The organism is Flintibacter sp. SJQ-8 (genome assembly GCF_054108085.1).
Map to the genome: position 1 here is coordinate 279,183 of NZ_JBPJWR010000011.1, position 57,120 is coordinate 336,302.

The window sequence follows — 57,120 nt, forward strand, 5'->3', positions numbered from 1 at the left end:
GGTAGACCTGGCCGCCGCCGCCCTGGGGGTGGAGCCCGGCCGCATCGCCAAGACCCTGTCCTTTCTGGTGGGGGAGCGGCCCATCTTGATCGTGGCCGCCGGAGACACCAAGATCGACAACGCCCGGTATAAGGCCCGCTTCGGGGCCAAGGCCAAAATGCTCACCCCGGAGCAGGCGGTGGAGCTCATCGGCCACGCGGTGGGCGGCGTGTGCCCCTTCGCCGTAAACGACGGGGTGGAGGTCTATCTGGACGAGTCGTTAAAGCGCTTCCAGACCGTCTTCCCCGCCTGCGGCAGCAGCAACAGCGAGATCAAGCTGACCATCCCAGAGCTGGAGCAGTGCTCCAACAGCCTGGCCTGGGTGGACGTGTGCAAGGGCTGGCAGTGAGTTAAGAGAATAGAAGAGAAAGAGCCGCCGTCAGCGCAGGGAAGAAAGCGCTGACGGTGGCTGGTTGGTTCTTTAGAATAGAAATAAAGAAAAATCGACAAGTTCCATAAGAAACTTGTCGATTACTGGTCGGAGTGTAATTATAGGATTTCAGAAAACGCAGATATATCAACAGTTTGCTGGCAGTCGGCAAGAGGTATTCATCCTAAAAATCTAAAATCACAAGAACACCGCCGCCCAAACAGGACAACGGGCGGCGTTCTTATGTACCTTTTAATACGCTTGGCGCATTATTGTAAAAGGTCATCCCCAAGGATGTAACGATTATATCGTTCTGCTTTTCGGGATTATCTGTAAAATCTATCCACACATTTCCACTAAGTCGATTTTGGTTTTGCAACAGTCCTAACGAAATCAGTCGGTCAACTTGATATAATTCTCTGCCTTGAATTTTTAATCCATCTTTGATAGCAGCTTCAAATAAAAGAGCATAATCGCTGACAAACATTCGTCGATTAGCTTCTGTCAATTCGCAAAATTTTTCCCAAGAAATAGCCCCTTTTACATAGGAAGCATAAAAACTGCCTAAAACCTTGGATTGGATTTCATCTATTTGATTCCCTAAAATTATTAGCACCCGACTAAGTTCTTTTTCAGCCTCTTTAGGATCTGCATCAAGTTTTTTGCGATGTTCATCTAATTTCTCTTGGGGAATACTCCCAGAATTAAATTCTGAAATAAATGTAAGGGTTTGCTTTATAAGATTGCGTTCGCGAAGGTTATACCCTGTTTTACAAATAGCTGCAATAGTGTTGACAACGGGAATTCCTTTTAATACCTCGCTTTCTAAAAGTGCGTCAATCCCAAGTTCAACATATTCGCTAACGACTTCGTGGGTAGAAGAAAATAGAGTATTCTTAAGCGCAGGAACTAACTCACTCATAACTGCACCATCCTTATAACTTGATTGTTAAAGTATATCAGGTAATTGAAAATTTGTCACCACTCTTGATGTCAACGCCGCCCAACAGGACAATGGGCGGCGTTTTCATATATAAAACCATGAAGGGAGGTCACTTCCACCCGGCCAGTCTGCGGACTGGCTTTTTTCATGCCATGAAAAGGAGGTTTGCAAATGGCAGATGATAAGAAAAACATTCCCGAGGCAGCCCCGCCCGCCGAGGCTCCCGCTCCTGCGGTAGAAAATGCCGTCGTGCCGGAGCAGCCCGCTCCCGAGCCTGCGCTGACCAACACAGAGACGGTCATGCTGGAACATGAGGGGCACGCGGCGCCCTTTGAAATGGGCGATGCCGTACCCGATCCCGCTGACGCTGTTACCCACGCCGAGGTGGAGGAGCCTGCCGCTCCCGAAGTCCCCAAAGCTGAAAAGGAACAGGCGCAGCCGCCTGATTCCGGCAAGGACAACCCCGCCCCGGCACATTCCGGCAAGGTGGTGGATTTTGCCGCCGCCCGTGACGAGGCGGCCAAGGAGGAGAAAAAGGCAGCCAAGCAGAAGCCGCCTACCGAAAAGGACAAGGCTGCCAAGCCCGGCAGAGGCCGCCCGCCCAAGGAGGGCAAGGCCGCTCCCGATAAGGCAAAGCCGCCCAAACCTCGGGACAAAAAGGTGCTGTTGACAAAGTCTCGCTCCGCTCCGCCCTACCAACAAAAAAAGACGCCCACTGGCGTCATCCGGCGTATTTTATCATCCGTTTCAGGTTCAATGCGGTCGCCGACAAGAGGCAGTGGTCCTCCGCTGCCTCTAAGCCTCGTCGCAAAACGCGCGCTAAGTTGTGCTCGCGCTTCTGCGCGGAAAACGAGCCCTCGCACCAGACCTGCCGCAATTTCAGCGCCTCCCGGTATTCCGGGATGGAACGGCGTTCCAGGTTGCGCTGTCGGTCTGCCGCAAAGTAGCTGACGGACACCTTTCTTGCGCCGCGTTTGTCGCTCTCGCGCAGGCATTTTTCCCGCAGCGGACAGAGCGCACAGTCCCGCTTATCCGCCTGATACTCCCAAAACAGGCCGCTGGCGCTGCGGGCCAGCCGCCTTAAACACAGATCTTTTCCAATGGGACAGAGGTACACATCACGGTTCTCGTCGCGGCAAAAATCGTCCCGCGTAAACTGGACAGACACCCGCGCGGCGGCCTTTTGCGGCCGCACGAAAAAGCCGATCCCCAGTTCACCCAGCGCCCGATGGGCCAGCGGAAAATCGTAGGCGGCGTCCGCCGTGGCAGCCTGAATTGGTACAACATTTTCATGAATATGCTCGATCAGGCCCAAAAACGGCACGGAATCGTTCACATCTCCGGCAGTCACGGTCTGGCCTACGATGATGCCGTAGTCGCTGTCCACCGCCTGATGGGCGAGGTAATGAGGCCCCTCCGGTTTCCCCGGGCGCTTCAGATGACCCGACTCCGGGTCTGTGCGGCTGACGCGCTTGTAGGTGCGGCGGTTGTCCCGTTTGATCTGCTTTGTCCGCTTTTTGCGGCGCTTTCCGGTTCGCCGCTCAAGTTCCTCCAACCCTTCCTCCTCATAATCGTCCAGCCGTTCCCAGTAAACGCCGGCCTCCTCCGCGACTTCCACCAGTTCTTCCGACGCACGGGAGGCGTTGGCCCTCACATGGGTCGAGTCCGCCCCCACCACGCGCCCGCTGACCAGACCTTTTTCGATGCACTGCCCCACGACTTCTTCAAATAACCGCCGAAACACCTTGCGGAAGGACGGTTTCCGGCGGCGCAGCTGCGAGACGGTGCTGTGATCCGGCACCCGGTCGAAGAGGTCGAGGCCCAGGTACCAGCGCAGGGCGATGTCGGTCTGGACGCGTCGCTCGATCTGCCGCTCCGACGGGATGCCGTACAGGAAACCCACCAGCAGATACTTCACGATGACCACCGGGTCGATGGCCGGACGGCCGAGTTTACGGCTGTAAAGCCGCGCCGTTTCCTCGTATACGAAAGACAGGTCCAACGCTGCCTCCAGCTTCCGCAGGAAGTGTCCCTGTGGCATCAGATCCTCGATCGTTACCATGTGCATCGCCAGCTGCATCTGCATGTTCCTCCGTTTTACTCCGCCTTGACTGCGATCCGAATCTTGCTGTAGTCGTAGCCAACCATGTCCAGAATTCTTGTCGTCAGAATCCGCATGAGTGTTTCGGCATCATAGTGTGTCTCTATGTATAGAGCTTCATCGATCTTTACCGGGCTGCGCATTTTCCCGGTCTCACTCCCTAGCAGAACCCGATTTCGTCCCAACACTTTCCCCCGCAGATCCATGAGTGCCTGACGCTGATCCGAATCTTTGCAGCAATCTTTCAGCAATTCCTCCGCAACGCTTTTCCATGTGGGGTTCTCTGTTCTACGTCCATCTGCAAAAATAACTCCGGTCGGTCGTTTTCCCTTGAATATCCCTGCACCTACATTCAACGGATATATGATCTCGTAATTCCTCGGTTTACGGCTCTCTTTTTGCCGAGACGGTACACTTTCTTTTTTCACCTCGTCGATGATCCAATCGAATTTTTCATCGATCTCGCGGATCAATTCTTCCCTAAGCTTTTGCAGTTCCTGTATGGTATTCATCCGTTTGCTCCTTTCATTATATGGCGCACGTGCTAAATATACTATACCGGAACACTTCCCTTTTGTCAACCACTTTGTCAACACGTCCATTTTGTCCCGAAGTAGTAGTCTGCCGCCCGCAAGGGCGGCTTTTTTCATGGCCGGGGCTTTGGCCCCGGAGAAACGGAGGAATATATGCAGTTTTTCGCTTCTGCCATCACCACTTTGCAGACCCTTGTGATCGCCCTCGGCGCTGGCCTTGGCGTGTGGGGCGTGGTCAATCTGCTGGAGGGCTATGGCTCGGACAACCCCGGCGCTAAAAGCCAGGGCATGAAACAGCTCATGGCTGGCGGCGGTGTGGTGCTGATCGGCACGACCCTCATCCCCCTGCTCTCCGGTTTGTTCGGCTAATCCACGGCAAGCCCAGCTTAACCGAAGGGTGGTGAAATATTGGGCAGCATTTTAGAAAAGATCGAACAGGCTCTCAAGGATATGCTGATCGGATGGATCGAGAGCAACCTGACCAATATGTTCACCGATGTCAACGAGAAGGTAGGAACGATTGCCGCCGAAGTTGGGCAAACACCGTCCGGCTGGAACGGCGGCGTGTACCAGATGATCCGGGGACTATCCGAAAACGTGATAGTCCCCATCGCTGGCATCATCATCACCTTCGTCTTGTGCTACGAGCTGATTTCCATGATCACCGAGAAAAACAACCTTCACGACATGGACACTTGGATGTTCTTCAAGTGGTTTTTCAAGGCGGCTGTGGCGATCTACCTCGTGACGCACACGTTTGACATCGTGATGGCAGTATTCGACATCGGGCAGAACGTAGTTTCCGGTGCAGCAGGAGTCATCCACGGCAACACCAGCATTGACATTGACGCGACGATTGCGCAGATGCGTACCGGCATGGAGAACATGGGCGTCGGTGAACTGCTCGGACTGTCGATAGAAACGCTCCTGATCAGCCTGTGCCTCAAAATCATGGCGATCCTCATTACGGTCATTCTCTACGGGCGCATGATCGAGATTTACTGCACCGTGAGCATTGCGCCTATTCCCATCGCAACCATGAGCAACCGCGAATGGGGCAGCATCGGCACGAACTATCTGAAAGGCTTGTTCGCTTTGGCATTTCAGGGCTTTCTCATCATGGTCTGCGTCGGCATCTATGCGGTGCTGATCAACGGCATGATCATCGCAGACAACATTCATTCGGCTCTGTTCTCTGTGGCAGCGTACACGGTTATTCTGTGCTTCTCGCTGTTCAAGACCGGAAGCCTTGCAAAATCCATCTTCCATGCGCACTAAGGAGGTCGGCAGCATGAAGAAGTACAGCATCATCTACGCCGATCCCCCTTGGGCGTATCGGACTTACTCCAAGAAGGGACAGGGACGGTCGGCGGAAAGCCACTACCCGACAATGTGCATTGAAGACATCAAGGCACTTCCTGTCGGTGAGCTTGCCGCTAAGGACTGCGCTCTGTTTCTCTGGATCACGTTCCCATGCCTCTGTGAAGCACTCGAAGTGCTGACGGCATGGGGCTTTTCTTATAAGACCGTGGCTTTTGTATGGGTGAAGCAAAACCGCAAGAACGATGACCTCTTCACCGGCATGGGGTATTGGACAAGGGCAAACGCGGAAATCTGCATCCTTGCTACGAAGGGACACCCGAAGCGAGTTGACGCCGGTGTGCGTCAGGTCATCCTCAGCCACATCGAAGAGCATTCCAAAAAGCCGGATGAGGCGCGGGAACGCATTGTTCGGCTCATGGGAGACATTCCCCGCGTAGAGCTTTTTGCCCGTCAGTCTCCCGAAGGCTGGGACGTTTGGGGCAATGAGGTCGAATGCAGCATTACTCTCGGAAAGGAGGAAACAGTCAATGGCATTTGTTCCGGTCCCAAAGGATCTTAACCGCGTCAAAACGAAGGTCATGTTCAACCTGACTAAGCGGCAGCTCATTTGTTTTTCCATCGCTGCGGTGGTCGGCGTTCCGATCTTCTTTCTGGCGAAGGCACATCTCGACTTGTCTACGGCGGCAATGCTGATGGTGGTGATCATGCTCCCGTTCATCTTCTTCGCACTTTACGAGAAGGACGGTCAGCCCGCCGAAAAGTATCTGTACCACATCGTACAGTCCATGTTTATCCGGGACAAGGTGCGTCCCTATCGCACGAACAATCTCTACGCTGAGATTCAGCAGAAAATCAAAGAACAGGAGGAATTGCAGCTTGAACAACAGCACAGCAAAGACAAAGCCTAAGATGACCGTCAAAAACGGCGTCGTTTACGGCGACGCCCTTTCCGCTCAGGAAAAGAAGCGGATTGTCATGCAGAAGAAAAAGGACAGGAAGGCAAAGAAAGTCCGCAAGTCCGCCCAGCAGACCATTCCCTATGTGGAAATGTGCCGCGACGGTATCTGCAAGGTGAACAGCCGCCTCTACACGAAGTCCATCGCCTTTGAGGACATCAACTACCAGCTTGCGCAGAACGAGGACAAAACCGCAATCTTCGAGAACTGGTGCGACTTTCTGAACTACTTCGACAGCTCGATTTTCGTTCAGCTCTCCTTCATCAATCAGAAGGCAAGTCTCAATGAGTTCCGCAAGCGCATCAACATTCCGGCACAGGAGGACGCCTTCAACGACATCCGCTCCGAGTATTCCGGTATGCTGCAAAGCCAGCTCACCAAGGGCAACAACGGATTGGTCAAGAGGAAGTACATCACCTTCGGCATTGAGGCGAACTCCCTCCGCACGGCAAAGCCGAAGCTCGAACGCATTGAAACCGATATTCTCAACAACTTCAAAACCCTCGGCGTGAGGACGGAGCCGCTGTCCGGCTACGAGCGGCTGAAAGTGCTTCATGATGTGTTCAACATGGACACCAACGAGCCGTTCCGCTTTTCCTTTGACATGGTTGCTCGGACAGGACTCAGTACGAAGGACTTCATCTCGCCCACTTCCTTTGACTTCCGTGAAGGCAAGTGTTTCAAGATGGGCAGAACCATCGGCGCGGTGAGCTTCCTGCAAATCCTCGCGCCGGAACTCAATGACCGTATGCTTGCCGACTTCCTTGAGATGGACAGCAACATCACGGTCAATTTTCATATCCGGACGATTGACCAGGCGAAGGCAATCAAGAGCATCAAGTCGAAGATCACCGACCTCGACAAGATGAAGATTGAAGAGCAGAAAAAGGCTGTCCGCTCCGGCTACGATATGGACATCATCCCGTCCGATCTCGCCACCTTCGGCGGTGAGGCGAAGCGTCTGTTGCAGGATCTCCAGACTCGCAATGAGAGACTGTTTCTTGTGACCATCCTCATCATGAATACGGCAACCAATCGCCAGAAGCTCGAAAATGCGGTGTTCCAGACCGCCGCCATTGCCCAAAAGTATAACTGTGCGCTCAAGCGTCTTGACTTTCAGCAGGAGGAAGGGCTGATGTCCTCTCTGCCTATCGGCGTCAATCAGGTGGAGATCGAGCGCGGACTGACCACTTCCAGCACAGCGGTTTTCGTGCCGTTCACCACGCAGGAGCTTTTTCAGGGCGGCGAAGCTCTCTACTACGGGCTGAATGCGCTGTCCAACAACATGATCATGGTGGACCGCAAGCAGCTCAAGAACCCCAACGGGCTGATCTTGGGTACGCCCGGTTCCGGTAAGTCCTTCTCCGCCAAGCGTGAAATGACGAACGCCTTCCTCATCACAGAGGATGACATCATCGTCTGCGACCCCGAAGCCGAGTATTTTCCCCTCGTGCAGAAGCTCGGCGGTCAGGTCATCCGAATCTCGCCGGTCAGCACGGATTACATCAATCCGTTGGACATCAACACGAACTACTCCGAAGAGGAAAACCCGCTGACACTGAAATCCGACTTCATCCTCTCCATGTGTGAGCTGATTGTCGGCGGCAAGGACGGCTTGCAGCCGGTTGAGAAGACCATCATTGACCGTAGCGTCCGAATGGTCTATCAGGAGTTCCTTGCAGACCCCAAGCCGGAGAAAATGCCGATCCTCGAAGACCTCTACAACATTCTGAGAAATCAGAAGGAACCGGAGGCACAGCGCATCGCAACTGCCCTTGAAATCTATGTTCACGGCTCTCTGAATGTCTTCAATCACAGAACGAATGTGGATGTCAACAACCGCTTCGTCTGCTATGACATCCGAGAACTCGGCAAGCAGCTCAAGAAGCTCGGTATGCTGATTGTGCAGGATCAGGTGTGGAACAGAGTTACCATCAACCGCGCCCAGCACAAGGCAACGCGCTACTACATGGACGAGTTCCATCTGCTCTTGAAGGAGGAACAGACCGCCGCGTACAGCGTGGAAATCTGGAAGCGTTTCAGAAAATGGGGCGGCATTCCGACCGGAATCACGCAGAACGTCAAGGATCTGCTTGCGTCCCGTGAGGTGGAGAACATCTTTGAAAACTCGGATTTTGTCTACCTTCTGAATCAGGCATCCGGCGACCGGCAGATTCTCTCGAAGGCGCTGAACATCTCTCCCAGCCAGCAGAACTACATCACCAATTCCAATGCCGGTGAGGGGCTGATCTTCTATGGCTCGACCATCGTTCCCTTCAAGGACGATTTCCCGAAGGACACCCAGCTTTACCGCATCATGACTACCAAACCCGAAGAAACCGTGCAGAACTGATAGGAGGATTTTTGAATATGAACAACAAGATGATTACCATTCCCTACGCGGACGCTATCGAATACGGAGAGAACACCTCCGCACTGTTTAAGGCTCTGTGGGAGCTGACCGATCTGATCCGACTGGAAAGCGATCTCAAGAAGCATCACCGCGCCTACCTCCATGTGAGGGTGGACATCGACGAAAAGGTCAAGGAGGCGCGTCAGATTATGACCAAGGTAGCTGTGGATATGATCGGTTTCTACTTCAAGGTTGATGTTCCCAAGTGCAGCAACAGCGATGAGAATACCCCTTTCGCTGACGCGGCGGATGATGAAACCGTATCTATCCCCAAGGATGAGTATGAGCTGATGATCGACGATCTGCTCACGATGTCCGAAATCATTCAGTGCGTCGCAGATATGCGCACGCAGGATGTGAAGGCAATCCGCGAGTTCGGCAAGTTCGTCCCCGCCTTTGCCGCCTTTGAGAAGAACCGCCTGAGCCTCTATCGTGAGGCAGCGAAGGAAGCAGAGGAAATCTTCGACCGTTGGGCGGACGAGATTGACGATCTCGATGAGGACTACGAGCCGGACGAGTATTACTCCGACTGATACCCATTGAAATGTTATCGGGTTTTGCAGCCAACATTTCAATGGAAACGCAAATCCAACAGAACAGGAGGTACACCACCATACAACTTGACATCATTCATACCGGCGATTGCCTTGAAATCCTGAAAGCCCTGCCCGATGACAGCGTTCATTGCTGTGTGACATCCCCGCCGTACTACGCGCTCCGCGATTACGGCATGGAAGCTCAGATCGGCAGAGAGACAACGCCGAAGGAATATATCTCGCGCCTGACGGAAGTGTTTACCGAAGTCAGGCGCGTTTTGCGTCCGGATGGAACGCTCTGGCTGAACATTTCGGACACCTACGCCGGAAAGGGCAATCAGGGTGATTTTATTGACCCGAAGAACCCCAACGGCAGAAACGGTCAGGCTGTGGCTCTCAACAACAAGGTTGAGGGCTGCAAGCCAAAGGACATGATTGGCATTCCGTGGATGCTTGCTTTTGCCCTCCGCGATACCGGCTGGTATCTGCGCAACGACATCATCTGGATGAAGGATAACCCCATGCCGGAGAGCGTGAAAGACCGCTGCGCCCGCTGCTATGAGCATATTTTCCTGTTCTCAAAGTCCAAGAAGTATTTCTTTGACTACAAGGCAATTTCCGAACCGATTGCCCCTGCAACGGCAGAACGCCTCAAGCGCGGCATGAAGGGCGGCAACAAATACGGAAAGCCCGTTCCCGGTCAGCCTCAGCCGCAGTCCATCAACCGCCCCCGTGAGCATGGCGAGATCAAGGATTGTGACATCAATCCGCTTCGCAACAAACGCGATGTCTGGAAGATCAACACCGTTCCCTTCAAGGGCGGTCACTACGCCGCCTACCCTCCGAAACTGGTTGAAACCTGTCTGCTTGCCGGTTGTCCCGAAGGCGGCATTGTGCTTGATCCCTTCATGGGGAGCGGCACAACCGGTATGGTTGCCTCACAGATGGGGCGTCATTTCGTCGGCATCGAGCTGAATCCGGCGTACACCGAGCTTGCCTACAAGCGGATCGGAGGTGAAATCTGATGCCCAAGGAACCGGAACTTAAAGCCCGTGACAAGGTAGTCGTGCGGATGACGCGGGAGGGCGCGGTCGAGGAAAACCTGACGGCTGGCACCGAGCAGCGTGTGTCAAAGCGGCTGGAAGATGCGGAGCTGGTGAAGCCCGGTGAGACAGTCGAGCCTTCCGAAGCTCTTTCCCCAGAGGAACAGAAAAAGGTGCAGATGCGCCGTCAGCAGCGTCAGTTTCAGGCGGAACACGCCGAGGATAACGACACACAGCCGCCCTCGGAAACGTCCGTCACAGAAGAGAAAAGGGCAGAAAATCCACCCCAGAATGTAACTGAACCGCTACCTTCGGAAACGCTGTTCAAGCCTCCTGTTTTGGAGCAGCACGGCGTTTCTTCTCATACCGGCACGGTGATTGCCGAAACGGTTGTCACGCACAAGCTGCGCAAGACCTCTGCGGTTGAAGCCGTTGACGCGGACGCTGTTCTCTCCCAAGCGGCGGAGACTGCCTCCGCAAAGCCTGTCTCGGACAGTACCGCCCCGCCCACGAAGCGGATGCAGAAGCTCGAAAGAAAATCTGAGAAGGCGCATGAGCGTCTGGATGCTGCCCGTGAAAAGCTGCCCACGCACAAGGTTCTCAAGAAAGAGCGTGTCTTTGATGAGGAAACCGGCAAGGGCAAAACCCGCCTTCATTTTGAGGATGAGCTAAAAAAACCCAAGGGCAAAGGGAAACTGCAATTTGAGGCGGATAAAACCGTCCGCAAGGTCGGTGACACCCTCGCTTCCGGCATTCACGGCAAAATCCATGAGGTCGAACAGGAAAACTCAGCGGTTGAGGGGGCGCACAAAACAGAGATTGTCGCAGAGACCGCCGCAAGGCATTTCAGTCATCACAGAGAAAAAAGCGTCAACAAGCCCTATGAGAAGGTTTCCAAGCTGGAACACAAGGCGGATGTAGCTGACGCCAAGCTCCAATATGAGAGAAATCAGCAGGAGCATCCTGAGATGAAGAAGCAGAACATGAACAAGCACTACCAGAAGCAGAACATCAAGAAGGAATATGCCGCCGCTCGAAATGCCGGTTCTCAGACTGCCGGGACTGCCACAAAGAATACCGGCAAGAAGCTCGGTGAGAAGGCGTCCGACAAGATCAAGGAGTTCTTTGAGAAGAACAAGAAGATATTTATCTGGATCGGCGTCGGAATTGCCCTTCTCGTGTTGCTCGGTGCCGGAATCAGCTCGTGTTCGATGCTCACCTCTACCGGTTCGTCGGTTATCGCTTCCTCTTATCTCAGCGAGGATGACGCGATGCTGGGCGCGGAGGCGCAGTATTGCCGGATGGAGCAAGAGCTGCAAAGCTATCTCAACACCTACGAAAGCACTCACAACTACGATGAATACCACTTCGATCTGGATGACATTGAGCATGACCCCTATGTGCTGATCTCCATTCTCTCGGCTCTCCATGAGGGCGAGTTCACGCTGGATGAGGTGCAGGGTACGCTCCAAATGCTGTTTGAAAAGCAGTACATCCTCACCGAAGAGGTCATCGTCGAAACCAGATACCGCACGGAGACCGACACATGGACGGACGCAGACGGCAACACGCACACGGAAACCTACCGCGTCCCGTATGACTACTACATCTGCAACGTGAAGCTCGAAAACTTCAATCTCTCCCACGTCCCGGTCTACATCATGTCTCAGGAACAGCTTTCCATGTACGCAACGTATATGTCGGTGCTGGGCAACCGCGAGGATCTGTTCGGTGACTCTCCCTATGTGGACAAGTACATCACAAATCCGCCCGCCGACTACGATGTCAACCCGGAATACCTGAACGATGAGAAGTTTGCGACGCTGATCACCGAGGCGGAAAAGTATCTCGGTTATCCGTATGTGTGGGGCGGCTCCAATCCCGACACGTCCTTTGACTGCTCCGGCTTCGTCAGCTATGTTCTCACGAACAGCGGGCTTGTGAACACCGGGCGGCTGGGCGCACAGGGACTTTATAACATCAGTACGCCGGTTTCAAAGGCGAATGCACAGCCCGGTGATCTCATCTTTTTCGTTGGGACGTATGACACCCCCGGCGTGTCTCACGTCGGCATTTACGTCGGTGATGGGGTCATGATCCACTGCGGCGATCCCATTCAGTACACATCCATCAACTCTTCCTATTGGCAGCAGCATTTCTACGCCTTCGGAAGACCCGCCTATTAAAAGAAAGGAGTTTTGCATGAATCCCAAGTATCAGAAAGTCCTCTCCGACATTGAGAAGGCTGAAAAGAAGAAGTCCGAAATCGAAGGTCAGCTCAAGGAGCTGTACGACAAGAAGACAGAGCTGGAAAACCTTGAAATCATCAATACCGTGCGCTCTATGGTGATGGACAAGGATCAGATCATGGCGTTCCTGTCTTCCATGAAGGGCGGCACCAAGCCCGCTGAAAATACGGAGGTAATCGACAATGCGTAAGAAGTTTCGTTTTCTGACCGTCCTTGCGGTCTGCGTCATGGTGCTGTCCTGCTTCTCGGTGACGGCGTTTGCCTATGCCGATGACACCGAACAGAACCTTCCCGTTACGGAGGCAACCCAGCCGGAACAGCAGCCCGCAGTCACTCCCGCCCCTGAAAAGCCGAAGGGTGAGCCGATTGACGATGAGGGCAACGCCCACACCCGCGACTTGCTCTATGACAAGGCAACCAACAAGCAGTTCATCACTGTCCAGACGAAGAACGGCAACACCTTCTTCATTGTCATCGACTACGATGCGCCCATCAACGAGGATGAGGAACAGTATCAGACGTACTTCCTGAACATGGTCGATGAGAGCGATCTGCTTGCGCTTTTGGATGAGGACACTGCGGCTGCGCTGACCACCTGTAACTGCAAAGAAAAATGCGCTGCCGGTCAGGTCAACACCGACTGCCCGGTCTGCAAGACCAACATGAGCGAATGCACCGGCACAGCCCCCGTTACGCCTGAGCCAGACAAGGATGCGGAAACCGATGTCCCCGCCCCTAAACCCGAAAAGAAATCCAACATCGGCATGATCCTCGTCATCTTCGTTCTTGCTGGTGCTGCGGGTGCAGCTTATTACTACATCAAGTTCGTCAAGGGCAGAAAGCCCAAGGATGAAGATATGGACTTCTTTGATGATGAAGGCTACGAAGAAGAGCCGTACATCAACGAGGATGATGAGCCGCAGATTGCGGAGGATGCTGAAACGGATGGTGATGAAGATTGATCTTAGTCATTGCTGAAAAGCCCAGCGTTGCCCAGTCCATCGCAAAGGTTCTGGGCGCAACGTCCCGAAAGGACGGCTATATGGAGGGCGGCAATTACATCGTTTCGTGGTGCTTCGGTCATTTGGTGGAGCTGGCAGACGCCAGCTCCTACGATGAGCGGTATGCCAAGTGGCGGTATGACGATCTGCCCATTGTTCCGGAAAACTGGATGTTCGAGGTCACAAAGGACAAATCCCAGCAGTTCAAGGTGCTGTCCACTCTCATGAAGGACAAGCGCGTCACCGAGCTGGTCTGCGCAACCGATGCAGGACGCGAGGGTGAGTTGATCTTCCGGCTGGTCTACAACAAAGCCGGATGCACCAAGCCCTTCAAGCGTCTGTGGATCAGCTCGTTGGAGGACTCCGCCATCCGCGAAGGCTTCAACCATCTCCGGGACGGCAAGGAATATGACCGTCTCTATGAAGCGGCACTCAGCCGCTCGAAGGCAGACTGGATTGTCGGTATCAACGGCACCCGCCTGTTCACCACGCTCTATTACAAGAAGCTGGTGGTCGGGCGCGTCCAGACGCCGACCCTTGCAATGCTGGTGGAGCGTGACGGGAAAATCTCCACGTTCCAGAAGGAGAAGTATTTCAACGTCCACGTCGGCAAGGGCGATCTGACCGTCGATCTGGAAAAGGTCAAAACCGAAGAGGAAGCAAAGAGAATTGCGGCGGCTTGCGAGAAAAAGCAAGCCGTCGTTTCTTCTCTCAAGCAGGAAACGAAGACCGTCAATCCTCCGAAGCTCTATGATCTGACCACCTTGCAGCGCGAGGCAAACCGATATTACGGCTTCACTGCCCAGCAGACACTCGATCTCGTTCAGACGCTCTACGAAAAGAAGCTCCTGACCTATCCGCGCACGGACAGTCAGTTCATCACGGATGATATGGAGGACACCGCTCGTCAGGTCATTTCTATCGTATGCCGCCAGCTTCCGCTTTTCTCCGGCGTTTCGATTACGCCGGACATTGCCCGCGTAACCGACAACAGCAAGGTCACGGATCACCACGCCATTCTCCCGACCGTCCAGCTTGAAAAGCAGGATGTTTCCGCTCTCCCTCAGTCGGAACAGAAAATCCTCAATCTTGTCGGGATGCGCCTTCTGTGTGCGACCGGCGAGAAGCACACCTACGCAGAAACGCAGATCACGCTTTCCTGCGAGGGCTATGCGTTCAAAACCAAGGACAAAACCGTCGTGCAAAACGGCTGGAAAGCCGTCGAAGAGCTGTTCAAGGCATCCCTCAAGACAAAGGAAAAGGACGATCCCGTGAAGTCCCTGCCCGAAGTCCACGAGGGCGATGTTCTGGATGGTGTGTCCGCCAGCGTCACCGAACACTTCACGACGCCCCCAAAGCAGTACACGGAAGACACGCTCCTGTCTGCAATGGAGACTGCCGGAAACGATCAGTTTGACGATGACACCGAGAAGAAAGGTCTCGGAACACCCGCGACCCGCGCCGGTATCATTGAAAAGCTGGTAAAGTCCGGCTTTGCAGAGCGCAAGGGTAAATCGCTCATTCCGACAAAGGACGGCTGTAACCTCGTCTGCGTCCTGCCGGAACAGATCAGCTCTCCCGCAATGACGGCGGAATGGGAAAACACGCTCATGGAGATTGAGCGCGGCAAGGCAGATGCGGACGCTTTCCTCAGCGGCATTGTCCGAATGACCGGCGATTTGGTAAAAGCCTATCCGTTCCTCTCCGATGCCGAAGCCCAGCGTTTCGGTACGGGCAAGGAGGAAATCGGCAAGTGTCCCCGCTGCGGATCTCCTGTCTATGTCGGCAAGGGTAACTTTTACTGCTCAAACAGGGAATGCTCCTTCTGCCTGTGGGAAGACAACAAGTTCTTTTCCAGCAAGAAAAAGAAGCTGACCAAGAGGATTGCAAAGGAGCTGCTGGACAAGGGCTGGTGTCGAGTGACCGGGCTTTACACGCCTAAGAAGCCCCAGCTCTACGATGCGGTGATCCGGCTGGATGACAGCGGCGGCAAATACATCAGCTTCAAGATGGAGTTCGACCGATGAGCCGCCCGAAATATGTTGCCTCTTGCAGCGGAGGCAAAGACAGTGTAGCGACGCTCCTGCTGGCTGTACAGCACAAGGAACCGCTGGACGAAGCGGTTTTCAGTGAGGTCATGTTTGATCAGAACACAAGCGGTGAAGTCCCGGAACACCGGGACTTCATCTATGACCGGCTCAAGCCCTTCTGCGAAAAGGAGCTGGGCATCAAGTTCACCATTCTTCATGCCGACAAGACCTACGATGACGTATTTCATCACATTATCACCCGTGGACCGCACAAGGGCGAGGTTCGCGGTTTTGCGTGGGCCGGGATGTGCGCGGTCAATCGGGACTGCAAAATCCCGCCCGTCCGAAAGTACAATGCCGCGCTTTCTCCGGACACCGTGAGCTATGTCGGCATCGCGGGAGGATGAACCCAAACGCCTTGCGCGTCTGGACGGCGTGAAGAAGGTCAGTCTGCTTGCCAAATACGGCATGACAGAGGCGGACGCCTACAAGCTCTGTCAGGAACACGGGCTGCTTTCCCCAATCTACACTTACTGCCGGAGAAACGGCTGCTGGTTCTGTCCCAATGCAAGCGACGAAGAGCTGCTGCACATGATTACAAAACACCCGGAGATGTTTGACAGACTGATTGAATGGGAGAAGGAGGATAACATCTTTCATCGTCGGCTGACTCGCAGAGAAACCCCGTCTGAGGTAAAGGCTCGTTTATTGAGCAAATCTCAGACGGGGGTTTCTTCTCCCCGAAACAAATCCGAAATGGAGGTTTGAAATGGCTGAAAGCAAAAATGCACAGCAAGTCCGCGAAATCACGGACAAGCTGGAACAGGGCATCAAGGAGCTTTTTGAATCCGAGCGGTTCAAAGAATATCTCCGCACGATGTCCAAGTTCTACAACTATTCCTTCAACAACACGCTGCTCATTGCGATGCAGAAGCCGGAGGCAACCTATGTTGCCGGTTATACCTCGTGGCAGCGCAACTTTGACCGTCAGGTCATGAAGGGCGAAAAGGGCATCAAGATTCTTGCACCCGCGCCGTACAAGGCGCAGGAAGAGCGTGAGAAGATTGATCCTTTGACGCAGAAGCCGGTGATCGGCGCAGATGGGAAGGCTGTCACGGAAACGGTTGAGGTCCTGCGTCCTGCCTTCAAGGTGGTAAGTGTCTTTGATGTTTCCCAGACGGACGGCAAAGAGCTTCCGGACATTATCGTCGATGAGCTGAAAGGCACCGTCGAAAACTACGAGGCGTTCTTCGACGCGCTCAGGCAGGAATCTCCCGTCCCTATTTCCTTTGAGGACATTCCGGGCGGCGCGAAGGGATTCTTCTCTCCGGTTGAAAGCCGCATTGCCATTCAGGAAAGCATGAGCGAAATCCAGACGGTCAAAACCGCCATTCACGAGATCGCTCACGCAAAGCTCCACGCCGTCAAGCCGGATGAGAAAACCGCCCCCGAAGAAAAGAAGGATCGTCATACCAAGGAGGTTGAGGCAGAAAGCGTAGCCTACACTGTCTGTCAACGGTACGGCATTGAAACCTCGGACTACTCCTTCGGCTACATCGTCGGTTGGTCTTCCGGCAAGGAAACCAAAGAACTGAAAAGCTCTCTGGACACCATCCGCAAGACGGCGGCTGAAATGATCGAGGGCATTGACGCCAAGCTCAAGGTGCTGCTGGCAGAGAAAGCGCAGTCCGCAGAGATGGAAGTCGAAGCTCCCGTAAAGGAAGCTGTTCTGGAGGAAAAGCCGGGAGTCTCCATTTACCGCGAGACGGCGAATTATGCCTATGAAGCCGGTGAGCTGGAGTCATATCGTGCTTCTCTCGCTGCAAACGTGGAATGCCGCCGTGCGATTGAGGCGGCAATCAGTTCTAACTACGGAGACAACCGGCTGGATGCGGATGCTGCCGTGAAAAGCGTCCTTGAGCAGTTCTCTCCGGAGCGCGTCCGGTATGTCCTCGCAAACACCATTCAGCAGAAAGACTTTGACGGGCGCATTCCCCAGCCCCTCAAGGAGTGGGCGAAGAGCGTTGAGGTCTGTCCGGAGAATGCCTCCCGCTTCCTTGTGGATAAACCCAATCCCGGACTGACCGCACTTTTCGTCGATGCGTTCCGCCAGCAGAACGAAGCTCAAAAGGAAGTCACTTCTGAGAAAACAACGGAAAGAGACCCGGAGGTCGTTGCGTGGGAGAACGATGAGATTGCCTCTATTGAGGTAAAAACCGTGGAGGTCAAATCTCCCGTTGCCCCCATGTCGGAGGAAACAGCGCAAGCACCGAAGGCACACCGACTGACTGCTGAAGAGAAGGAAATCAAAGCTGCGGTCATGGACACGCTCAAGGGGCAGATTGCCTATAACAACGACGGTATGAGGGCTTCCTACCGCGCCTCTAACCACTCCTTCAATCTGCTGGCACGGAACGGCGTCAGGATTGAGGGCAACACAGTCACGCAGAACGGTGAGCCGCTGTTCAAAATCCATCGCCGTCATGCGGCGCGGAAAACACAGGGCTGTTACCGTGAGCTGATGCCGACGCTGGAATACGTCAAGCAGGAGCAGAAGCAGGAAAAGCCCTCCATCCGCGATCAGCTCAAAGCTGCCGCAAAACAGCAGCCGGAAAAGAAGTCTCCGGTCAAATCCAAAACACACGACATGGAGTTGTGAGAAAGGAGAGGCATGAAGAAATACACAGACGTTGACATTGTTGCGGAGCTGCAGAAGCTCGTGGACAGTCATGTAGACAGCTACAAGGAAGACTTCGACATCGACAAGCGCATCATCCGCCGCGCTGCCGAAAGCCCGAATCCAGAAAACAAAACGCTGATGTGGTTCTGCCGTCCGCACGGGACGCACTGCCTCAATGAAAATCAGGTCTTTATTCAGGGAACACGAGATCACAACACCTTCCGTTTCTATGCGGAACAGACCTACGACGAGTGCATTGCCCGCGTCATTGTCCCGAAAACCGTCAAGCGCGGCAAGGTGTTCGGGGACGTCTTTGAGATCAACTACCGGGAACAGGCGGCAAATGTGGCGCAGAACTCGATTGCGCCGGATCATGACCGGCTGACCTTCGCAGACGGCTATGTGCTGGACGCACCCTGCCGCAGCAGCTTCGATGCAGCAATGTCTCTGGTCGGTGAGCATGGCGGCGTCAAAACCTACCAGACGCTCCCGAAGGACGCGGATGCTCTGGTGGAAGTGCTGTCTAAGCAGAAAAGCCGCCGTGACAGACTGCCGGAGGCGGAGAGGACAGAGGTGCTTTCGCCGCTCCCCATCGCAGAACTCCGCAAATATGAGGCAGTCAAAAAGGCTCATCCGGACGCGCTGGTCTGCTTTGCTCAGAACGGCTATTTTGAGCTGTACGGCAAGGACGCAAAGAAAGCCGCGTCGCTTCTCGGCACAAAACTCCTTGAAAAGAAAGTGCGCGGCAAGCCTTCCGTGCCGGTTACTGGTTTCCGTGAAAGCGCATGGGTAGCCGGTTCTCATAAGCTCTGGAAGTCCGGCATGGATGTCTTTCTCAGCAAGGACGGCGAGACCTTCAAGGAACTCAAAGCCGCAGATTACATTCCTGTCGGCGCAACGCTGAATGTGGATGGGATCAAGTGCAGAATCGACGCGGTTGATTTTGTCGCTGATGAAGTCCGGCTGACCAACATCGAGGACAAGAACCGCCCCATCCGCTTTTCTGAGAGCATCCAGTATGTCCGCGCCTATGTGGAGGATGCCGGAACTGCCATCTACGACACCATCCCGAAGAAGCCCGCTGCCCGTGAATCCATCCGTGACAAACTGAAATCCGCACAGAAGGCACAGCCGACCCACACGCCGAAACCGCAGAAATCGAAAGGAAAGGATATGGTACTCTGATATGAAAAACTTTACCGTAGAAGAACTCAACCTGATGTGCTGCTTCAACACGTCCAGCCGGAAGCGGCTGATCGACGATATGAAGAGCGTCACCCTGAACGACATGGACGGTGAGATTGCGGAGCTGATGTATAAGACCGTCCGGAAGCTCGAAGCCATGACCGACGCGGAGTTTGAGGAACTGTATATCATGCCGGACGGCATGATGGATGACTGAAAGGAGGATGCCTATGCCCGTATTAGACGGTAATTTTGAAGCCTTCGTCACAAACCTTGGCAAGTACAACGAGGGTATGCTGATCGGTGAGTGGGTGAAGCTGCCCACCACCGAAGAAGAGATGCAGAAGGTTTTTGAGCGTATCGGGATCGGCAAGCAGGATGAGTTCGGTCAGCCCTATGAAGAGTGGTTTATTACCGACTACGAATGCCCGATCTACGGCGTCCAGAAGATGCTTGGCGAGTACGAGAGCCTTGATAAGCTCAACTACCTCGCCGCCTTGATTGACGAGCTTTCCCTGAGCGATCAGGAAAAGCTCGTTGCCATTATGGAGGCTGGCTGCAATGAGGTCAGCGACATCGACGATCTCATCAACCTGACGTTCAATCTGGACTGCTACGACATCATGCCCGGTATCAACGACGAATATGACCTCGGCTATTACTATGCCAACGAAGCCGGTATCTACTCCGAAAAGGATCTCGGTCCTCTGGCAGACTACATCGACTATGAACGCTATGGTCACGACATCGCTTATGATGAACAGGGACGCTTCACCGATGAAGGCTATGTCCGCGTCGCAAGCGAACGCTGGGACAGACAGTTTAACGGTGAGCTGGACGATATTCCCGACGAATACCGGATCACCGGCTCAGGGGAAGACGCAGAGCGTGACAGCACCATCGCCGTTCTCGTCGTTGAGCCGGGAAAGGAGCCTTATGTGAAGGAGATTGACTCGGATCTCAAGTCCTTGCAGCATGAGGTCGGCGGCTGCATCGAGGCAATTTATCCCTACGAAGACCCGGTTGCCTTAGTCTGCAACGAGGAAGGCAAGCTGGAAGGTCTGCCCCTGAACCGCGCTCTGCGTGATGAGGACGGTGACATCTACGACGTTGTTGCCGGAACATTCATGGTAGTTGGCTTGACGGATGACAGCTTCGGCTCTCTGACCGTAGAGCAGATGCAGAAGTTCTCTGACCACTTCAAGGTGCCGGAGCAGTTTGCAAAGCTGGGCGATAAGATTGTTGCGATCCCCATGATCTCGAAGGAGCAGCAGAAGCAGGAAGCTACCGAGCAGAAGGATTTTGAGATGAATGCCGATACCTCCGGTCTGACGGTTGCCGGACACATCGGGACGTGGCACACCATTAACCAGCACGAGGTCGGCGGTCACAGCTTTTATCTGATGGAGCATGACACCTACGGCGATGAGGCGGCTTGCATCATCGTCGATGAGCGCGGCAAGCTCGTCCTTGATGATGTCTACAACGGCTTTGACGATGACACGCTCCGCCTTCTCGACCTTGAGGTCAAGGAAGTGCCGGAAATGCCCGATCCCGCGCTCTCCGTTCAGGATATGAAGGACTACGGCTACGCATGGGCTGGTGTTCTTCCCGCCGGTCAGGAGGCGGCTGAAAAGGCACTCGAAAAGGGCTGTGAGGTTTACCGGCTCTATTCGGATAACACCGAAGGCTTATGTGTGGATGCCAAGGAAATTGCCGACCATGCTGCAAAGGGCGGGATGCTCGGCATCAGTAAGGAAAGCTGGATGGCGGCACTTGAGAGGGAAAACTATCTCAAGTCGGCTGAGATGGCAATGGAGGATGATTACGGCATGATTGACGGGATCATCAACAACGGTCCGAAGGAGGATAAAATCCCGGAACGAAGCGAGAAGTCATCTATCATGGATCGGCTCAAGTCCGCAAAAGCAGATCATCCTCCAAAGGAATGCCCTCCTAAGCAAAAGCACAAAGGAGAGATAGACCTGTGAGCAAGAGTCAGAAGTGGAAGTTAGAATGGAGCTTCTATCTCGATACAGACGGGCGGCGCAAATACAATGATTTGTGCCGCCGCTGCATCCATTCCTGCAAGCAAAGTTTCAGGGCTGAAATCGTCAGATGTCCATGCTACATTTCCAAACGCAGCAGAGTAGACAGATAAGCCCGTTTTGTGTTGTGAAAAGGGTTGAAATTCAAGGATTTCTCGTCCTATAAACAGCACAGAGAAGTTGCCCTGTATGTTTTCCTATCTAAGTGTTCCCAACCGAAAGTGTAGGAATAAAGGTCGATTTTCTACCTTCCTTTGAAGGCAACAAAGTAGCACAAAGAGCCTCTGTCGATGCCCAGTCGGGTGTCGGCAGAGGCTCTTTTTTTGTGTCTTTTCCTTGAATTTTACCGTAAAATCATTTGTTAATCCATAGTGCCACTATTAGCGTTTCTGTATCACTGTGGTTCTAATCCATATAATATTCATGAGCGATTTAGAAAAGGAACAGGTAAACGCCCATGATTGATAAACGAATAGGAAAGCGCGTTAAGCAAGCCCGTGAGCGTCTTGGTATTACACAAGAGGATCTTGCAGAAAAGACCGGCTTAACCACAAATTATATTTCCACCGTCGAGAGAGGGATGTCATTTCCGCGTTGCGAGAAGCTGATTATTTTGCTCAATGGCTTGGAGACATCCGCTGATTCAATTTTCTGCGATGTCTTAGAGCATAGTGGAGAGGCAAAAGCCTCAGAACTCTCAAAGAAAATTGCTGATCTTCCTCCCGAAGCGCAAAAGCGCATTTTGCAAATGGTTGAGTTGATGATCCAGCAAGAGAAGGATAACATGAAGTAAGCTCATTGAAGGCTGCGTGATTTTTCACGCAGTTTTTTCTTTTGTCGACTTATTTCTACAAATTTCTTGATTTTCTATGTTATAATCTATGTATAAGCGATTTAGAAAACACACGCTAATACATATAAGGAGATCAAGAATATGAAAAGTTGCGCCTTCACCGGACACCGACCTCAAAATTTACCCTTTGGCTTTCGTGAGGATGATGAACGCTGCACTACGCTCAAAAAAATCCTAAAAGAACAAATTGTTTCTCTGATTACAGATGAAAGTGTCACTCACTTTATCTCCGGCATGGCTCTCGGCGTTGATATGTATGCCGCCGAGATAGTGCTGGAACTGAAGAAGACTTATCCTGACATTACGCTTGAGAGTGCTATACCGTGCGAAACACAGGCAGCTAAGTGGAATGCAGCAATGCGCGAAAGGTACTATGGCATTGCTGCTCAATGTGATAAGGAAACGCTTCTTCAAACGCACTATACTCCTGACTGCATGGACAAGCGCAATCGGTACATGGTAGATCATGCTGATTACATCATTGCAGTATGGGACGGCAAGCCCAGCGGTACAGGTAAGACAGTTATGTACGCCCAAAGCAAGGGGAAGGTAATCATCAAAGTCAATCCGGCAACACTCACAGTTGACCGGTTGTAAACGCCAAAAAAACGCCTCCGCAATTCAATCCTTGCTTAAATCGCAAAAATCTTTTCTAAAATACAAACGCAGTACACGATTCCGCGATTGTGGAATCCGTGTACTGCGTTCATTTTTTTGTGCAGCTTTTCACGGCTCAAGAAGAAGTCACTCTGTTTCGGAAAGTCGAATAGTGCCTCCTATGAACAGCACATCGAGTCAATGAATTTGAATCGCTGGAAACGGTTATTCGTTTCTGCTACACTGTAAAAGCAGAGTCAGAACTGAATAAGATTACAGTAGATCGTTCAGTAAATTCATACACTTGACCTTCTGTTGGAGGTTTGCACTTCCGTAGACATTCAGTGTGAAGGACACATTCTTATGACCGAGGATTTCAGAGAGCGACTTAATATCAAACTCCGGTATCTCAATCGCCCTGACTGCGAATGTGTGTCGGATCTCATGGAACTTCACCTTCTCTAATCCGTTCCGTTTCAGGAAACGGGTGAAGAACTGCCGATAAGTACGAGGCTCTGTCGGCTTTGTTTTGCCGGTCAAGAAGTAGTGGTTAGGGTTATCCGTGTAGAACTTCTTGATAATGTTCATCAGAAGAGACGGAACAGGGATCGTCCTTGCAGAAGTTTTCGTTTTGGGCGGTCCGATGTGAAGATAAGACTCGCCCTTCTTTTTGTCATAGATGCGCTGGACAGTCTTATTGATGCTGATGGTCTTATCCGTCAATGAGATGTCCTTCATCTGTAATCCGCAGAGTTCTCCAATGCGCACTCCGGTAAAAAGTGCAATTAGAATGCCAGCGGTCTTCCTGTTCAAGTTCATGTAGATGCACTGAATCAGCGCTTGCTCCTGATCTTTTGAGAGAGAAACAACCTTCTTAATGCCAAGTTCCTTCGGGTACTCGATGAGATCCCAGTTCAGCAGCGGAATCGCCCTTTCTTTGTACGCAAACTCCATTGAAAGTCTGAGAACAAGGATCACATCCCGGATAGTCTTTACCGTTAGCCCTCCGGTCTTGTCCAACCTACCGGCATCATGGAGATACGAAATGTAGCTCTGGATGTCCGTTTCGGTGATGCTGCCGATCTTACGCTTTCCGAAGTATGGAATAAGATGATTTTCGGCAATCAGCGTAAAGCTGGCATGGGTTGACGGCGTGATCATTGGCTGCTTTTGATTTAGCCAAGTGTTCACAAGCGTCTTGAATTGTGTATTGTTAGTCATATTGACCACCTCCACGAACATTATCCGTTGGAGGGATAATCAGGGCAGTATATTCCTCAAGTAACGGTCTTGAGAAGCGTCCGAAACTCCGGTTCCCGGGCTTCGATGAGCCGTGGAAAGTGTTCAAGGCAGAAGAACTTTTTCAGAATATCACTGACAAGAATCACCCGGATGAAACTGTGCTGACAATCATTCAAGGAAAAGGTACACTTCCGAGAGAGCAAGCTGGTCGTAACATCCACTATGATGATGCGTCTTTATCTAACTATAAGAAGGTTGAACAAGGAGACTTTATTATTCATCTGCGCTCTTTTGAAGGTGGGCTGGAAATGGCAAATGAAGCTGGAATAGTCAGTCCAGCATACACCATCTTACGCTGCAAGCGTCCCCATTCAAGCCTATTCTATGACGCATATTTTCATACAGATGAGTTTATCAACCACAATCTTTCAAAGTCTGTTGAAGGCATCAGAGACGGACGGCAGATAAGCTACGAAGCATTTAAGTGGCTCGGAATACCATATTGTGAGCCAACTGAGCAAGAGAAGATTTCCAACCTATTTGCTGCTCTCAATGAAAGAATCGCAAAGCAGCGTGATTTGATCGAAGCCCTCAAGAAGTATAAAAGAGGTGCCATGAGAGCCATTTTTAGAGATAAATCCTTTGTTTTCTCAAAGGCAACTGTTTGGAAATCAATACGCTTGGGCGACGAGTGCGTGTTCTTTTCTGGAGGTACACCAAAATCAACTGATAGCAGCTATTACGGAGGATCGATTCCGTTTATCCGTTCTGGTGAAATACACGGAGAAAAAACAGAGCTTTTCTTATCCGAAGCAGGACTTCAAAATTCATCTGCAAAAATGGTGAGCAAGGGAGATTTGCTTATTGCGCTATATGGTGCGACCAGCGGCGAAGTCGATATTTCAAAAATCGACGGTGCAATCAATCAAGCGATTCTTTGCATACGCCCCTATGATATGAGCAAACAATATCTTCGGTATCTTTTAGAAGATAGCAAGGATGACATTATTAACACATATTTACAAGGTGGGCAAGGAAACCTCTCTGCCGAGATCATCAAGAACTTGCGTGTTGATATACCCGATTCTACAGCTCAATCATCTGTTGTCGAGTTTCTTTCGATGATAGAGCGCAGAATTGAGATGTCCATTGCAGAATGCGAACAAATCCAGGCAATGAAGCGCAGTTCACTACAACAGCTCTTCATATAAAGAGTTGCTGTAACAAGGCTCTGCGTTGGCAATTTAGAAGCATTAGCATTCTTTCTTGAGTGGATATTTGAAAATCAAAGCTCATAAGAAAGGAAGCAATTTTTATTTGTGTTTGTTTATCAGGAACCATACATTTGAGCCTTAGCAATTTGTTGACGGCAAGACCGGGTTGCGCGCCCTGATCTGAATACTGACCAAGTTTCATGTAGTCGAGCAGATACAGCAAGAACTTAGTTTCATTTGCTTCGTTTGCTTGAACTGCAATGGCGTGTTCGGACAAGTAGTTTTTCCCCTGAATAAGACGCACATTTCCGCATAATGCGCCTTGTCTACCAACCACGACATATTCACCGTCATGGCTATATTGATTGCAATATCCTCGAATGCCATTACCACCGTAAACGGGAAAATTTCCAGTTTGGTGTATGAGCGTTGCTGAAATATTTCGTCCACTTCTGAACTCAGAACACAGCTCGGAAAGCGTATGTTCCGTCCATGAAGATGTAACGGCAAATGCCACGCTTTTGCCGGAAAGAATGTGGGCAACAGCACCTCTTTTATACTTCTGATCAAGCAAGCAGAATGGAGCTATATGACCGACAAAATCCCTTGCAGTAGCGGAATATCTCTGCTACTGCAAGGGATTTACCTTTGCTACAAGCCAGTATTTGGTTGCTGAAATAGCCCTCAAGTAACGGTCTTGAGAAGCGTCCGAAACTCCGGTTTCCGGGCTTCGATGAGCCGTGGAAAGCTGAGAAACTTTCAGATTTTGCAGAGCGTGTCACGCGGAAGAATACCAATAACGAAACAAGTCTGCCACTCACAATTTCGTCCAAAGACGGGCTTGTGGATCAGATCAGCTACTTCAATAAGACCGTAGCCAGCAAAGACATGAGTGGCTACTATCTCTTGAAGAATGGTGAATATGCCTACAACAAGAGTTATTCAGTCGGGTACGATTTTGGCTCCGTCAAGCGTCTTGACCGCTATGATATGGGCGCGCTTTCAACACTCTACATCTGCTTTGCACTCAAGAAACACGATTCTGATTTTATAAACGCCTACTTTGATTCGCTCAAATGGTATCGTGAGATTTACATGATCTCTGCCGAAGGAGCGAGAAATCACGGGCTTTTGAATGTGCCAACTGATGAGTTCTTTGGCACAAAGCATTACATTCCGCAGGATTTAGCGGAGCAGAGAAAAATCGCAGACTTTATGATTGCGTTAGAGCATCGAATAGAGGCACAGCAGTCTCTCGTAGATAACCTCAAGAAGTATAAAAGAGGATTGCTCCATGATGTTTTATCAGAGAAAACCAAAATTACGACAGAAACATGGACGGAACATAGAATCGGAGAATTTCTCCATTCAAAAAGCATCAAACAACTTCCAACAACAGATGCTCCGTTGATGGCATTTACCGCAACAGGCGGCGTGTGCGACAAAGGCGAACGGTATGATCGTGGTTTTTTGGTGAAAGATGCAAGCACAAAATTGTATAAGAGAACTGATTTGAACGATTTCATTTATAGTTCCAATAACCTTGATGTCGGCTCAATAGGACTTAACCTTTATGGCTCTGCCGTGATCTCTGATGTATATGAGATATTCTCCATAAAAGATGCCGATCCGTGGTTTATCAGCGAAGCTATTAAACAAAAGCCGATTATGAGCCGTATTCTAAAATATCGACAAGGCTGCCTTTATGGACAATACAGGATATATGCCGAAGACTTTTTAGGCGTTTTTGTTAAAATCCCTTCGTATGAAGCTCAGAAGAAAATTGGAGCTGTTTTTTCAAAAATTGACGGCAAAATCACGCAAGAACAAATCCTACTGGATTGTTTAGAAAAGGCAAGAAATTTTTTCTTACAGCAACTTTTCATATAAAGAGCTGCTGCATCAAGCCATGGCGTATCTTAGATAGCGACATTGATATGCTTTCTGCTGCGCCTATTAGCATGTCAATGGAACTCAACAGCTTAACTATCTGTTCCTGCCTTGCTCTGTCTGGGATAGGGATGATGCAATCTGACAAAGCAGACTTGCTTATTTCTCGGAATGTGTTACCGGAAGCGTACTTTTCGCACCATGGCTTAATGATGATTTGCATATAATACAGATACTCAGATGAAACTCTATCAGTGTGAGGAATCAACGACTGAAAGCCCTGATTGGTGCTGCACTCTTGTTTTGCAATGGACATCTCGCCCAAGGTAGCACGGGTTGTCAATAAAACCGTTCCGATGGGAAGCAGTTTTGCGGATGAGTTATCCAATCCAATATCACTTAATTTGCGAACACTGCTGTTGACATATTTTGTTTTACCAATCTCAGACGGGGTGAACCATTCCACTGTATTTCCCCAATATTCTGTATGAAGAGTGTCAGGTGTTCCTCCACCAACAATTTCACATACCGAGCCAAGTCTGCAATTATAGCTATTATCAATCTGAGAGAGTATCTGGTTATTGACACCTCTTTTATACTTCTTGAGGGCAATTATTACCTGTCGCTGTTTCTCGATCCGATTGGATAGAAGCGTCAATAGGTTTGCGATCTTCTCCTGTTCAGGTAGCGAAGGAAGAAAGAGTGATTGTTCATAGAGAGTGTCCCACTCAACATTTCTTCGACATACGCTTGCCCCTACGGTTGTCGCATTATAGAAGAACCGTTTCGCAGCATCGGACTTTATCCATTGGGCTATTAAATCAATAGAACATCCAGAAATGTCATAAGTTTTATATGCAGGAGAAACCATGCCGTGCTCAAAACGCTGATTTACATTGGCATTTCCTAAATGAAGATTTTGCGTTGACAGCACCATTGTTCCGTATTTTATCTTTTTGTAACCCTTATTGCTTGCACCACGCTGATGCCCAAAAAGTTCTGTGTTTAGGAACATACCTTCAATGGCAGCGGATAAAAGAACATCTTCATCTTCTACTTTGGTACGATTGCTAAACTCGTGAACAATGTCTCCAAATGCCGTTGCCTTCCATGGCTCATCGAAGCCCGGAAACCGGAGTTTCGGACGCTTCTCAAGACCGTTACTTGAGGATACATTTGCCATAATTATTTGCCCTCCACATCAAAGGGGAAATCAAGTCCCAGCTCATCGAAAAACGGTTTCAGTTGTGCGTCGATGCCCTTGATCTCAGCCTGAATATTGCGGATTTCTGCTGCAACAGCATTGAGGTCAATTTCCTCTTCCGGCTCAAAGGTATCAACATAGCGAGGAATGTTCAGATTGAATCCGTTCTCTTCAATCTCCTGCATAGTGGCAACATGAGCGTACTTATCGACATCCACACGATGCTCGTAGGTTTCGACGATCTTATCAATGTCGCACTCACGGAGGATATTCTGATTCTTTCCGGCTTCAAAGTCGTTGGACGCATCAATGAAGAGGATGTTATCAGAGTTGCCGTTGCGCTCTCTCTTGAGGACAAGGACACATACCGGAATGCCCGTGCCAAAGAAGAGGTTTGCAGGAAGACCGATAACAGCGTCCAGCACATTCAGCTTTTGGATCAGGTGCTTACGGATCACTTCTTCGGCTGCGCCCCGGAACAGAACGCCGTGAGGCAGCAGGACAACAGCTCGTCCATCTTCGTCCATGTGGTAAACCATGTGCTGCACAAAAGCAAAGTCAGCCTTGCTCTTAGGCGCAAGTTTGCCGTATTCATTGAAACGCTCGTCCTCCATGAAGTGCATATCAGCAGACCAATTTGCAGAATACGGAGGATTTGCAACCTGAACACGGAACTTCATGTCTCCGAAGTAGTCATGCTCAAGCGTATCGCCATTGTAGATATTGAAGTTGCGGTACGGGATGCCACGAAGGATCATGTTCATTCGGGCAAGGTTATAGGTGGTCGAGGTCAATTCTTGACCGTAGTAGTTACGCACATTTGCATAGTTCTTGAGGCGAAGAAGCAGAGAGCCGGAACCGCAAGTCGGATCGGCTGCGTCCTTAACATCGGTCAAGCCAAGACAAGCAAGGCGGCACAGCAGCTCGGCAGGACCCGAAGGCGTATAGAACTCACCGGCTTTCTTACCGGCTGTGGCAGCGAACTGACCGATCAGATACTCGTAGGCATTACCCAACACATCAATCTTCGTGTCATCCACGCTGAAATTGATCTCGTCCAGCGAAGCAATGATTTTCGCCATGACAGCACTTCTATCTTTAACGGTATGCCCCAGCTTCGTAGAATCAAGCTGCATATCGGAGAACAATCCGTCAAAGTCTTCCTGCGAATCGTTGCCGATAGTGGATTCCATCAGAGCGTTGATTGCTTTCTGCAAGAACTCAATGTCGAAGGAACGGTTCTCAACCATCTTGACCATCTTGCGGAACAAATACTCCGGTTCGATGATGTAGCCGAGGTCACGCAGAGCTTCTTCTACGATGGCAGCCTTGTATTCTTCGTCATTCCAAGCATCCTCGTAGCTGATATTATCGTCTTTGAGAAGATTAACCATGTACTTCTCGGTCTTGTCGGAGAGGTAGTAATAGAAGATCATGCCCAAGATATAGTTCTTGAACTCGTATGCCTCCATGTTACCTCTCAGGGCATTTGCCATCGCCCATAGTTTGTTGCAAAGCTCTTTCTGGTGAGCCTGAATAGAATTATCCATTGTTCTCTCTCCTTATTGGTATTTCTCAGTGTGCTGCCGGATAAATTCGACGATCCGGTTGACCAAAGACCTCTTCTTGAGCAGCGGCATGGGCTTCTCAATACGGTCACGGATGTTTCCTGCATCCATTGTGCCGGAGAACTCATACTCAGAAATGATGTCCGTCAGCATGGAGGAATCAATATCCTCAGTCTTTGCGAAAGCAACGATCTCTTCTCGTTTTGCTTCATTTTCAAAGTCGTTGTATGCAGCGTCAATCTCATCCGCACTTTCAAGTCCAACAACGACACGATCCAAGAACGCTTGAAGAATTTCAACCTTGCGAAGCAACTGCGGATTATCCGTCCTGCTCAATTCTTCCTTGATGTGCTTGATGTCGTAGTCCTTCTGCTTCTTGTCATCAAAGTGGATGTTGCGGATCAAGTTCATGATATAGGCAACATTGATGCGGTCACTCTCCATGATCTCAATGCAGAAGTCCACATCATTCAGGACAGATACGACTTCTCGATCAGTTTTTTGCCGGGAGTAAAGCATCAGATACTTGCTCTTGTAGTCCTGATACTCCTGCTCGGACATGATGAGTGCATCCTGATCAAAGCTGAACTCAATGAATGTCTGCAAAGATTGGAGGTATTTTGTCAGCTCACGGAAAGTGATGACAAACTTCTTCTGGTCATCCTCGCTCTGCATGGTATCGACGGACTCAGGGTAGAGTGCCACTTCCTTGAGCTTCATAACCATTTCATTGAACTTCTCAACAAAATACTGATAGCCCGGAACGACAATGCCGGAGGTGTCCTGACTCTTGGAGAAGAGCGTCAGCGCATCATCTGTCCGTTTCTTGAGGTTGCGGTAGCAAATGATGATACCAAACGGTTTTGTTTCTTTCTCGACACGGTTCGTGCGAGAATAGGCTTGCAGCAGATCATGATACTTCAAATCCTTGTCCACATACAGCACAGAGAGCTGCTTGCTGTCAAAGCCGGTCAGGAACATATTTACGACAATGAGAATGTCCAGAGACTTCGTTTTCTTGCCTTTGACACGATCTGAAATATCCTTGTGATACGCGGAGAAGGTGTCGGTAGAGAAATTCGTGCCGTACATCTCGTTATAGTCCTTGATGATACGCTCCAAGGCATCTCGGCTATGCTCGTCCTTGCCCTCGGCATCTTCGTTCTGCCCATAGGAGAAGATACCGCTGATGTTCAGATCGTGTTTGATCTTCTTGAAGATGTCGTAATATTTGACAAGAGCTTCAATGGAGGAAACAGCAAAGATAGCCGTGTACTGACCATTTCTCGTTTTGGCTTTGTGGTTCTGGACGATGTGGTTTGCAATGAGGGACATTCTCTCATCCGACATATAGAGTTCGCCAACATCAATCGCGTCAGCCAATGTCGGATCGTCCCAGTCAAAATCGCCTTCCATCGTCTTTATGTACTCAATATGGAAACCGAGGACATTGTTATCGAAGATAGCATCCTTGATCAGATAGTTATGCAAACATTCCCCAAACAGCATTTCGGTGGTCTGTGTGATCTTGCCCTCCGTCTTTCCGTTCACTTCAAAACGGGGCGTACCGGTAAAGCCAAAGAACTGCGCTTTCTTGAAATGCCGAACAATATCCTTGTGCATATCTCCGAACTGGCTGCGGTGGCATTCATCAATGATGAAGACAACCTTTTCGTCACGATATGCGTCCATTACCTTTTCGTATTGAGGACGCTTAACGGCATTTGCCATCTTCTGCATCGTCGTGACAATGAGCTGCCGGTTCTTATCCTTCATTTGCCGCACAAGAATGTCTGTGCGATCTGTGACATCAACAGAGCCAGCCTCAAACTTGTTAAACTCTTCGGTGGTCTGAGAGTCCAAGTCCTTACGGTCAACAAGGAAGATAACCTTCTTGATGTTCGGATTGGCTGCGAGGATTTGAGCTGTCTTAAAGGATGTCAGCGTCTTTCCTGCACCGGTGGTATGCCAGATATAGGCGTTGCGATTTGTGAGCGTAGCCTGCCTTATAAGGGCTTCTACGGCATACACCTGATAGGGGCGCATAACCATCAGAATCTTATCCGTATCGTTCAGAATGGTATAGCGTGTCAGCATCTTGATGATGTGATCCCTTGCCAGAAAAGAGATTGAGAAGTCCTTCAGGTTGGTAATACGGATGTTGTTGAAATCCGTCCAGAAGAAGGCGAGGCTATACATCAAGTCCCTGTCGGAGTTGGCAAAGTATTTGGTATCAACGCCGTTGGAGACAATGAAAAGCTGAATGAAGTGATATAGTCCGTTATAGGAGTGCTTCTTATAGCGCATGACCTGATTGACCGCCTCTCGAATGTCAATACCTCTGCGCTTTAGCTCGACCTGAATCAACGGCAAGCCATTCACAAGAATCGTCACATCATAGCGGTTGACATACTTTCCTACAACCGTTGTCTGATGTGTAACTTGGAAGATATTCTTGGTGTGATCCTGATCGAAGAAAGACAGGTAAACCTTCGTCCCGTCCTCACGCTCAAGGACAAACTTGTCTCTCAGAATTTTTGCGCTCTGGAACACAGACTTTCCGAGCATGAGGTTAAAGATACGCTCCCACTCTTTATCGGTGATAGGCGTATCAAGTTTGGGTGCATTGAAGGCTTCAAACTGAACTTTGAAGTTCTCCACCAATGCGTCATAATCAGGAATATCGACTGTGCTGTATTCCTGCTTGTTTAGCTGCTCTATGAATTGCTGCTCAAGAGCTGCTTCGCTTTGGTATGCCATATCTTCATCTCCAATACTTGAGGATTATTTTTGGTTGCCAACCGATCCTCATTTTATTTTATCACGGCAACTGTCTGATATAACGGACTCATTTTCGTCTTATTTCCAATGTCACATCGCCATTATCCGCAATGGACATTTGCATCGTTTTCAAATACTTGTCCACAAACTGTTTTTGTTCCGAAGAACTCATTTCAATTCGAGTCGCTCTTAACGCCTCTGTGAACATCTCATAGATATTCAGCCGCACCGCCTGATCTATGTAATGATACATCTCTTTGAACAGTGCGCCGATCTTAATATCCTCTGCATTGCCGGAGTAGAAGTCATCAATGTAGCAATAGAATATACCGGCATTGACAAGTGCGTTCTTCAAATCCGGTCCGCAGTTTTCGCGCTCTATCATGACAAGGAACCGAGCCTCCGGTAAAGAAGAAATCAGTCCCCAATAGTCGGAGTCGCTGGACACCAAAATAAAGGAATCCACATTGTTTTTGTAATGCTCCTGACAAGTTCGGGCAATCAGCATCACATCGACCAGAGACTTGTTCTGCTTTACCCGTTCGGTCATCATGTGTTCGACCGGGATGTGGGTAAAACTATCCAGAATACGCCAAGCAGATGCACTATGTACATCATCAAACAGGATGATGGATGCTATCTTTTGTGTGTACTGATAGTCAAGATTCTTGAGCGTAGCGCAGAGCTTGTACGGATCAGAGTTTTCACAATCTACCACTACGACAACCTTTTCGCTGCTACCAATAAACTCGTAGATGCTTCCTTTAATGTAACTTCCAGCATCAGAAACTTTACTGTACTCTGTAAAGTAGTCACCGTTCATTTGATAAAGCAGCGTCACGAATTTTTTATCGTTATAGAGCAGATTACCGACATCCTCCGGTTCCCAGTTTATATACATCTGGTAAGGATAAAAGAGCAAGTGAGCGTAATAAATATTTGCTGCTGCTTTTGTCCCTTCCTCTTTCAAGCCATCTGGCATGAGAAAGAGGGTTTTTACATACAGCCAATTCAGCCAAAGAGGAAATAGCTTCTTGCAATTATTGATCCGATCAGAAATCAGCTTGTTTATCTCAACGATATGCTGACTTAGCTTCGTGCTGGACTTCTTTATAAAACTAATGCCATCCGCATTTAGTTGTTGAAGGCTATCCTGCGGCACATATTCCGGCATACTGCTGATTGAGAGATAACTAAACTTCATGCGCTCGTTGATATGCTTGAAGTTTCTTTCAATCGCTGTCCTTATGATACACAAATGACGGATTATCCGTGCCGTTTTGTCTGCATCAAGTTTTTCGTATATCTCTATTTTGGGTGCTTCATGCTCATTATCAAAAATTCGTTTCGGAACACCAATCAAATATGCAACCTTAGAAACAATTTCATAGGTGCTGTCTTTGTAGGTGACTCGATCATCTGTGGGAAACGCCTCCGCTTCAACGAGGGCATTTTTCTCAGTCACAGCATTCTCAAGGACATCCATATATGCTCCTTTCGCTGAGGTATTTTTCTCTACCTATAACAAAATAGCCGCACGAAAACTCGGACCTACTTCTTGCCCGTTCGCACAGCTTCACATATATCTCCAATGTCACAATTCAAATAGTCGCAAATGCGCAGCAGAACAGAGAGAGCTACATCCTCGTTCTTATTGAGCTTACTCATCGTGCCAGGAGACAGCTCTATATCCTTGCGTAAAGTTGATTTTGGGATCTCTCTTTCAATGAGCATGACCCATAATTTCTTATAGCTTATCTTCATAAAAGCACCTCTCTCAAACGCTTATAGTGAGACTCATTATATTATACACCAAACGCTTCAAATTTTCAATACGATGCTCCAAAAATTCAAAATATATTTCAAGTTCATGGAGCGCATTACGAAGAAGAAAGCCTGAGCCGATTTATTCATACGGCTCAGGCTTTGGTGGTTATTCCAACTCGCTACTTTTGGCTTTTTCATGCTCCTGTGAAAGCGTTGGACTGAGGAAATCATCGACATTTGCCTTCATGGTATCAATCACTTTAGCCTCTTTTTTGAGCCTTGCTCGTTTGTCGTAGAGACGCTGCTGCTCTTCCAAAAGGCGTTGCTGCTCGGCTTGCAGAGACTTCATACTTGGAAGTTTTTCACAATCTTGCATAGCAAGCAATGTACTCTTCGCTGCTTCAAAAACGACAAGCTCTGCCTCGTGCGCAGCTCGAAAACTCTGCTTGTTCTTCGTCTTTGAGTAGGCATCATAGACCGGCTTGAGCTTTTGATAGGTTGAGATATTCTTGATAAGCGGCTGCACCTTTCGGAGCTGCGCTTCAACGACTTTCAAGTCAGCGCCGGTACGCTCATAAGAACTATGGATGTCTTCGACTTTCTTTTCAAGATCGGCATATTGAAGTAGCTCGTTCTCAGTGAGGTAATTGAGCGTTCTGGCGGCTTCTTTGAGGATCTTAATCTTCATAGAATGCTCAAAGCCCTTGCTGTCGATCTGCTTAATTCTATTTTGAATATCGCTGATGAGAGAGATGTTCTTCCTATCGTTCTGCATCTGCCGTCTGCGGGCATTGCGTCCTTGAATGCGTTCCTTGATCCGGTCCTCGGTGTAGTTATCTCCGATGGTTTTTGCACGGGTGAAACGCTCTTGCCCTTCGGCACGGAAGGAGATGTATTTGCCGGTTTTGATTTCATATCCGGCGTCCTGCATCAGCTTCAAAAACTCATCGTAGTCCTTTGCTGTGATTACACAGCGATCAATGGTCTGCTTGAGTTTTTGCTTCCAACTTGTACCGCGTTTGGCTTCGGTGTATTCCTTGTAGTCCATGCCTTTTCCCTGAGAGGGAGGAATAACTGACAGCCCGTGTTCAGCACATATCTCATCACTGAGATGCCGCATCTCACGATAGGTTTTCTTATTGCTTCGGTACGCATGGAAGTCAACATAGTTGACAGCGTTAAAGATAATATGATTGTGGCAATGCCCCTTGTCGATGTGCGTTGCAATCACATACTCGTACTTTCCCTTGAGCCATTCGTCGGCAAACTGCTTACCGATTTCATGCGCTTGTTCCGGCGTGACTTCATCAACCGCAAAGGATTGGATCAGATGTCGGGCGATCACCTTCGGCATCTGCATTCCTTGTTGAGCAGCAAGATTTCTTGTCCACTCAAATTCCTTCGCTGCGGCATCGCTGGCAGCGCAACCATAGGAAGAGACATAGAGCTGGTCATCTGTTTTCTGCGGATCAAGAATGTATGCGAGAGCCTTGTTCACAGTTCCTCGGATTGGCTTGATTTTAGTAATCGCCATATCTCAGCCTGCCTTTCTTTCAGCTCTGCAACATCGTCCTCATAGAAGTGTCCTGTGGAGTTGATTCGGCGGCAAATGTGGTTGATATTTGCCGCTGCGCGAGATACTGCTGCGGCAAGTTTCTTTTGCTGCGTGTAGTCCACTTTGATGATGTAACCGTCAATCGCCATCTTGCGAAGATACGCTCCCATGTTGTTTGTACCAAGCTGTTTCATCTTTCCTTTGATAATCCGTTTCTCGTCATCTGAAACAAAGAAGAGTATCTGATTTGGTCGTGTTCTGTTTGCCATAAGCGGTTTGTCCTTTCGTAAAGATAGAGGGTTTGGGAGACATCCCAACAAGCATTTTCGGGATTAAGGGGAGGGTTTCCTTAATCCAAAATCGCCGTGTGTATATACACTGGCTGTGCTTGCTAATCTCCCAAAATCGTATTCCCCGAAGATTCCTCCGTGAAATGTCCCTTCACTTTACAACGGACACAATAAGAGCGTTTGTTGAGTACCGGATTTCAAAAAAGTCGAAAAATTATTGGATTTCCCATGTAAAAGCCACTGTATCTGTCACATCAATATCATCTGGCTCAATCTCAGGTGCGGCGCACTTGCTCATTGCCATAAGCGGCTGAATGCAGTCTTCGACCTCGTAGCTCGTTCTGGAATACACATTGAGTTCGCCCCAGTTGTAGTCAATATTGAGTAGCTGCCCAAGCGTACTGCCTGATGCTTTGCAAAGAATCTCCGCCTTCGCTCTGGCATTCTCCGTCGCGTTGATCAGCAGCTCATCGCTGACCACTGACGGGTTTCTTACAGTGAATACAATACTGAGTTCCGGCTTCGCACCGCATTCTGCAATCGCAGAAATAACCTGTGCAAGCTGCTTGCTGTCGAAGTCAAAGGCAAGTTTCAGGCGATAGTTGCAAGCATACCCAGCAAACTCTCGCTTGTAATTTCCTTGCCGATCCTTGACGTTCTCGTACTTTGTCTGGACATCAAAGCTCGTGGTTTTCAAGTCTTCTTTGCAATACCCAACGCGGACTGCGGCACCTTGCAGTCTTTCGATTCTCTCGGCAGCTTCCGACATTGCACGGTCATAGGATTCAGATAAGGTTTCAATGTTCAAGGAGAGGATGATGTAATCCGGTCTTGCGGAGACATTGCCTGTCCCTTTTACGGTGATCGTTCTCATTGCTTTCTCCCGTCCTTTCTGGAATTGAAGTCCTCATCAATACGTTTTTTCCAATTCGTACCCAGCGGTACGCTGCATCGGACAGCGGAAACCGCTTCGCTCAGAACTTCATAGTTGAGTTGCGTTCCCTCGCGGTCAGAGTGGTAATTGACCGCTCGATCTGCCCCAATTCCAAAATGCTTTGCCGTCTCAACTGCATCAATGTTTGCACCGAGGAAAAGAAACTCCCAGCCGTACTTTTCATTCTGTCGTTCAATCATCTTCTTGACCTTCTCGCTGTCATAACGGCGGCTTGCATTCTCCATGCCATCCGTTGTGATGACGAACAGTGTGTGTTCAGGGACATCCTCTTTTCTTGCGTACTTATGGACATTCCCAATGTGATGAATCGCTCCGCCGATAGCATCCAGAAGCGCGGTGCAGCCGCGAACGGAATAGTCCCTGTCGGTCATCGGCTCCACCTTCTGAACCGGCACACGGTCATGGATAACCTCGCTCACGTTGTCAAAGAGAACGGTAGAGATCAATGCCTCGCCATTCTCTTTTTTCTGCTTTTCAATCATGGAGTTGAATCCTCCGATGGTGTCTGTTTCCAGTCCGCTCATAGAGCCGCTGCGATCAAGGATGAATACGATCTCCGTCAAGTTCTTTCTCATGTTTTGTACCTCCGTATATAAAAATATGACTGCTTGGTGTCTCACCTTACAGTCATATTGTACTTCGGTATTCACTTCATTTGGTCGCATGGCAAGCGACATTATTCTAAGGACAAGAACAGCTCTCCGTCAATGCTTAGGATGTCATCCATCGGAATCTTCGTGCCGTCCTGCATGGTAATCAGGCGCTCAAAGTCATCAACCTTTATGACTGCGCCGGTTGCAGTTACATACGCACCGCCAGCTTTGCGCTCATCAGGTTTGAAGTAGGTTATTTCAACCTCCGGCTCTTCATCAAGGGCATCCATGAGGAGCTGATACCTCATGTTCAAAGCGGTCAAGGCTCCCTCATCAAGCTCAATCCTTTCGTCGGTCAGACGTCCTGTTTCCTTGATTGCAGAATCATAGCCGGTGAGGGCGGCAAAGGGCGCAAACTGCGCTGCACGATCTGACATCGGCATTTGTGGTCGCGTTTTGGAAACGTGGTGAGGAAGTCCCATGATCTCGTCGTATTTTCCGTTCACGCCTTATGCCCTCCAATCTGCGCATTGCGGTCTTTCGCGGTTGCACCTTCTTCAAGATTCATTGCCTTGAGGATGGCGTTCTTTCCATACTTCTTCTTGATGGCAAGCGTGGCGGCTTGTATCTTCCGCTCACGCTCCAAAGCGGCATCTTCGGCTTTCTGCTTTTCCTCTTCAGCGGCATAGTCGGTAAAGAGGTCGAGCTGGACAACCCCGTCATTTTTCTTCGGCGCGTCCGCTTCCGGCAGGACGTGATTTGCCACAACATACATACGGCGGACGAGCAGATTCTTATCCACGATCCGGTCGAAGAGTTCTGACACAGCACACATTATTTTGCGAGTAGATGATGTGTGACCGTCGAGATTGATAGAGCCGTGCGCCTGTTTCGGAATCTGCCTCCCATAATGATCTGTCTCAACCGCGCCGTGATACTTTGCCCGTCGTGCCGGATCGGTCAGGTTCTCAATGTCGTAGCCGACTGTGAGAACCATCTGGTCGGTAACAAGCCCCTTGTCCACCAAGTCCAGCACAAGCAAGTCCGTCATCTCGCGGATGACGAGCTTCGCTTTATCTGCCTCATAGGGGCAGTGCAAAACCTGACCGGAGCTGAGGCTGTTGGAGCTGGGGCGGTACGCCTTGATTGCTTCAATGGTGGTCGGTTCCCAGCCCCACGCATGGTCGATGAGCAATTCCGCATTCTTGCCGAACAGCTTATAAAGCAAGTCCTCATTCCGCTCTGAACAGAGGGCAACATCGCCCATTGTGAACATCCCGTTCTGCTCAAGTTTTTTCGCAATACCTCGACCCACGCGCCAGAAATCCGTGAGAGGCTGGTGCGCCCAAAGCTCACGCCGGAACTTCATTTCATCCAGCTCCGCAATGCGGACGCCGTTTTTGTCGGCGGGGATGTGTTTCGCCACAATGTCCATTGCCACCTTGCAGAGAAAGAGATTCGTCCCAATCCCAGCGGTTGCCGTGATGCCGGTTGTCTCAAGCACGTCGAGGATGATCTTCATGGCGAGGTCATGTGCTGAGAGCTTGTAGGTATTCAGGTAGTCCGTCACGTCCATGAACACCTCGTCGATGGAGTAGACCACAATATCTTCCGGGGCAATATACTTGAGATAAACCTGATAGATGCGGGTGCTGTACTCCATGTAGTACGCCATCCGAGGCGGCGCGATGATGAAGTCAATCGACAGAGACGGGTTTGCTTGCAGCTCCGAGAAGAAGTGCGATGTGCCGTCCAGTCTGCGTCCCGGTGCGTCGTGCTGCCGTCCGGCATTCGCTTCCTTCACGCGCTGTTTGACTTCAAATAGCCGCCCGCGTCCGGAGATGCCGTAGCTCTTGAGAGAGGGAGTAACGGCAAGGCAGATGGTCTTATCCGTCCGGCTCTCATCTGCAACAACGAGGTTTGTGTCCAGAGGATCTAAGCCGCGCTCCCGGCACTCCACGGAGGCGTAGAAAGATTTCAGGTCGATTGCGATATAGGTGTGTTGTTTCATCTTCTAAGCCTCCTTCATAGTCAGATTATGCTCCTATCAAGCTCTGGTCAAAGGCAAACAGAGCCTCGTTGATCTCAAAGACGTTATAGTTCCCATGCTCCACGAAATACTCCACGATGATGTCAAACTTGTTGGAGTGGGAGAGTGCAAAGCCCGCCTTCATGAGCATATCCTTCATTTCTACAAGCGGTAGCTCAAGGGCAATGGCAAATGCAATGACGGTGGGCTTGGAAGGCTTGTAGGACTTGTCCGAGCGGATCTTCGAGAAGAGCTTCCGGTCAATATTTGCCTTCTTGTAGCACTGCGAGTCCGTCATGCCGCGCTCGTCAATCTTCCGCAGAAGCATCTCCGAAAAGCTCTCATCGATCTGTCCCAGTGCGTCATCAAGGGTAGCTGCTTTTTCGGAGCTGACTGCCATAGGAGCTGTGAGCTTTTCGATAGCTTCATCACAAACGGATGACTTGCAAGGCATGGGGTCTTCCATCCGGAAGGCACTCATTCTGCGCAGACGCTCGGAACGACTATCGGTATGCTCGTCTACATAGCGATCATCTATGTATGAAGCAATGTCGGCAAATAGCTTGCCGCTGATCTGATAGGCTTTGCGGTCGAAAATAACGATGTACACCGTCATTTCGTTTTCAAGAAGGAAACTGCTGATGGTGTCAATCGCAACCTTGAGGGCTTGATCCTTTGGATAGCCGAAAATGCCGGAGGAAATCAGCGGGAACGCAATCGATTCGCATCCGTATTCCTTCGCCAGCATGAGCGATGTCCGATAGCAGGAGATCAGCAGTTCGCACTCACCGTGCCGCCCGTCATACCAGCGCGGACCGACTGCGTGAATGACATATTTGCAGGGCAGCTTGTAGCCCTTCGTGATTTTTGCGCTCCCGGTTTTGCAGCCGTGGAGCGTTTCACATTCCGCCAGCAGTTCCGGTCCTGCAGCACGATGAATGCAGCCGTCCACACCGCCGCCACCCAGCAGCGACTCGTTGGCAGCGTTGACGATGGCGTCCACCTTCATTTTTGTGATGTCATTTCTGACGATTTGAAGCGGCATGATCAAGCCCTCCCATTCGGTTACTTCGCGCCGGTCAGCAGTTTGTCCAGCGGGATTCTTTCCGGGTATTTTCCTTCGGTCAGAATGTCATATAAATACCTGTTATCCAGAATCATATCATCCCGGATAAGCTGCCAGTTTGCCTTTTTCCTGAAAAACACCTTGAAGATCAGGAAGTTCATGATCGCCCCAATTACCGGCGTGGTCATGCCGAAAGCCTCGGTGTGAGAGAAATGGCATCCTGTTTTGGTTCTTTTCCCTTCAAAGGTGATGAACGCCGTTTTCTTGTCGCTCCGGAATACAATGCGGAAGTGGTTCTCATCCTGTTCGCATTCCGTAATTGTGCCGGTCACATCGTAGTCCAGCCCCATGACGATCTCGCGGAAGCGGATCTTGCTTCCTGCGTTATAGTTTCCGTTATAGAGATTGCATTCGATGTGGTAGGGACTCCATTTCACAAACTCTTCCTCAAAGTTGGCAGTCCATGCCTCCATTTTTTCATAGGAAGCCGGAATCTCTATTTGCTCGGTAAGAACAACCATTATCACTTTCTCCTATTCTGTCAAAGCGGCATCGGTGTCCGGGCGATCAGAATGATCGCCAGAATTGCCCCTACAAATGCCGCAGCACCTATGACAGCCAATACCTTTTTGCTGAGTTTCTTCTTCGCTGCCTTGCAGATCAGCGCGGCGCAAGCCATGCAGACAGCCGCAGCCACAAGTGCAATGCCCAGCGTTTCCCATAGCCAAGAAAGTTCATGTAGGATTTTCATGCGTTCATCATCTCCTGTTCGTTAAACTGGAATCTATCTGCGCTCTCCTTATACGCTCTCAATAGTCAAATCCATTTGCAATTTTTTTGCTTTTTCCAAGGCGTTGAAAAATATCGTGATGAAGTCTTCTCCATCGCTTGTCACAAAGTAATTAGATAGGTTGGTAATATCATTGCTGATATTTTTGCCCCAAGGCGGTTGCTTAGACAAATCGTCAATATCCCAAACCACCTTATCCGGACTAAACGCTTGGAGTTCTAACTGAATCTTTTTCAGTTCCACTATGGCTGTTTCGACGTTATCTTTATCCAATGTTCCTTGATATAGCTCATTCATAAGCGTTGGGAATCTGCTACCCCATTTCCCGTTTTCTAAATTATAAGAAACTGTTGAGAAAAAGGAGTGTAGAAAATCTCCATTTCCTATTTGATAGCAAAAGAACGCAACTTTGAATCCGACAGCCATGTGTCTAATTTCCCCCTATAAATCCGATTTGTCTGCCCCTTAAAGTCCAAGTTCTTCAACCCACGCCGCAAACTCCTGATGTCCGACGCTGCCCTTGAAAACCTTGCCGTCCATCAGCTTTGCGCCTTTGCAGCTCGGCGCAAGGCGTTCGTTCGTCTTGCCAATGCCGCTTCCGCCGGAGGTTGCAAACGGGATGATCGTCTTGCCGGTCAGATCATAACTCTCAAGAAACGTATTGATAATCGTCGGCGCAACGTACCACCAGATCGGGAAGCCCACAAAAATTGTGTCGTAGTCCGCCATGTTGTCCCGCTTCGCGGCAATCTCAGGACGTGAGGCAGGATCGTTCATCTCAATCGTGCTGCGGGCGTTCTTGTTCATCCAGTTCAGATCAGCTTCCGTATAAGGCACCTTCGGCTCAATCTCAAAGATGTCCGCGCCGATTGCCTCTGCCAGCGTCTCGGCAACCTTTGCGGTCACGCCGGACGCAGAAAAATATGCTACAAGTTTATTACTCATTGTGTTCTTCCTCATCAATCTTTTCATTTCCTTCATTCAGCATGAAGTATAGCAGAGCTTCCAGCAATGTTGCCATATAATGAAGCGACCAGTTTTCTTCCGGCTCTTTTGTCATCTTATCAAGCACGGCTCGAAAAGCCGTGGTACGGTCAATCCTTGTTTCCTCATCAATGCGGTCAAGTATGCCCTTCATTTTCAGGGCGAGTTCTTTTTCCTCGTCAGAAAGCTCCGGTATGCCAAGTAACTCAGATAGTTTCTTGTCCTGCATGATAGCATCGTATTCGATGTATGACTTGTGTTCGGCTGACATCAATTCTTCAAAGTAGTTGATAAAAATATGAACGCGAATGCCACCTTCTTCATCCGGGGAGAAGCAGACGGTTTGCGATTTTTCTGCAATTTCTTTCAAAAATGCAAGGTCTTCTGAGTCATCGAACTCCGCAAACGGAAGAAACATATTGATTTCCGCGTGCCAACGATGATAGTCCACGATTCCCTTGATATACCCGCGGTGTTGCTTGACAAACGCATCACAGCGTTCCAGAAGATACTCTGTAGTTCTTCTTGTCCTCCGGTACAATGATCTTTGGTATCTTGTCCATTGCTTCGGAGTACGCTTTCAGCATACCACAATTAACTGCGCGGTCAAACACCTCATCGCACCATTTATCGTATTCGGCAGACTCGGTTTCCCGGTAATCCTTCTCAAAGATAATATCGTCCATTGCGTTACCCCTTTATGATTTTCTCAAGCTGCATTTCGGTCGCGTTAGGCAGACGTGATTGCAGATGTTTTAGAATGCGTTCTTTGGATTCCTGCGGGTCTCGCTGATAGGCAGATGTGATAAGGTCGTACCCGAAAAGTTCTTCCGGCGTCGCATACTCTGCGACACCCCAGCCATAAGGTCTTCCGTATCTGTCCTGCATATAGACGAAATCCGCGATGCAGACATAGCTCTGCATTTGCAGCCGCGTGATGCACGTCTCAAAACCGGTGTTGCCGCCCTTGCGGTAGTTCAGAGCCTCTTTCAGCCGTTTGGAAAGCATCCCGCCTTCACCGTCTATGGCTTCATAAAGCTCCTTGTCCTTGTAGGACGCCAAGCCGTCATCCCAACGGGCGTCAAAGTCATAGCCGTCACGCCGGAAGTTCGCAAAGTCCGGAATCCACTCCCGACTCTACAAATCCAGCTTTCTTGTTGAAAAGTTTGCCGTAGAGACATTTGCCGCTCCGCGCAGCCGGACCTTTCCATTCCCACGGACCATCTACATCATCCGCAAACCATAACTCAGGTGGACAAAGTTCCTCGATGGAGAAGCCGTGAATCTCATTCCGAAAGAAGGGCAGAAAGCCGTATTGCTCAACAGCGGCAATCAAGTCATCGGCACTATGCAGTTGTCCGACATCTCGCTCTGACATTACTCTGCCTCTTCAATCACGCCATAATCAATCAGGATGTTCTTCTCCGCATACTGCGGGTAAACAACACCCATCATCTCATACTGATAACGTCTTACGCGGCGATGCTCCTGAATTGGTTCCGGTGCATACGCAGCGGTTTCACAGTGCGCATACTCCGGCATTTCCGCAAGATCATCCCGAACGGCACGGATAAGCGCGTCTGCCACATCATCAATGCTTTTGCCGGTCTCCACGGCAACCAGTTCGTGCTTCCGGACCGCCTTGTCCAGATCACCGGGGGAGCGAAACAGCTTATATTTCATATCATTGCCCGTCCTTTCTCTCTATCGGTCTGTCTATTCTTCCTGAAATCTGTTCTTTAGGGACGCAATCATCGCTTGTGCGGCAATGCTTAGATACAAAACTCCAATTTCATAAATAAAGTCGCGGTCAATCTCGATAAAGCATTCTCTAATGTGTGTGAAGACCAGTTCCAGCAAGTCCCTGTACAGTGGATCATCAAAGGGCTTGAACCGTGCAAACTTGCTTTTGGCAGCGTCCCATGTCATGGACGCTTCGCCCTCAGCACTGGTCATCGCCTCGCAGAGAATCATGCTGATGCCCATTTTCCCGTTGCCGGTCAGGAGTTCTCCTTCGTAATAGCTGAGTAGGTCTTTCTTGCGTCGGAGCGGAACCATATCACAGTTGTCATCCAGTTCAAATGCAATCAGCTCCGCAATCAGTTCCCGCCAGACCGCATAACCGGCGTTAATGGTTCCGTCCTCTTCGCGGCTGATGGTATCGTCCATACAGTATTGCTCATAGAAGTTATCTCCGTCAAGCTCGTTGCGGATGCAGAAGATATGCGCCAGCTCATGCAGAAGAATGTGTTTTAACACTGCCGGATGACGCGCTATGTCTGTCCGCAGCAGGATTCCGTCAACGCCGTCTTCTTTGCCGATGAAGGCAGAGGCGTGAAAGTCAAAATAGCCGTCCTCTGTATAGCGGTCTTCCAGCCGGTCAGGGAAATACTGCTTGCAGAACTGCTCAAAGACTTCCTGCTGGTTTTCCGTCTGAAAGCAGCGCAGTACAAGGTTGTCCTCACTGAACTCTGCCCCCAAGCGTTCGTTAAAGATGGAAGCGGCATAGAAAAGGGCTTCTTTATAGTCGTCGTTGTTCATCTAATTACTATCCTTCATCCTCATTCACCCCTCCGGTCTGACATTTTTCAGGAAGTCAGAGTGCGGTACATAAGGCAAGTTGAGCTGCCAGCCCATGCGGTTCAGTTCGTTGAGCTTGATCAGCATCAGGTTAATGTTTGTTCCCATTGCAGCCGAGAGCTGCACCACATCGTAGTCCTGCTTCATCAGGTCAATCAGCTCATCATCGTCAATGATCAGGTGTGAGGCAAACGCATTCGCCTCATATTCGTGTTTTGTGCGCATATCGAACAGCACGAACTCCGGGAGCGGTTCGTTTCCTTTGGCAAGATCACGGTGAAAGGTATCATGCCCGATCTCGTGACCGCAAACCATTTGCATGATCAGATACTCCATGTTGGAGTTCAGAAGAATATGCCGCTCTTTATGGCGGTAGGTGTACATTCCGAGCAGACCGTTCAGATTGTCAAGAAAATGGAGATGAATGCCCAGCTCACGGGCAATCTTCAAGGTATCTCTTGTTCCACAGCTTTTGACAATGCTGTTCGCCTTTTTGTATATTTCCTCGGAGCGAATTATCACGGGACCTTCACCCCTTTCATGTTGAAAACAGTCAAAGTAAATCCGTCAAGAAACCGAGACGTAGACAGTTATTCCTCTGCGTCCGTACCGGTCTTCTTGTATTTCTTCGGCGTGTATTTCTCAACATTCCGGGCTTTGGATTCCCAATATATATCCTGCAACGCCTTCATCACCGCATCCTTGTCCTGCTCGGACAGCGTACCGCCCGCAAACAAGCCGGACATCCCTTCAATCAGGTCCTTTGCCTGTTTCATGCCACGAGATCCGTACTGCTCGGATGCCTGAACCACAAACTCTTCGTCCTCGGTCAGCAGATAGTTCACATCCACCTTGAAGTATTCCGCGATTTTTCTGTAAGCGTCCTTGGTGCGGGGAAAGGAAATGCCGTTCTCGTACCGGGTAATCATACGTCTGTTGATCCCCAGTGCATCGGCTACTTCCTGCTGGGTCAGCTTCCGCTTCTCCCGTTCAGCCTTGAATTTCTCTCCAAACGTCATTTTGGTAATCACTCCTGTTCACAAAAAGTTTGCGACATCAAATTGCGCAAGTCTATTGACAAAGGCACTTGAAGTGCGTATAATAATGACTGAGCAATCCAACTACTCATAGTATATCCTGAATTGCTCATCCTGTCAAGGGGCATGAGTAGTTGTACACGAAAAAGTTACATCTTTTGAGCAGTTCAAATGGACAGGCATTTATGCTGCCGAAGATCATCCATACCGGCATACACCGGTATAAGGGAACAGGAGTGAGAAAAACGCAAATGGCTACACAGTACAGAAAAGCATACGTCCCGGTTACGCTGGATGTGGACAAGGAGGGGGCAATCCTCCCTCGCCTTATCTGGTGGGACAACGGTGTGATCTTTCAAATCGACCAGATTCTTTACAAATGCCGCGCCACATCCAAGAAGGTTGGGGGCGGAGGCATCCGTTACACAGTTCAGATTCGCGGAAAGGAGTCATTTCTTTTTCACGAAGGAGACAAGTGGTTCGTCGAAGCAAAGGAGGACAACTGCTCATGATTTTATCCCAGCGCCAACTTGAAGAAATTGCAGCCTCAACAACAAAGGACTTCAATCGGTTCTTTTTCGGGGATGAGGCGGACAAGCCCGACCGATCAGCTTTGCCAACACCCATTGATCAGTTTGCAAAGAATTATCTCGGTCTTCGCGTATCATTCGCCCGTCTCTCGCCGGATGGAAGCATCTGCGGTGTCACTGCCTATGCCGACACTGAGTACAAGATCACGGAGCTTGGCATTACGCGCACACTGGCTTTGAAGCGTAATCAGGTCATCTTGGACGAGAGCTTCATTCGATCCGGCAACGTGCAGCGGCTCTGCGCCAAGCGCAGATTTACCCTTGCCCACGAGTGCGCCCATCAGATTCTCTTCCAACTGGAATCGGAAGAGGTAAAGGCATCCTGCGAGATGAGATATTCCGCACGGACTGCTTATACGCCGCGAGAGCTAAAAACCCGTGAGGACTGGAACGAGTGGCAAGCAAATGTCTTGGGCGCGGCGATCCTGCTTCCTCAAAAAGAGGTTGACCTGGCAATGCGTCGGTTTGCAGAAACGCCGCTGATCAATTACGAGGGGAGGTATTCGTATGGTGATCACTTAACGCTGCGCCTTTTCTGCCGGTTGTTCGGTGTCTCCAAGACAACGGCGTCTATCCGCCTTCGTCAGCTCGGCTACATGGTAGATCGTCCATTCAGTGAGTATGTTGACCCATTGGAGGTGTGGTAATGAAGAGAGCATCCATTCGGGTTCAGGAACCGACGCCGGAGCTGATCGAAAAAATCCGCAGGGCAAGAGTTGCCATTTCCCAGCAGAAGCCCCGATACCTGAAATGTCCCTATTGTCAGCATAATGCCATTGCTGTCTACGAAGACACGAGAGGTCATGTAGAATCAAAGTGCAAGAAATGCGGGCGGATCACAGTCTTTGATGTGCTGAATATGAGAAGACTGCGACCGCGTACCAAGTAAGAACCAGAGGACAAGCCTCTGTTCTAAAATAAAATATATGTCATAGCTGAGCTGTGGAGCCGCCTGATAGGTGAAGTCATCCTAATGCCGCATGAGACAGAGTGTAATTACTCTGTTTTATCGGCATGGGATTCAAACCTCACCGTCATGCGGCTCTTTTTCTGTCTTCACCCTTCCCGCTGCTCCCGCGCAGCGGAAAGGATGAACAATGAAAATCCCTAAAACCCCTATCGCGTTCGATTACGACCTCTGGACTACGGAGGACGGCAAGTGCATGGTTCGCGTGAAACGAACCGGCGAAGTTTCCGAGGTTGACCGCAAGGTTATGAGAATCCTTCGCGCAGAGGAAAAGCGGATCAGACGCTCGTATGGCTCTGACAACACCTCTGAGGATGAGGACGGCGCAGAGAAAATTTCTGATACCGTGCTGTCCCTTGACGCTATGCCGGAGGACGATGTGAAGTCCGCTACATGGCTGGCAGACTCCCGCGACTGCATGGAGGAACTGATCACCGCCCTCAAAGAGAAGGAGCTTCTTTCTATTCTGACCGAGAAGCAGCGCGAATTGTATCTTGCGATGACCCGTGAGGGGCTGACTCTTCGAGAGTTTGCCCGGAGGAAAGGCATCGGCATCAGAGCTGCATTTGACCTCAAAGCAGCGGTGCAGAAAAAATTTCAAAAAATTTTTTGAGCGGTACTCAACAAACGGCAAAAAGATGTCCGTTGTAAAGTGAAAGGGTCAATCAGACCACTTCGCTGTTCCTTGAAAACTGAATAGTTCAGTGCTGCGGATCTTTCCGCTTCTGCGAAGCAACACAGCTTCCGACGCCAAGACCTCCCGAAAGGGAGTGAGCGACCACCGGAGAGCTATAACAGTCGTGTGGTGCGGCTGCTTGCGACGATGCAGATGCCGGGTATAATGATACTTCCGTCTTTTCTTTGAAGGGGCGGCTCGGAGCGATCCTCGGAGGGGTGAGAGTCCCATGATACCGATTGACCATTGGTAGTCCGCAGCATTCCCGGAACTACAAAGTTCTTCTGGCAGGGGCGCGAGCTGCAAATATGCCGGACAATGAAACAAACCCAAAAGAAACTTACTATATAGTTTCAGGATGAAAACTATGTGGCAGGGTATCTTCACAAGATGCTCTGCCATATCCTTTTGTCCTGAATATTTTCACGAAACAGGAGGTGCTTAGAATATGATGGGCATTGAAACAATGAAAAATGTCAGCCCGAAAACGGTTGACCGAAGCACACTCGTTCAGAGAAGCAGCATCCGGCTTGATCCTGCGGCACCGCGAGAGGATAGACTGAGGGAGTTTATCAAGCAGATCAGAAATCCCTATTGTTATCTGGACGGGAAGACTGTGGTGAAGATCAGCTTCGCCGAGACGGACACGACAATGGAAGATTGTCTGGAACACTATCTGAGAGGTCTTTGATTTATGAACAGTCTGAATCTTTTCGCCCGGTTCTATGGACAAGCGATTGAGCCTGTGGTATAATGAAATCGGTCAAAAAAAGAAGAATACGGATTAAGCCGCTTGCCCTGATGGTCATGTGGCGCTTTCGTGTTTCTCTTCATAAGAGTTGAAGCAAGCCTTCGTCTTTCTGATTTGATGTACCACACCAAACAGAAAAACGGAGGTTATTTTTATGCCAGACAAGGTTTACCGCACGGCGATCTACTGCCGTCTGTCCCGTGAGGATGGAGACAAAGTAGAAAGCAACTCCATCGCCAGCCAGAGAGCCATCTGCGAGGACTACATTGCAAGGCACGATGATTTAGAGCTTGTCTGTGAGCCGTTTGTGGATGACGGTTACAGCGGCGTTTCCTTCAATCGTCCTCAGTTCAAAAAGCTGGAAGAGGCAATCCGCAAGGGTGCGCTTGACTGCATTGTGGTCAAGGATCTCAGCCGCTTCTCAAGAAACTACATCGACGGCGGACGTTACATTGAGAAGATATTCCCGCAGCTCGGCATACGCTTCATCGCAATCAATGATGCGTATGACAGTCTGACCGGTGATCCGCAGTCCGACTCCTTTGTTATCCCGTTCAAAAACTTGATTAACGATTCTTACTGCAAGGACATCTCCATGAAAATCCGAAGCAGTCTGGAAGTCAAGCAGAAGAGCGGTGAGTTCGTCGGTTCGTTCGCCCCTTACGGCTACATGAAATCGCCGGAGAACAAAAACCAGCTCATCGTGGATGAAGCGGTCAGCGAATATGTGCAGATGATCTTTTCCATGTACAAGGACGGCTTCTCCATTGGGCGCATTGCAAAGCGTCTGAACCAGATGGGCGTTCTGTCCCCAATGGAATACAAGCATTCCGCCGGTGTGAAGTTTGATACCGTCTTCAAAACCGGCGATACCGCAAAATGGACATACAAAGCCGTCCAGCGTATTCTCACCAACGAGGTTTATATCGGCGTTCTGGCGCAAGGCAAGCGCGGCACTCCCAACTACAAAGTCCGCGTTGTGAAAAGCAAGGATGAATCCGAGTGGGTCAAGGTAGAAAATGCGCATGAAGCTCTTGTGTCCTACGAGGACTTCATGGCAGTCAAGGTCATGATGCAGCGGGATATGCGCTGTTCGCCCGATCAGGACGAAGCGCATCTGTTTTCCGGCTTCCTGTTCTGCGGAGACTGTCAGCAGCCAATGATCCGCAAGACCGTCCCGTCGAAGACGAAAAAGTATATCTACTACGTCTGCTCCACCAATAAGCACAGCCGGACGTGCAGCCCGCATAGCATCGCCGCAAAAGAGGTTGAAGAGAAGGTCTTCCGTGCTATTCATGATCAGATCGAGCTTGTAATCAATCTCGAACACGCGCTTACGATGATAGAGCGGCTTCCGTCTCAGAGCCGTAAGGCTTTCAATTACGAAGCCCAGATTGCCAAAATCGAGGAAGAGATCGAGCGGTATCAAAAGCTCAAGCTGGGGCTTTACGAGAACTTCATCGGCGGCGTCATTGATAAATCGGAATACTTCGAGTTCCGCAACAGCTACACCAAAATCATTGAGGGCAAGCAGGACGCGCTTCTGCGGGTTAAAAAAGAAATGAAGCAGACGGTGACAACCGGTACGACTGAACGAAACTGGGTGACGCTTTTCAAGCAGTATGAAAACGTCGAAGAGCTGAACCGCCGTGTGCTGATGTCGTTGGTTGACCGCATCCTGATTCACGAAAACCATGCAATCGAAATCGTCTTCAAATATAGGGACGAATACCAGCAGACGCTTGAATACATTCTCGGCTATGCCGACGAACTGGATATTGCCGTATAAAGGAGGGATGAGCAAATGGCAAGAAAAAGCAGAAAACAAATTGCAGTCGAAGAGCCGGTTATCGAACCTGTTTCTTCCGAGGTCTTCTCAACAGCCATCTATGCCCGTCTTTCCGTTGAAAACAGCGGCAAGTCCGAAAAGGTGGATGTCATCGCAAATCAGATTGAGATTTGCAAGTCCTACATTGCAGAGCGTCCCTACCTGAATCTGATAGATACCTATGTGGACAACGGACGAACAGGAACGGTTTTTGATAGACCGGAGTTCAACCGGCTGATGAACGACATCCGCACCGGCAGGATCAAGTGCCTTGTAGTTCGTGATCTCAGCCGGTTCGGGCGTGACTACATCGAGGCTGGAACCTATCTGGAACGGGTTTTTCCGCAGATCGGGCTTCGGTTTATCGCTATCAAAGAGAACTACGACAACTTTGATACGGACGGCTCCGGCGAAAGCCTCATCATCCCTCTGCAAAACATGATCAACACCCTTTACTCGAAGGACATCTCCCGCAAGGTTTCTACTGCGCTCAAAGCACAGATGGAAAGTGGAGAGTTCAAGAAGCGCAATCTCCCGTATGGTTATCGCTGGGATGAAGAACACAGCAATATGGTTTTCGATGAAGAAACCGCACCGATTGTCCAGAAGATTTTCCAATGGAAAATTGAAGGATTGTCCCTTCCTGCGATTGCAGACCGGCTTGATGCAATGAACGCGCCCAATCCGGAGTTTCAGAAGTATCAGGTCGGCGTCCGCACAGGCAATGCTACGGCAAAGAAGATTTGGAACAAGTCTTCACTCACTACCATTCTGGATAATCCCCATTACGTCGGAGATACCGTTCTCGGACGGACGCTGAACGCCATCTACAAGGGCGTCAAGAATCAGCATATCGACCGCGAGGAATGGATTGTTTTTCCCAATACTCACGAGGCGATTATTTCCCGTGAGGACTTCCAAAAGGTACAAGAGCTGCGCGACGCTGCTGCAAGGACAAGGATTGAGAAGATGGAGCGCACGGAGAAAATCCGTGCTACACTGATCAATCTCTTTGAAGACAAAATCGTCTGCGCAGACTGCGGCAGGAAGCTCTATTTCCATCGCAAGCGCGTTGACAAGCGCAAGGACGGCGCATGGTACGCCTTCTATGAGTGCAGTTCATCCGTCAAGCGCGGCAATCTCTGTACGCCACACTATACGCGGCAGGACAAACTCGAAGCCGATGTGCTTGCGGCGATCCAGCTTCAAGTCAAGGCGGCTCTCAATTACGACAAGCTGCTTGCCAAGCTGAGAAACAGCAAAGGCGAACGCAGCATCCGCGATCAGCAGAATGCGCTCATCACAAGCCTGAATCTGAAACTCAGCGGCATCTCCAAGAAGCGTACTCGGCTCTATGAGGACTTCACGGAAGGCATTCTCGATGAAGAGGAATACGCCTTTGCCAAGAAAGCCTACGATGAGCAGTATGTCGATCTTTCACGGCGGTTGGATGAAGCGGTTCAGCGGAAGGTAAAGTTTGCCGAGGCAATGTCCGAGGACAACAAGTGGCTCACGCTGATGAAATCCGTCAGCGGTGCAACGATGCTCTCTCATGAGTTGGTTGACGAGTCCGTAGAGCTTGTGAAAGTCCATGAGGACGGCTCAATCGAGCTGGTCATGAAATACGGCGATATTTACGCTCTGACCGTTCAGAGCATCAAGGAAGTACAGGAGGCGATGTAAATGAGCAAGGAATACAACATCGGCATCTACATCCGCCTCTCAATGGCTGATGAAGATACCGGCTATGGCAGCAAGGCGGAAAGTGACAGCATCGGCAACCAACGTATGCTCATCAATCGCTTTCTTGACAATCATCCGGAGCTGTCTCACTGTCAGCGGTCTGAGTTTGCGGATGACGGTTATACCGGCACGAACTTTCACCGTCCTCAGTTCACGCAGATGATGGAGAAGGTCAAGCGCGGCGAGATTAACCTGATCTGCGTCAAAGACTTTTCCCGCTTTTCTCGTGACTACATTGAAACGGGAAACTATCTGGAATGCACTTTTCCATTCATGGGCGTCCGCTTTATTTCCATCAACGACGGCTATGACAGTGACGATTACAAAGGCACAACGGGCGGTCTGGAAGTGGTTATGCGCAGCATCATCTACGCCGCATACAGCAAAGACCTTTCCGTAAAGACCACATCGGCAAAAATCCAGATGATGAAGCAGGGCAAGTATGTCGGTGGCTACGCCCCATACGGCTACGTCCTGCATCCCACCATTCGGAACAAACTTGCCGTAGACCCGGAGGCGGCTGATGTGATCCGTCGTATTTTCCGCGAGGCGCTGGAAGGCAGCAACACCTCTCAGATCGCCCGCAGCCTGAATGATGACGGCATCCCGACGCCGGGGCAATACTTCAAGAGCAAGCATCCCGACAAGAAGAAGTTCAGTAACATGAGCGAGAAAATCAGTTGGGAAACCGTGATGGTCTATAACATCCTCAAAAACCTTGTTTACACCGGAACACTGGTCAGCCGCAAAATGAAGTCCTGCGGTGTCGGCTCAAAAAAGCGTGTTGTCAATGAGCCGATTATCGTAGAAGGTACGCATGAAGCGATTATCAGCAAGGAAGACTTTGAGCTTGCTCAGAAGGTCATTCGAGGCGGAGGACGGAATCCCACGCGCAAGCAGCATGACTATCCGCTCAAGGGACTCGTCCGCTGCGGTAACTGTAAACGTGCTATGACACGCCGAAAGAACAAGGCTGGCATTCGATACTTCCAGTGCATTCACTCGGTCAACAACGGAAACACAGACTGTCCGGTTGGCAGGAGCTTTCCGGAAATGGATATTGAGAAGGTTGTCTTCCATGCCCTTACTCAGTTTCTTGCTTTGGCACAGAAGGAAGCAATACAGAACCGCGAAGTCGGTGATCTGCGGAAATCTGCCATCAAGGAATGTGCTGATAAAATCCGCACTCTGCAAAAGCAGAACGAGCAGCACAAGGCGTCCAAGCTGAGGCTCTACGAGAAGTATGCAGCCGGAAGCATCACGAAGGAGGCGTACATTCAGCAGAAGGCGGCAGCGGATGTGAAGATTGCTGAAAACGATGGAGTAATCCAGCGCAGTCACGAACGGATGAAGGAGCTTGACTCCGAGACCGCCTGTTCAGATGAAAAGCTGGATGCGGTCTGCGAACAGTACGCCGACTGCAAAGCTCTGACCTATGAGCTGACCCACGCATTCATTTCTGCGGTCTACATTTACGATCTTGACAACATAGAAATCGTCTGGAAGTTCAAGGACTTCCTCACTACATCAGAAGGAGAAGCCAAATGAAAGTATTTCTTTATATCCGCGTTGCCTGTGCGGATCAGCTTGCGGCAGCAGACCAGCGGGAAGAGCTGGAACGCTATGCGAAGGACAAAGGCTATGAGGTGGCTGCTGCTGTGGCGGCAGACGGCATCTCCGGCGTCCATACGGAAGGTATCATGAACTTCCTGCTGAACGAAGCCAAGCGTCAGGACATCGGTACGATCCTCACCCGCGACACCTCGCGAATCAGCCGGGACACTTCCTCTTTCATGAGGTTTGAGCGAAAGTTTCGGGAGAACGGCATTCGGTTCGAATATCTGTCCAAGCCTGACAACGAGCTTCCGGTCACTCCGATGATGGAGGCATTTGCGGCGGCGTATAAGAAGCGTCGCACAAAGAACGGCACAAGAGCATAGAGAAAACGCAAGCCGTTCACGGGTGGTTGTCCACCTATGAACGGCTTGTAAATTCTCAAAATTTTTTTAGTCCCTACTTGACACAAGAAGACCTTTCCCGGCTGGGGCGCAACTACATTGAGGTCGGCAAGCTGACCGAAGAATTTTTCCCGCTCCACGATATACGGCTGGTCGCCGTTTCGGACGGCGTGGACAGCGACGAGGGCGAGGACGATTTTACTCCGTTCAAGAACATTATGAACGAGTATTACGCCAAGGACATTTCCAAGAAGCGCCGGATCGTGAACAAGATGAAAGGAAATGCAGGCGTTCCGCTTTCTCCGCCGCCCTACGGTTACATCAAAAACCCGGACGATCCCCGCTTTTGGGTGGTAGAGCCGGAGGCTGCCGAGGTCGTGCGCCGGATCTACCGCATGGCGCTGGAGGGGTACGGGCTGGCAGAAACGGCAGCACAGCTTGCCGCCGATGGCGTGGTCAATCCCACCTATTACTGGCGCAGTCGTGGGACAAGCCGGGGCGGGTCAAAAAGCACCGTGGAGCCTACCAAGTGGGGGCATACCACCGTCAAGAAGATCCTCACCTTGCAGGAATACTGCGGTGATGTGATCAACTTCAAAAGCTACTCCAAGTCCTACAAGATGAAAAAGCGGATCGAAAACCCGGAGGAAAACCGGGCTATTTTCCTCAATGTCCATGAAGCTATCATTGACCGCCAGACTTGGGAAAAGGTGCAGGCACTCCAAAAAGGGACGCGCCGCAAAAAGCCCACGGTCACGCAGGCACCCAGCGTATTCTCCGGCCTGCTGAAATGCCCGGAGTGCGGCGGCAATCTCAATTTTCACTTCAACCAGAACAACCACGACATCAAGTTTTTCAGTTGTCAAAATCACAACTCCGGCTATCGCAAGTGCAGCAAGACGCACTATATCCGGCTGGACTTCTTGGAGCAGGTCGTTTTATACGAGGTCAAGCGGTTGGCCTGCTTCGCCAGCGAATACGAAAATGACTTTATCAAGGCCATGATCGGACGCTCGGCAAAGGTGGCGGAAAACGGGCGCATCCGCAAGCAGCGGGAGCTGGATGCTCTGACTGCCCGTGACCGGGAACTGGATATGCTCTTTGAACGGCTCTATGAGGACAATGTGGCGGGCAAGATCGACGATGCCCGGTTTGCCAAAATGTCCAAACGCTATGAACAGGAGCAGGGCGAGAACGCCAAGAAGATCAAGGCGCTGCGGCTGGAACTGAAAAAGGACGAGAGCAAGCGCATGGACATTGACGATTTTCTTGAAACGGTACGGCGATACACGGATGCGACCACCATTACAAAGCGGATGGTTGCAGAGCTGATCGACCATATTGAGGTGTACCACGCCGAAAAGCAGGACGGCATTACCAATCAGCGTGTCGTGATCTACTACAACTGCATCGGCGCTTTCGATGTGCCGGATCGCCGGAAGATCCCGGAGGCCGACATTATCATGGAAACGAGAAAAGGCGTAGCACTCAGCTACGCCCCGGAACAGGTTGCGGTATAAGGAGGTACGACACGATGAAAGCCTATTTTTATTGCCGCGTCGCTCACGATGATAGCTTTTCTTTGGAACGGCAGGCCGAGGAGCTTTGCCGCTATGCGGAACAAGCCGGGTACACCATCGTTGGTGCTGCCGCCGAGCATGGCTCTGGAATGACCCTTGACCGTCCGGCGCTGCAAGAAGTGATGGAGGCCGTTCTTGCCGGAAAGGTGGATGTGGTGCTGATAAGCAGCCTTGACCGTATAGGGCGGGACTGGGGCATGACAAAGCAGTACATCGCCCTGCTGACCGAGCATAAGGTCAAGCTGCTGTGCCTGCGGGAACGGGTGAGCAGCGACAGCTCCGGCTTTTCACCATTCTCCACATAAAAAAGCAGAGTGTCCATTACAGGATACTCAAATCCTATAAGGACACTCTGCATGGTCCGAGTGGCGGGATTTGAACCCACGGCCTCATGGACCCGAACCATGCGCGCTACCAACTGCGCTACACCCGGATACGGACCGATGGAGGACGGCGAGACGGATGCTCCCCAACTCATCTGCTCCATTATATTTTTTTCTGGCCCTTCTGTCAAGTGGAATATTGGAATTTGTTCTGGAATACACTGCCCTATCAAACCGTTTGGAAAGGGGAGGGGCGGAG

Annotated in this window: 59 protein-coding genes, 1 tRNA gene and 1 pseudogene (1 of these 61 cut by a window edge); 31 read left to right on the top strand and 30 right to left on the bottom strand. The window is 50.3% G+C overall.

The window, feature by feature from the left end:
- Nucleotides 1-388 carry the 3' portion of a YbaK/EbsC family protein gene (locus ACSAMP_RS09620; protein ID WP_441795815.1) on the top strand. 83 nt of this gene lie to the left of the window's left edge, so only the last 388 of its 471 coding nucleotides appear in the window; its start codon lies beyond the left edge, outside the window; its stop codon occupies nt 386-388.
- A 262-nt stretch (nt 389-650) separates the two neighbouring features.
- On the opposite strand, the gene ACSAMP_RS09625 is transcribed toward ACSAMP_RS09620, so the two are convergent.
- The 3 genes from ACSAMP_RS09625 to ACSAMP_RS09635 all read right to left on the bottom strand — a co-directional run bounded on the left by ACSAMP_RS09625 (nt 651) and on the right by ACSAMP_RS09635 (nt 3,965).
- Nucleotides 651-1,331: a hypothetical protein gene (locus ACSAMP_RS09625; RefSeq protein ID WP_457800322.1), complete on the bottom strand. Its 681-nt coding sequence runs from the start codon at nt 1,329-1,331 to the stop codon at nt 651-653.
- 742 nt (nt 1,332-2,073) lie between these two features.
- Complete coding sequence (locus ACSAMP_RS09630; RefSeq protein WP_457800323.1) at nt 2,074-3,432, bottom strand: IS1182 family transposase; 1,359 nt, start codon at nt 3,430-3,432, stop codon at nt 2,074-2,076.
- 17 nt (nt 3,433-3,449) lie between these two features.
- On the bottom strand, nt 3,450-3,965 hold the full coding sequence (locus tag ACSAMP_RS09635) for a hypothetical protein (protein ID WP_291019628.1): 516 nt from the start codon (nt 3,963-3,965) through the stop codon (nt 3,450-3,452).
- A 174-nt stretch (nt 3,966-4,139) separates the two neighbouring features.
- On the opposite strand from ACSAMP_RS09635, the gene ACSAMP_RS09640 reads away from it, so the two are divergent.
- The 18 genes and pseudogenes from ACSAMP_RS09640 to ACSAMP_RS09725 all read left to right on the top strand — a co-directional run bounded on the left by ACSAMP_RS09640 (nt 4,140) and on the right by ACSAMP_RS09725 (nt 22,900).
- Entirely contained in the window at nt 4,140-4,355 is a 216-nt protein-coding gene (locus ACSAMP_RS09640) for a Maff2 family mobile element protein (RefSeq protein WP_457800324.1), read from the top strand.
- Nucleotides 4,356-4,394: 39 nt separating this feature from the next.
- Nucleotides 4,395-5,264 carry a VirB6/TrbL-like conjugal transfer protein, CD1112 family gene (locus tag ACSAMP_RS09645; RefSeq protein ID WP_005934793.1) on the top strand — a complete coding sequence of 290 codons (870 nt, stop codon included), beginning with the start codon at nt 4,395-4,397 and terminating at the stop codon, nt 5,262-5,264.
- Nucleotides 5,254-5,868 (top strand): MT-A70 family methyltransferase, encoded by a 615-nt coding sequence (locus ACSAMP_RS09650; RefSeq protein WP_457800325.1) that lies wholly within the window; start codon nt 5,254-5,256, stop codon nt 5,866-5,868. Before ACSAMP_RS09645 ends, ACSAMP_RS09650 begins: the two co-directional genes overlap by 11 nt.
- The gene (locus ACSAMP_RS09655; protein WP_457800326.1) at nt 5,837-6,217 is read left to right on the top strand and encodes a PrgI family protein; all 381 of its coding nucleotides are present in this window, start codon (nt 5,837-5,839) and stop codon (nt 6,215-6,217) included. The genes ACSAMP_RS09650 and ACSAMP_RS09655 overlap by 32 nt, the downstream gene beginning before the upstream one ends.
- Nucleotide 6,218: 1 nt before the next feature.
- Nucleotides 6,219-8,618, top strand: coding sequence for a VirB4-like conjugal transfer ATPase, CD1110 family (locus ACSAMP_RS09660; protein ID WP_457800413.1), 2,400 nt, complete (start codon nt 6,219-6,221; stop codon nt 8,616-8,618).
- 17 nt (nt 8,619-8,635) lie between these two features.
- Entirely contained in the window at nt 8,636-9,211 is a 576-nt protein-coding gene (locus tag ACSAMP_RS09665) for a nitrogen fixation protein (protein WP_457800327.1), read from the top strand.
- A 41-nt stretch (nt 9,212-9,252) separates the two neighbouring features.
- Nucleotides 9,253-10,239, top strand: coding sequence for a DNA-methyltransferase (locus ACSAMP_RS09670; RefSeq protein ID WP_457800328.1), 987 nt, complete (start codon nt 9,253-9,255; stop codon nt 10,237-10,239).
- Nucleotides 10,239-12,443 carry a C40 family peptidase gene (locus ACSAMP_RS09675; protein ID WP_457800329.1) on the top strand — a complete coding sequence of 735 codons (2,205 nt, stop codon included), beginning with the start codon at nt 10,239-10,241 and terminating at the stop codon, nt 12,441-12,443. Before ACSAMP_RS09670 ends, ACSAMP_RS09675 begins: the two co-directional genes overlap by 1 nt.
- Before the next feature lie 16 nt (nt 12,444-12,459).
- Nucleotides 12,460-12,696, top strand: coding sequence for a DUF4315 family protein (locus ACSAMP_RS09680; protein WP_006573549.1), 237 nt, complete (start codon nt 12,460-12,462; stop codon nt 12,694-12,696).
- A complete protein-coding gene (locus ACSAMP_RS09685; RefSeq protein WP_457800330.1) occupies nt 12,689-13,468 on the top strand; it encodes a DUF4366 domain-containing protein in 780 nt (259 codons plus the stop codon). Before ACSAMP_RS09680 ends, ACSAMP_RS09685 begins: the two co-directional genes overlap by 8 nt.
- The gene (locus tag ACSAMP_RS09690; protein ID WP_457800331.1) at nt 13,465-15,534 is read left to right on the top strand and encodes a DNA topoisomerase 3; all 2,070 of its coding nucleotides are present in this window, start codon (nt 13,465-13,467) and stop codon (nt 15,532-15,534) included. Before ACSAMP_RS09685 ends, ACSAMP_RS09690 begins: the two co-directional genes overlap by 4 nt.
- Nucleotides 15,531-16,305 (top strand): annotated as a pseudogene (locus tag ACSAMP_RS09695) (phosphoadenosine phosphosulfate reductase). The gene ACSAMP_RS09690 and the pseudogene ACSAMP_RS09695 overlap by 4 nt, the downstream one beginning before the upstream one ends.
- Before the next feature lies 1 nt (nt 16,306).
- Nucleotides 16,307-18,196 carry a DUF3849 domain-containing protein gene (locus ACSAMP_RS09700; RefSeq protein WP_457800332.1) on the top strand — a complete coding sequence of 630 codons (1,890 nt, stop codon included), beginning with the start codon at nt 16,307-16,309 and terminating at the stop codon, nt 18,194-18,196.
- A gap of 12 nt (nt 18,197-18,208) precedes the next feature.
- Nucleotides 18,209-19,402 (top strand): MutS N-terminal domain-containing protein, encoded by a 1,194-nt coding sequence (locus ACSAMP_RS09705; RefSeq protein WP_457800333.1) that lies wholly within the window; start codon nt 18,209-18,211, stop codon nt 19,400-19,402.
- A 1-nt stretch (nt 19,403) separates the two neighbouring features.
- Nucleotides 19,404-19,619, top strand: coding sequence for a transposon-transfer assisting family protein (locus tag ACSAMP_RS09710; protein ID WP_457800334.1), 216 nt, complete (start codon nt 19,404-19,406; stop codon nt 19,617-19,619).
- Between the two features lie 13 nt (nt 19,620-19,632).
- On the top strand, nt 19,633-21,393 hold the full coding sequence (locus tag ACSAMP_RS09715; RefSeq protein WP_457800335.1) for an antirestriction protein ArdA: 1,761 nt from the start codon (nt 19,633-19,635) through the stop codon (nt 21,391-21,393).
- A gap of 514 nt (nt 21,394-21,907) precedes the next feature.
- Complete coding sequence (locus ACSAMP_RS09720; RefSeq protein ID WP_071699556.1) at nt 21,908-22,243, top strand: helix-turn-helix domain-containing protein; 336 nt, start codon at nt 21,908-21,910, stop codon at nt 22,241-22,243.
- A 141-nt stretch (nt 22,244-22,384) separates the two neighbouring features.
- On the top strand, nt 22,385-22,900 hold the full coding sequence (locus tag ACSAMP_RS09725) for an SLOG family protein (protein ID WP_177713638.1): 516 nt from the start codon (nt 22,385-22,387) through the stop codon (nt 22,898-22,900).
- 273 nt (nt 22,901-23,173) lie between these two features.
- Here ACSAMP_RS09725 and ACSAMP_RS09730 read toward each other — a convergent pair whose 3' ends face one another.
- Nucleotides 23,174-24,121, bottom strand: a complete 948-nt coding sequence (locus ACSAMP_RS09730) for a site-specific integrase (protein WP_117452833.1) — start codon at nt 24,119-24,121, stop codon at nt 23,174-23,176.
- 119 nt (nt 24,122-24,240) lie between these two features.
- Between ACSAMP_RS09730 and ACSAMP_RS09735 the strand changes: the two genes are divergently transcribed.
- Entirely contained in the window at nt 24,241-25,353 is a 1,113-nt protein-coding gene (locus ACSAMP_RS09735) for a restriction endonuclease subunit S (protein ID WP_457800336.1), read from the top strand.
- On the opposite strand, the gene ACSAMP_RS09740 is transcribed toward ACSAMP_RS09735, so the two are convergent.
- Nucleotides 25,346-25,930, bottom strand: coding sequence for a restriction endonuclease subunit S (locus ACSAMP_RS09740; RefSeq protein ID WP_457800337.1), 585 nt, complete (start codon nt 25,928-25,930; stop codon nt 25,346-25,348). The genes ACSAMP_RS09735 and ACSAMP_RS09740 overlap by 8 nt on opposite strands.
- Before the next feature lie 269 nt (nt 25,931-26,199).
- Here ACSAMP_RS09740 and ACSAMP_RS09745 point away from each other — a divergent pair, with 269 nt between their 5' ends.
- The gene (locus ACSAMP_RS09745) at nt 26,200-27,246 is read left to right on the top strand and encodes a restriction endonuclease subunit S domain-containing protein (protein ID WP_457800338.1); all 1,047 of its coding nucleotides are present in this window, start codon (nt 26,200-26,202) and stop codon (nt 27,244-27,246) included.
- Here the strand turns inward: ACSAMP_RS09745 and ACSAMP_RS09750 are convergent.
- The 24 genes from ACSAMP_RS09750 to ACSAMP_RS09865 all read right to left on the bottom strand — a co-directional run bounded on the left by ACSAMP_RS09750 (nt 27,239) and on the right by ACSAMP_RS09865 (nt 46,427).
- Nucleotides 27,239-28,429: a restriction endonuclease subunit S gene (locus ACSAMP_RS09750; RefSeq protein ID WP_457800339.1), complete on the bottom strand. Its 1,191-nt coding sequence runs from the start codon at nt 28,427-28,429 to the stop codon at nt 27,239-27,241. The two genes, ACSAMP_RS09745 and ACSAMP_RS09750, sit on opposite strands and share 8 nt — an antisense overlap.
- A 2-nt stretch (nt 28,430-28,431) precedes the next feature.
- Complete coding sequence (locus ACSAMP_RS09755) at nt 28,432-30,000, bottom strand: type I restriction-modification system subunit M (RefSeq protein ID WP_117452829.1); 1,569 nt, start codon at nt 29,998-30,000, stop codon at nt 28,432-28,434.
- A gap of 12 nt (nt 30,001-30,012) precedes the next feature.
- Nucleotides 30,013-32,778 carry a type I restriction endonuclease subunit R gene (locus tag ACSAMP_RS09760; protein ID WP_117452828.1) on the bottom strand — a complete coding sequence of 922 codons (2,766 nt, stop codon included), beginning with the start codon at nt 32,776-32,778 and terminating at the stop codon, nt 30,013-30,015.
- Nucleotides 32,779-32,866: 88 nt separating this feature from the next.
- Nucleotides 32,867-34,285 carry an NYN domain-containing protein gene (locus ACSAMP_RS09765; protein ID WP_457800340.1) on the bottom strand — a complete coding sequence of 473 codons (1,419 nt, stop codon included), beginning with the start codon at nt 34,283-34,285 and terminating at the stop codon, nt 32,867-32,869.
- A gap of 65 nt (nt 34,286-34,350) precedes the next feature.
- Entirely contained in the window at nt 34,351-34,563 is a 213-nt protein-coding gene (locus ACSAMP_RS09770) for a helix-turn-helix domain-containing protein (RefSeq protein ID WP_071699564.1), read from the bottom strand.
- Nucleotides 34,564-34,732: 169 nt separating this feature from the next.
- Entirely contained in the window at nt 34,733-36,100 is a 1,368-nt protein-coding gene (locus tag ACSAMP_RS09775; RefSeq protein WP_457800341.1) for a relaxase/mobilization nuclease domain-containing protein, read from the bottom strand.
- A complete protein-coding gene (locus ACSAMP_RS09780) occupies nt 36,061-36,390 on the bottom strand; it encodes a plasmid mobilization protein (RefSeq protein WP_117461146.1) in 330 nt (109 codons plus the stop codon). The genes ACSAMP_RS09775 and ACSAMP_RS09780 overlap by 40 nt, the downstream gene beginning before the upstream one ends.
- A gap of 235 nt (nt 36,391-36,625) precedes the next feature.
- Nucleotides 36,626-37,285 (bottom strand): SIMPL domain-containing protein, encoded by a 660-nt coding sequence (locus ACSAMP_RS09785; RefSeq protein ID WP_457800342.1) that lies wholly within the window; start codon nt 37,283-37,285, stop codon nt 36,626-36,628.
- Nucleotides 37,282-37,941, bottom strand: coding sequence for a vWA domain-containing protein (locus tag ACSAMP_RS09790; protein WP_457800343.1), 660 nt, complete (start codon nt 37,939-37,941; stop codon nt 37,282-37,284). The genes ACSAMP_RS09785 and ACSAMP_RS09790 overlap by 4 nt, the downstream gene beginning before the upstream one ends.
- Before the next feature lie 101 nt (nt 37,942-38,042).
- Nucleotides 38,043-38,465: a YolD-like family protein gene (locus tag ACSAMP_RS09795; RefSeq protein ID WP_008396798.1), complete on the bottom strand. Its 423-nt coding sequence runs from the start codon at nt 38,463-38,465 to the stop codon at nt 38,043-38,045.
- Nucleotides 38,462-39,970 carry a Y-family DNA polymerase gene (locus ACSAMP_RS09800; protein ID WP_370860047.1) on the bottom strand — a complete coding sequence of 503 codons (1,509 nt, stop codon included), beginning with the start codon at nt 39,968-39,970 and terminating at the stop codon, nt 38,462-38,464. The genes ACSAMP_RS09795 and ACSAMP_RS09800 overlap by 4 nt, the downstream gene beginning before the upstream one ends.
- A gap of 25 nt (nt 39,971-39,995) precedes the next feature.
- Entirely contained in the window at nt 39,996-41,033 is a 1,038-nt protein-coding gene (locus ACSAMP_RS09805) for an O-acetyl-ADP-ribose deacetylase (RefSeq protein ID WP_457800344.1), read from the bottom strand.
- Between the two features lie 20 nt (nt 41,034-41,053).
- On the bottom strand, nt 41,054-41,575 hold the full coding sequence (locus ACSAMP_RS09810; protein ID WP_119191160.1) for an SRPBCC family protein: 522 nt from the start codon (nt 41,573-41,575) through the stop codon (nt 41,054-41,056).
- 20 nt (nt 41,576-41,595) lie between these two features.
- Entirely contained in the window at nt 41,596-41,805 is a 210-nt protein-coding gene (locus tag ACSAMP_RS09815) for a hypothetical protein (protein ID WP_370860049.1), read from the bottom strand.
- A gap of 48 nt (nt 41,806-41,853) precedes the next feature.
- Entirely contained in the window at nt 41,854-42,270 is a 417-nt protein-coding gene (locus tag ACSAMP_RS09820; protein ID WP_008396792.1) for an immunity 70 family protein, read from the bottom strand.
- 39 nt (nt 42,271-42,309) lie between these two features.
- On the bottom strand, nt 42,310-42,789 hold the full coding sequence (locus ACSAMP_RS09825; RefSeq protein WP_008396791.1) for a flavodoxin: 480 nt from the start codon (nt 42,787-42,789) through the stop codon (nt 42,310-42,312).
- Entirely contained in the window at nt 42,782-43,279 is a 498-nt protein-coding gene (locus ACSAMP_RS09830) for a hypothetical protein (protein WP_457800345.1), read from the bottom strand. Before ACSAMP_RS09830 ends, ACSAMP_RS09825 begins: the two co-directional genes overlap by 8 nt.
- Nucleotides 43,280-43,319: 40 nt before the next feature.
- Nucleotides 43,320-43,514, bottom strand: coding sequence for a hypothetical protein (locus tag ACSAMP_RS09835; RefSeq protein WP_457800346.1), 195 nt, complete (start codon nt 43,512-43,514; stop codon nt 43,320-43,322).
- A gap of 4 nt (nt 43,515-43,518) precedes the next feature.
- Nucleotides 43,519-43,953, bottom strand: coding sequence for an AlkZ-related protein (locus ACSAMP_RS09840; RefSeq protein ID WP_457800414.1), 435 nt, complete (start codon nt 43,951-43,953; stop codon nt 43,519-43,521).
- Complete coding sequence (locus tag ACSAMP_RS09845) at nt 43,925-44,206, bottom strand: AlkZ-related protein (RefSeq protein ID WP_457800347.1); 282 nt, start codon at nt 44,204-44,206, stop codon at nt 43,925-43,927. Before ACSAMP_RS09845 ends, ACSAMP_RS09840 begins: the two co-directional genes overlap by 29 nt.
- Nucleotides 44,206-44,511 carry a carboxylate--amine ligase gene (locus ACSAMP_RS09850; protein ID WP_172697140.1) on the bottom strand — a complete coding sequence of 102 codons (306 nt, stop codon included), beginning with the start codon at nt 44,509-44,511 and terminating at the stop codon, nt 44,206-44,208. Before ACSAMP_RS09850 ends, ACSAMP_RS09845 begins: the two co-directional genes overlap by 1 nt.
- A gap of 33 nt (nt 44,512-44,544) precedes the next feature.
- Nucleotides 44,545-45,369: a hypothetical protein gene (locus ACSAMP_RS09855; protein WP_007046151.1), complete on the bottom strand. Its 825-nt coding sequence runs from the start codon at nt 45,367-45,369 to the stop codon at nt 44,545-44,547.
- Nucleotides 45,370-45,393: 24 nt separating this feature from the next.
- Nucleotides 45,394-45,858, bottom strand: coding sequence for an ImmA/IrrE family metallo-endopeptidase (locus tag ACSAMP_RS09860; protein ID WP_457800348.1), 465 nt, complete (start codon nt 45,856-45,858; stop codon nt 45,394-45,396).
- Between the two features lie 140 nt (nt 45,859-45,998).
- Nucleotides 45,999-46,427 (bottom strand): helix-turn-helix domain-containing protein, encoded by a 429-nt coding sequence (locus tag ACSAMP_RS09865; protein WP_005934745.1) that lies wholly within the window; start codon nt 46,425-46,427, stop codon nt 45,999-46,001.
- 203 nt (nt 46,428-46,630) lie between these two features.
- Between ACSAMP_RS09865 and ACSAMP_RS09870 the strand changes: the two genes are divergently transcribed.
- From ACSAMP_RS09870 to ACSAMP_RS09915, 10 genes are all read left to right on the top strand, one after another.
- Nucleotides 46,631-46,957, top strand: a complete 327-nt coding sequence (locus ACSAMP_RS09870; RefSeq protein ID WP_120136752.1) for a hypothetical protein — start codon at nt 46,631-46,633, stop codon at nt 46,955-46,957.
- Nucleotides 46,954-47,682 (top strand): ImmA/IrrE family metallo-endopeptidase, encoded by a 729-nt coding sequence (locus tag ACSAMP_RS09875; RefSeq protein ID WP_117452812.1) that lies wholly within the window; start codon nt 46,954-46,956, stop codon nt 47,680-47,682. Before ACSAMP_RS09870 ends, ACSAMP_RS09875 begins: the two co-directional genes overlap by 4 nt.
- Before the next feature lie 516 nt (nt 47,683-48,198).
- A complete protein-coding gene (locus ACSAMP_RS09880) occupies nt 48,199-48,615 on the top strand; it encodes a hypothetical protein (protein ID WP_457800349.1) in 417 nt (138 codons plus the stop codon).
- A 511-nt stretch (nt 48,616-49,126) separates the two neighbouring features.
- Nucleotides 49,127-49,369 carry a DUF6870 family protein gene (locus ACSAMP_RS09885; protein WP_050005989.1) on the top strand — a complete coding sequence of 81 codons (243 nt, stop codon included), beginning with the start codon at nt 49,127-49,129 and terminating at the stop codon, nt 49,367-49,369.
- Between the two features lie 214 nt (nt 49,370-49,583).
- Nucleotides 49,584-51,218 carry a recombinase family protein gene (locus ACSAMP_RS09890; RefSeq protein WP_457800350.1) on the top strand — a complete coding sequence of 545 codons (1,635 nt, stop codon included), beginning with the start codon at nt 49,584-49,586 and terminating at the stop codon, nt 51,216-51,218.
- A gap of 15 nt (nt 51,219-51,233) precedes the next feature.
- The gene (locus tag ACSAMP_RS09895; RefSeq protein ID WP_457800351.1) at nt 51,234-52,940 is read left to right on the top strand and encodes a recombinase family protein; all 1,707 of its coding nucleotides are present in this window, start codon (nt 51,234-51,236) and stop codon (nt 52,938-52,940) included.
- Entirely contained in the window at nt 52,941-54,548 is a 1,608-nt protein-coding gene (locus ACSAMP_RS09900; protein WP_118564797.1) for a recombinase family protein, read from the top strand. It abuts the gene before it with no gap.
- Nucleotides 54,545-54,940 carry a recombinase family protein gene (locus tag ACSAMP_RS09905; protein WP_097785472.1) on the top strand — a complete coding sequence of 132 codons (396 nt, stop codon included), beginning with the start codon at nt 54,545-54,547 and terminating at the stop codon, nt 54,938-54,940. Before ACSAMP_RS09900 ends, ACSAMP_RS09905 begins: the two co-directional genes overlap by 4 nt.
- A 77-nt stretch (nt 54,941-55,017) precedes the next feature.
- Nucleotides 55,018-56,478: a recombinase family protein gene (locus ACSAMP_RS09910; protein WP_457800352.1), complete on the top strand. Its 1,461-nt coding sequence runs from the start codon at nt 55,018-55,020 to the stop codon at nt 56,476-56,478.
- 14 nt (nt 56,479-56,492) lie between these two features.
- The gene (locus tag ACSAMP_RS09915) at nt 56,493-56,843 is read left to right on the top strand and encodes a recombinase family protein (protein WP_457800353.1); all 351 of its coding nucleotides are present in this window, start codon (nt 56,493-56,495) and stop codon (nt 56,841-56,843) included.
- A 52-nt stretch (nt 56,844-56,895) separates the two neighbouring features.
- Here ACSAMP_RS09915 and ACSAMP_RS09920 read toward each other — a convergent pair.
- A tRNA-Pro gene (locus ACSAMP_RS09920) sits at nt 56,896-56,971 on the bottom strand.
- Between the last annotated feature and the right edge of the window lie 149 nt (nt 56,972-57,120).

Bases quoted from the DNA above. Each gene is read 5' to 3' on its own strand.
- ACSAMP_RS09785 (WP_457800342.1), bottom strand. From the start codon at position 37,285: ATGAGAACGATCACCGTAAAAGGGACAGGCAATGTCTCCGCAAGACCG.
- ACSAMP_RS09780 (WP_117461146.1), bottom strand. From the start codon at position 36,390: ATGGCAAACAGAACACGACCAAATCAGATACTCTTCTTTGTTTCAGAT.
- ACSAMP_RS09775 (WP_457800341.1), bottom strand. From the start codon at position 36,100: ATGGCGATTACTAAAATCAAGCCAATCCGAGGAACTGTGAACAAGGCT.
- ACSAMP_RS09700 (WP_457800332.1), top strand. From the start codon at position 16,307: ATGGCTGAAAGCAAAAATGCACAGCAAGTCCGCGAAATCACGGACAAG.
- ACSAMP_RS09760 (WP_117452828.1), bottom strand. From the start codon at position 32,778: ATGGCATACCAAAGCGAAGCAGCTCTTGAGCAGCAATTCATAGAGCAG.
- ACSAMP_RS09765 (WP_457800340.1), bottom strand. From the start codon at position 34,285: ATGGATGTCCTTGAGAATGCTGTGACTGAGAAAAATGCCCTCGTTGAA.
- ACSAMP_RS09835 (WP_457800346.1), bottom strand. From the start codon at position 43,514: ATGGACGATATTATCTTTGAGAAGGATTACCGGGAAACCGAGTCTGCC.
- ACSAMP_RS09670 (WP_457800328.1), top strand. From the start codon at position 9,253: ATGGAAACGCAAATCCAACAGAACAGGAGGTACACCACCATACAACTT.
- ACSAMP_RS09805 (WP_457800344.1), bottom strand. From the start codon at position 41,033: ATGCCGCTTCAAATCGTCAGAAATGACATCACAAAAATGAAGGTGGAC.
- ACSAMP_RS09625 (WP_457800322.1), bottom strand. From the start codon at position 1,331: ATGAGTGAGTTAGTTCCTGCGCTTAAGAATACTCTATTTTCTTCTACC.
- ACSAMP_RS09665 (WP_457800327.1), top strand. From the start codon at position 8,636: ATGAACAACAAGATGATTACCATTCCCTACGCGGACGCTATCGAATAC.
- ACSAMP_RS09705 (WP_457800333.1), top strand. From the start codon at position 18,209: ATGAAGAAATACACAGACGTTGACATTGTTGCGGAGCTGCAGAAGCTC.
- ACSAMP_RS09655 (WP_457800326.1), top strand. From the start codon at position 5,837: ATGGCATTTGTTCCGGTCCCAAAGGATCTTAACCGCGTCAAAACGAAG.
- ACSAMP_RS09660 (WP_457800413.1), top strand. From the start codon at position 6,219: ATGACCGTCAAAAACGGCGTCGTTTACGGCGACGCCCTTTCCGCTCAG.
- ACSAMP_RS09640 (WP_457800324.1), top strand. From the start codon at position 4,140: ATGCAGTTTTTCGCTTCTGCCATCACCACTTTGCAGACCCTTGTGATC.
- ACSAMP_RS09915 (WP_457800353.1), top strand. From the start codon at position 56,493: ATGAAAGCCTATTTTTATTGCCGCGTCGCTCACGATGATAGCTTTTCT.
- ACSAMP_RS09770 (WP_071699564.1), bottom strand. From the start codon at position 34,563: ATGAAGATAAGCTATAAGAAATTATGGGTCATGCTCATTGAAAGAGAG.
- ACSAMP_RS09790 (WP_457800343.1), bottom strand. From the start codon at position 37,941: ATGAGAAAGAACTTGACGGAGATCGTATTCATCCTTGATCGCAGCGGC.
- ACSAMP_RS09825 (WP_008396791.1), bottom strand. From the start codon at position 42,789: ATGAGTAATAAACTTGTAGCATATTTTTCTGCGTCCGGCGTGACCGCA.
- ACSAMP_RS09810 (WP_119191160.1), bottom strand. From the start codon at position 41,575: ATGGTTGTTCTTACCGAGCAAATAGAGATTCCGGCTTCCTATGAAAAA.
- ACSAMP_RS09685 (WP_457800330.1), top strand. From the start codon at position 12,689: ATGCGTAAGAAGTTTCGTTTTCTGACCGTCCTTGCGGTCTGCGTCATG.
- ACSAMP_RS09900 (WP_118564797.1), top strand. From the start codon at position 52,941: ATGAGCAAGGAATACAACATCGGCATCTACATCCGCCTCTCAATGGCT.
- ACSAMP_RS09635 (WP_291019628.1), bottom strand. From the start codon at position 3,965: ATGAATACCATACAGGAACTGCAAAAGCTTAGGGAAGAATTGATCCGC.
- ACSAMP_RS09850 (WP_172697140.1), bottom strand. From the start codon at position 44,511: ATGAAATATAAGCTGTTTCGCTCCCCCGGTGATCTGGACAAGGCGGTC.
- ACSAMP_RS09880 (WP_457800349.1), top strand. From the start codon at position 48,199: ATGGTTCGCGTGAAACGAACCGGCGAAGTTTCCGAGGTTGACCGCAAG.
- ACSAMP_RS09875 (WP_117452812.1), top strand. From the start codon at position 46,954: ATGATTTTATCCCAGCGCCAACTTGAAGAAATTGCAGCCTCAACAACA.
- ACSAMP_RS09710 (WP_457800334.1), top strand. From the start codon at position 19,404: ATGAAAAACTTTACCGTAGAAGAACTCAACCTGATGTGCTGCTTCAAC.
- ACSAMP_RS09855 (WP_007046151.1), bottom strand. From the start codon at position 45,369: ATGAACAACGACGACTATAAAGAAGCCCTTTTCTATGCCGCTTCCATC.
- ACSAMP_RS09845 (WP_457800347.1), bottom strand. From the start codon at position 44,206: ATGTCAGAGCGAGATGTCGGACAACTGCATAGTGCCGATGACTTGATT.
- ACSAMP_RS09820 (WP_008396792.1), bottom strand. From the start codon at position 42,270: ATGGCTGTCGGATTCAAAGTTGCGTTCTTTTGCTATCAAATAGGAAAT.
- ACSAMP_RS09725 (WP_177713638.1), top strand. From the start codon at position 22,385: ATGAAAAGTTGCGCCTTCACCGGACACCGACCTCAAAATTTACCCTTT.
- ACSAMP_RS09885 (WP_050005989.1), top strand. From the start codon at position 49,127: ATGATGGGCATTGAAACAATGAAAAATGTCAGCCCGAAAACGGTTGAC.
- ACSAMP_RS09865 (WP_005934745.1), bottom strand. From the start codon at position 46,427: ATGACGTTTGGAGAGAAATTCAAGGCTGAACGGGAGAAGCGGAAGCTG.
- ACSAMP_RS09815 (WP_370860049.1), bottom strand. From the start codon at position 41,805: ATGAAAATCCTACATGAACTTTCTTGGCTATGGGAAACGCTGGGCATT.
- ACSAMP_RS09870 (WP_120136752.1), top strand. From the start codon at position 46,631: ATGCTGCCGAAGATCATCCATACCGGCATACACCGGTATAAGGGAACA.
- ACSAMP_RS09630 (WP_457800323.1), bottom strand. From the start codon at position 3,432: ATGCAGCTGGCGATGCACATGGTAACGATCGAGGATCTGATGCCACAG.
- ACSAMP_RS09715 (WP_457800335.1), top strand. From the start codon at position 19,633: ATGCCCGTATTAGACGGTAATTTTGAAGCCTTCGTCACAAACCTTGGC.
- ACSAMP_RS09675 (WP_457800329.1), top strand. From the start codon at position 10,239: ATGCCCAAGGAACCGGAACTTAAAGCCCGTGACAAGGTAGTCGTGCGG.
- ACSAMP_RS09755 (WP_117452829.1), bottom strand. From the start codon at position 30,000: ATGGATAATTCTATTCAGGCTCACCAGAAAGAGCTTTGCAACAAACTA.
- ACSAMP_RS09800 (WP_370860047.1), bottom strand. From the start codon at position 39,970: ATGAAACAACACACCTATATCGCAATCGACCTGAAATCTTTCTACGCC.
- ACSAMP_RS09750 (WP_457800339.1), bottom strand. From the start codon at position 28,429: ATGGCAAATGTATCCTCAAGTAACGGTCTTGAGAAGCGTCCGAAACTC.
- ACSAMP_RS09890 (WP_457800350.1), top strand. From the start codon at position 49,584: ATGCCAGACAAGGTTTACCGCACGGCGATCTACTGCCGTCTGTCCCGT.
- ACSAMP_RS09730 (WP_117452833.1), bottom strand. From the start codon at position 24,121: ATGACTAACAATACACAATTCAAGACGCTTGTGAACACTTGGCTAAAT.
- ACSAMP_RS09905 (WP_097785472.1), top strand. From the start codon at position 54,545: ATGAAAGTATTTCTTTATATCCGCGTTGCCTGTGCGGATCAGCTTGCG.
- ACSAMP_RS09650 (WP_457800325.1), top strand. From the start codon at position 5,254: ATGCGCACTAAGGAGGTCGGCAGCATGAAGAAGTACAGCATCATCTAC.
- ACSAMP_RS09895 (WP_457800351.1), top strand. From the start codon at position 51,234: ATGGCAAGAAAAAGCAGAAAACAAATTGCAGTCGAAGAGCCGGTTATC.
- ACSAMP_RS09680 (WP_006573549.1), top strand. From the start codon at position 12,460: ATGAATCCCAAGTATCAGAAAGTCCTCTCCGACATTGAGAAGGCTGAA.
- ACSAMP_RS09720 (WP_071699556.1), top strand. From the start codon at position 21,908: ATGATTGATAAACGAATAGGAAAGCGCGTTAAGCAAGCCCGTGAGCGT.